Source organism: Maridesulfovibrio pacificus (SeqCode) (assembly GCF_048612815.1).
Lineage (GTDB): Bacteria > Desulfobacterota > Desulfovibrionia > Desulfovibrionales > Desulfovibrionaceae > Maridesulfovibrio > Maridesulfovibrio pacificus.
Window position 1 is genome coordinate 1144115 of sequence record NZ_JBLZNE010000001.1, and the last position, 57671, is coordinate 1201785.

At 46.9% G+C, this 57671-nt stretch carries 53 protein-coding genes (2 of these 53 running past the window's edge); 31 read left to right on the forward strand and 22 right to left on the reverse strand.

Features of this window, described 5'->3' with window-relative positions:
* On the reverse strand, positions 1-46 hold the 5' portion of the coding sequence (locus ACNI23_RS05495; protein WP_420247205.1) for a CgeB family protein. 1229 nt of this gene lie to the left of the window's left edge; only the first 46 of its 1275 coding nucleotides appear in the window; it begins with the start codon at positions 44-46; its stop codon lies beyond the left edge, outside the window.
* A 16-nt stretch (positions 47-62) separates the two neighbouring features.
* A complete protein-coding gene (locus ACNI23_RS05500; RefSeq protein WP_420247206.1) occupies positions 63-1283 on the reverse strand; it encodes a glycosyltransferase family 9 protein in 1221 nt (406 codons plus the stop codon).
* A gap of 104 nt (positions 1284-1387) precedes the next feature.
* Between ACNI23_RS05500 and ACNI23_RS05505 the strand changes: the two genes are divergently transcribed.
* The 6 genes from ACNI23_RS05505 to ACNI23_RS05530 all read left to right on the forward strand — a co-directional run bounded on the left by ACNI23_RS05505 (position 1388) and on the right by ACNI23_RS05530 (position 6370).
* The gene (locus ACNI23_RS05505; RefSeq protein WP_420247207.1) at positions 1388-2065 is read left to right on the forward strand and encodes a precorrin-2 dehydrogenase/sirohydrochlorin ferrochelatase family protein; all 678 of its coding nucleotides are present in this window, start codon (positions 1388-1390) and stop codon (positions 2063-2065) included.
* Positions 2052-2879, forward strand: coding sequence for a cytochrome C assembly family protein (locus ACNI23_RS05510; protein ID WP_420247208.1), 828 nt, complete (start codon positions 2052-2054; stop codon positions 2877-2879). Before ACNI23_RS05505 ends, ACNI23_RS05510 begins: the two co-directional genes overlap by 14 nt.
* A 1-nt stretch (position 2880) precedes the next feature.
* The gene (gene hemA, locus ACNI23_RS05515) at positions 2881-4200 is read left to right on the forward strand and encodes a glutamyl-tRNA reductase (protein ID WP_420247209.1); all 1320 of its coding nucleotides are present in this window, start codon (positions 2881-2883) and stop codon (positions 4198-4200) included.
* Positions 4201-4211: 11 nt separating this feature from the next.
* Positions 4212-4547: a hypothetical protein gene (locus ACNI23_RS05520; RefSeq protein ID WP_420247210.1), complete on the forward strand. Its 336-nt coding sequence runs from the start codon at positions 4212-4214 to the stop codon at positions 4545-4547.
* Between the two features lie 53 nt (positions 4548-4600).
* Positions 4601-5626, forward strand: coding sequence for a tRNA lysidine(34) synthetase TilS (gene tilS / locus ACNI23_RS05525; protein WP_420247211.1), 1026 nt, complete (start codon positions 4601-4603; stop codon positions 5624-5626).
* 72 nt (positions 5627-5698) lie between these two features.
* Positions 5699-6370: an adenylate kinase gene (locus tag ACNI23_RS05530; RefSeq protein WP_420247212.1), complete on the forward strand. Its 672-nt coding sequence runs from the start codon at positions 5699-5701 to the stop codon at positions 6368-6370.
* 173 nt (positions 6371-6543) lie between these two features.
* On the opposite strand, the gene ACNI23_RS05535 is transcribed toward ACNI23_RS05530, so the two are convergent.
* Positions 6544-7968: a transferase gene (locus ACNI23_RS05535; protein ID WP_420247213.1), complete on the reverse strand. Its 1425-nt coding sequence runs from the start codon at positions 7966-7968 to the stop codon at positions 6544-6546.
* A 234-nt stretch (positions 7969-8202) separates the two neighbouring features.
* On the reverse strand, positions 8203-9555 hold the full coding sequence (mgtE, locus tag ACNI23_RS05540; protein WP_420247214.1) for a magnesium transporter: 1353 nt from the start codon (positions 9553-9555) through the stop codon (positions 8203-8205).
* 171 nt (positions 9556-9726) lie between these two features.
* On the opposite strand from mgtE, the gene nadC reads away from it, so the two are divergent.
* From nadC to nadB, 3 genes are read left to right on the forward strand one after another with little or no spacing between them, the layout of a single operon-like run.
* Positions 9727-10602: a carboxylating nicotinate-nucleotide diphosphorylase gene (nadC, locus tag ACNI23_RS05545; protein ID WP_420247215.1), complete on the forward strand. Its 876-nt coding sequence runs from the start codon at positions 9727-9729 to the stop codon at positions 10600-10602.
* A gap of 11 nt (positions 10603-10613) precedes the next feature.
* A complete protein-coding gene (gene nadA / locus ACNI23_RS05550; protein ID WP_420250556.1) occupies positions 10614-11636 on the forward strand; it encodes a quinolinate synthase NadA in 1023 nt (340 codons plus the stop codon).
* A gap of 59 nt (positions 11637-11695) precedes the next feature.
* On the forward strand, positions 11696-13291 hold the full coding sequence (gene nadB, locus ACNI23_RS05555; RefSeq protein ID WP_420247216.1) for an L-aspartate oxidase: 1596 nt from the start codon (positions 11696-11698) through the stop codon (positions 13289-13291).
* 64 nt (positions 13292-13355) lie between these two features.
* On the opposite strand, the gene ACNI23_RS05560 is transcribed toward nadB, so the two are convergent.
* The 11 genes from ACNI23_RS05560 to ACNI23_RS05610 all read right to left on the reverse strand — a co-directional run bounded on the left by ACNI23_RS05560 (position 13356) and on the right by ACNI23_RS05610 (position 27850).
* A complete protein-coding gene (locus tag ACNI23_RS05560; RefSeq protein WP_420247217.1) occupies positions 13356-14810 on the reverse strand; it encodes a TrkH family potassium uptake protein in 1455 nt (484 codons plus the stop codon).
* Entirely contained in the window at positions 14810-16177 is a 1368-nt protein-coding gene (gene trkA, locus ACNI23_RS05565) for a Trk system potassium transporter TrkA (RefSeq protein ID WP_420247218.1), read from the reverse strand. Before trkA ends, ACNI23_RS05560 begins: the two co-directional genes overlap by 1 nt.
* 184 nt (positions 16178-16361) lie before the next feature.
* A complete protein-coding gene (rpsT, locus tag ACNI23_RS05570; protein WP_420247219.1) occupies positions 16362-16625 on the reverse strand; it encodes a 30S ribosomal protein S20 in 264 nt (87 codons plus the stop codon).
* 180 nt (positions 16626-16805) lie between these two features.
* On the reverse strand, positions 16806-18899 hold the full coding sequence (glyS, locus tag ACNI23_RS05575) for a glycine--tRNA ligase subunit beta (RefSeq protein ID WP_420247220.1): 2094 nt from the start codon (positions 18897-18899) through the stop codon (positions 16806-16808).
* A gap of 16 nt (positions 18900-18915) precedes the next feature.
* Complete coding sequence (gene glyQ / locus ACNI23_RS05580; protein ID WP_420247221.1) at positions 18916-19788, reverse strand: glycine--tRNA ligase subunit alpha; 873 nt, start codon at positions 19786-19788, stop codon at positions 18916-18918.
* A gap of 151 nt (positions 19789-19939) precedes the next feature.
* Positions 19940-20680 carry a DNA repair protein RecO gene (gene recO / locus ACNI23_RS05585; RefSeq protein WP_420247222.1) on the reverse strand — a complete coding sequence of 247 codons (741 nt, stop codon included), beginning with the start codon at positions 20678-20680 and terminating at the stop codon, positions 19940-19942.
* Between the two features lie 16 nt (positions 20681-20696).
* Positions 20697-21584: a helix-turn-helix domain-containing protein gene (locus tag ACNI23_RS05590; protein WP_420247223.1), complete on the reverse strand. Its 888-nt coding sequence runs from the start codon at positions 21582-21584 to the stop codon at positions 20697-20699.
* 105 nt (positions 21585-21689) lie between these two features.
* Positions 21690-22628: a SurA N-terminal domain-containing protein gene (locus tag ACNI23_RS05595; protein ID WP_420247224.1), complete on the reverse strand. Its 939-nt coding sequence runs from the start codon at positions 22626-22628 to the stop codon at positions 21690-21692.
* Positions 22629-22758: 130 nt separating this feature from the next.
* Entirely contained in the window at positions 22759-23718 is a 960-nt protein-coding gene (locus tag ACNI23_RS05600) for a SurA N-terminal domain-containing protein (protein ID WP_420247225.1), read from the reverse strand.
* 33 nt (positions 23719-23751) lie between these two features.
* Positions 23752-27201 (reverse strand): transcription-repair coupling factor, encoded by a 3450-nt coding sequence (mfd, locus tag ACNI23_RS05605; RefSeq protein WP_420247226.1) that lies wholly within the window; start codon positions 27199-27201, stop codon positions 23752-23754.
* A gap of 169 nt (positions 27202-27370) precedes the next feature.
* Entirely contained in the window at positions 27371-27850 is a 480-nt protein-coding gene (locus tag ACNI23_RS05610) for a chemotaxis protein CheW (RefSeq protein ID WP_015851865.1), read from the reverse strand.
* 244 nt (positions 27851-28094) lie between these two features.
* On the opposite strand from ACNI23_RS05610, the gene ACNI23_RS05615 reads away from it, so the two are divergent.
* Positions 28095-28310: a hypothetical protein gene (locus ACNI23_RS05615; RefSeq protein ID WP_015851866.1), complete on the forward strand. Its 216-nt coding sequence runs from the start codon at positions 28095-28097 to the stop codon at positions 28308-28310.
* Positions 28311-28362: 52 nt separating this feature from the next.
* Here the strand turns inward: ACNI23_RS05615 and ACNI23_RS05620 are convergent, their stop codons facing one another.
* Entirely contained in the window at positions 28363-29709 is a 1347-nt protein-coding gene (locus ACNI23_RS05620) for a UDP-glucose dehydrogenase family protein (protein ID WP_420247227.1), read from the reverse strand.
* Positions 29710-29984: 275 nt separating this feature from the next.
* Between ACNI23_RS05620 and ACNI23_RS05625 the strand changes: the two genes are divergently transcribed.
* The 8 genes from ACNI23_RS05625 (at position 29985) to ACNI23_RS05660 (ending at position 37362) form a co-directional block, all read left to right on the forward strand.
* Entirely contained in the window at positions 29985-30710 is a 726-nt protein-coding gene (locus tag ACNI23_RS05625) for a pyridoxine 5'-phosphate synthase (RefSeq protein WP_420247228.1), read from the forward strand.
* A gap of 3 nt (positions 30711-30713) precedes the next feature.
* Positions 30714-31088: a holo-[acyl-carrier-protein] synthase gene (locus tag ACNI23_RS05630; RefSeq protein WP_420247229.1), complete on the forward strand. Its 375-nt coding sequence runs from the start codon at positions 30714-30716 to the stop codon at positions 31086-31088.
* Between the two features lie 92 nt (positions 31089-31180).
* A complete protein-coding gene (locus ACNI23_RS05635) occupies positions 31181-32716 on the forward strand; it encodes an NAD(P)H-hydrate dehydratase (protein ID WP_420247230.1) in 1536 nt (511 codons plus the stop codon).
* Positions 32710-33159, forward strand: coding sequence for a CBS domain-containing protein (locus tag ACNI23_RS05640; protein ID WP_420247231.1), 450 nt, complete (start codon positions 32710-32712; stop codon positions 33157-33159). The genes ACNI23_RS05635 and ACNI23_RS05640 overlap by 7 nt, the downstream gene beginning before the upstream one ends.
* A 2-nt stretch (positions 33160-33161) precedes the next feature.
* Positions 33162-33656, forward strand: coding sequence for a tRNA (adenosine(37)-N6)-threonylcarbamoyltransferase complex ATPase subunit type 1 TsaE (gene tsaE, locus ACNI23_RS05645; RefSeq protein ID WP_420247232.1), 495 nt, complete (start codon positions 33162-33164; stop codon positions 33654-33656).
* Between the two features lie 38 nt (positions 33657-33694).
* Complete coding sequence (locus ACNI23_RS05650) at positions 33695-34933, forward strand: aspartate kinase (protein ID WP_420247233.1); 1239 nt, start codon at positions 33695-33697, stop codon at positions 34931-34933.
* A gap of 3 nt (positions 34934-34936) precedes the next feature.
* Positions 34937-36538 (forward strand): citramalate synthase, encoded by a 1602-nt coding sequence (cimA, locus tag ACNI23_RS05655; RefSeq protein ID WP_420247234.1) that lies wholly within the window; start codon positions 34937-34939, stop codon positions 36536-36538.
* Positions 36523-37362 carry an MBL fold metallo-hydrolase gene (locus ACNI23_RS05660; protein ID WP_420247235.1) on the forward strand — a complete coding sequence of 280 codons (840 nt, stop codon included), beginning with the start codon at positions 36523-36525 and terminating at the stop codon, positions 37360-37362. The genes cimA and ACNI23_RS05660 overlap by 16 nt, the downstream gene beginning before the upstream one ends.
* An 83-nt stretch (positions 37363-37445) precedes the next feature.
* Here ACNI23_RS05660 and ACNI23_RS05665 read toward each other — a convergent pair whose 3' ends face one another.
* The 3 genes from ACNI23_RS05665 to ACNI23_RS05675 all read right to left on the reverse strand — a co-directional run bounded on the left by ACNI23_RS05665 (position 37446) and on the right by ACNI23_RS05675 (position 41023).
* Positions 37446-39677, reverse strand: a complete 2232-nt coding sequence (locus ACNI23_RS05665; RefSeq protein WP_420247236.1) for a DUF3536 domain-containing protein — start codon at positions 39675-39677, stop codon at positions 37446-37448.
* Positions 39678-39832: 155 nt separating this feature from the next.
* Complete coding sequence (locus ACNI23_RS05670) at positions 39833-40378, reverse strand: hypothetical protein (RefSeq protein ID WP_420247237.1); 546 nt, start codon at positions 40376-40378, stop codon at positions 39833-39835.
* A gap of 225 nt (positions 40379-40603) precedes the next feature.
* The gene (locus tag ACNI23_RS05675; protein WP_420247238.1) at positions 40604-41023 is read right to left on the reverse strand and encodes a hypothetical protein; all 420 of its coding nucleotides are present in this window, start codon (positions 41021-41023) and stop codon (positions 40604-40606) included.
* 223 nt (positions 41024-41246) lie between these two features.
* On the opposite strand from ACNI23_RS05675, the gene ACNI23_RS05680 reads away from it, so the two are divergent.
* From ACNI23_RS05680 to ACNI23_RS05720, 9 genes are all read left to right on the forward strand, one after another.
* Positions 41247-41507, forward strand: coding sequence for a DUF493 family protein (locus tag ACNI23_RS05680; protein WP_420247239.1), 261 nt, complete (start codon positions 41247-41249; stop codon positions 41505-41507).
* A 269-nt stretch (positions 41508-41776) separates the two neighbouring features.
* Positions 41777-44590, forward strand: a complete 2814-nt coding sequence (gene ileS / locus ACNI23_RS05685; RefSeq protein WP_420247240.1) for an isoleucine--tRNA ligase — start codon at positions 41777-41779, stop codon at positions 44588-44590.
* A 166-nt stretch (positions 44591-44756) separates the two neighbouring features.
* Positions 44757-45227 carry a signal peptidase II gene (gene lspA, locus ACNI23_RS05690; RefSeq protein WP_420247241.1) on the forward strand — a complete coding sequence of 157 codons (471 nt, stop codon included), beginning with the start codon at positions 44757-44759 and terminating at the stop codon, positions 45225-45227.
* 1 nt (position 45228) lies between these two features.
* A complete protein-coding gene (gene lgt / locus ACNI23_RS05695; protein WP_420247242.1) occupies positions 45229-45984 on the forward strand; it encodes a prolipoprotein diacylglyceryl transferase in 756 nt (251 codons plus the stop codon).
* Positions 45984-46220: a PLD nuclease N-terminal domain-containing protein gene (locus tag ACNI23_RS05700; protein WP_420247243.1), complete on the forward strand. Its 237-nt coding sequence runs from the start codon at positions 45984-45986 to the stop codon at positions 46218-46220. The genes lgt and ACNI23_RS05700 overlap by 1 nt, the downstream gene beginning before the upstream one ends.
* Positions 46210-47133, forward strand: a complete 924-nt coding sequence (gene ybgF / locus ACNI23_RS05705; RefSeq protein ID WP_420247244.1) for a tol-pal system protein YbgF — start codon at positions 46210-46212, stop codon at positions 47131-47133. Before ACNI23_RS05700 ends, ybgF begins: the two co-directional genes overlap by 11 nt.
* Before the next feature lie 19 nt (positions 47134-47152).
* Complete coding sequence (locus ACNI23_RS05710; protein ID WP_015851885.1) at positions 47153-47581, forward strand: 4Fe-4S binding protein; 429 nt, start codon at positions 47153-47155, stop codon at positions 47579-47581.
* A 27-nt stretch (positions 47582-47608) separates the two neighbouring features.
* Positions 47609-48121 carry a hypothetical protein gene (locus tag ACNI23_RS05715; RefSeq protein WP_420247245.1) on the forward strand — a complete coding sequence of 171 codons (513 nt, stop codon included), beginning with the start codon at positions 47609-47611 and terminating at the stop codon, positions 48119-48121.
* 41 nt (positions 48122-48162) lie between these two features.
* Positions 48163-48906 carry a protein phosphatase CheZ gene (locus tag ACNI23_RS05720; RefSeq protein WP_420247246.1) on the forward strand — a complete coding sequence of 248 codons (744 nt, stop codon included), beginning with the start codon at positions 48163-48165 and terminating at the stop codon, positions 48904-48906.
* A 181-nt stretch (positions 48907-49087) separates the two neighbouring features.
* On the opposite strand, the gene ACNI23_RS05725 is transcribed toward ACNI23_RS05720, so the two are convergent.
* Complete coding sequence (locus ACNI23_RS05725) at positions 49088-50392, reverse strand: Na+/H+ antiporter NhaC family protein (RefSeq protein ID WP_420247247.1); 1305 nt, start codon at positions 50390-50392, stop codon at positions 49088-49090.
* Positions 50393-50694: 302 nt separating this feature from the next.
* Positions 50695-51876 (reverse strand): formate-dependent phosphoribosylglycinamide formyltransferase, encoded by a 1182-nt coding sequence (gene purT / locus ACNI23_RS05730; RefSeq protein WP_420247248.1) that lies wholly within the window; start codon positions 51874-51876, stop codon positions 50695-50697.
* Positions 51877-52060: 184 nt separating this feature from the next.
* On the opposite strand from purT, the gene ACNI23_RS05735 reads away from it, so the two are divergent.
* Positions 52061-52639 carry a UbiX family flavin prenyltransferase gene (locus ACNI23_RS05735; protein WP_420247249.1) on the forward strand — a complete coding sequence of 193 codons (579 nt, stop codon included), beginning with the start codon at positions 52061-52063 and terminating at the stop codon, positions 52637-52639.
* A gap of 3 nt (positions 52640-52642) precedes the next feature.
* Entirely contained in the window at positions 52643-53326 is a 684-nt protein-coding gene (locus ACNI23_RS05740; protein ID WP_420247251.1) for a metal-dependent hydrolase, read from the forward strand.
* On the opposite strand, the gene uvrC is transcribed toward ACNI23_RS05740, so the two are convergent.
* Positions 53323-55131 carry an excinuclease ABC subunit UvrC gene (gene uvrC, locus ACNI23_RS05745; protein ID WP_420247252.1) on the reverse strand — a complete coding sequence of 603 codons (1809 nt, stop codon included), beginning with the start codon at positions 55129-55131 and terminating at the stop codon, positions 53323-53325. The genes ACNI23_RS05740 and uvrC overlap by 4 nt on opposite strands.
* 242 nt (positions 55132-55373) lie before the next feature.
* On the opposite strand from uvrC, the gene ACNI23_RS05750 reads away from it, so the two are divergent.
* Both ACNI23_RS05750 and ACNI23_RS05755 read left to right on the forward strand, forming a co-directional pair.
* Complete coding sequence (locus tag ACNI23_RS05750) at positions 55374-56756, forward strand: outer membrane homotrimeric porin (protein WP_420247253.1); 1383 nt, start codon at positions 55374-55376, stop codon at positions 56754-56756.
* 392 nt (positions 56757-57148) lie between these two features.
* Positions 57149-57671: the start of an outer membrane homotrimeric porin gene (locus ACNI23_RS05755; protein ID WP_420247255.1), read on the forward strand. 860 nt of this gene lie beyond the right edge of the window; the window shows 523 of its 1383 coding nt (coding positions 1-523); its start codon is at positions 57149-57151; its stop codon lies beyond the right edge, outside the window.

A 57671-nucleotide genomic window follows, 5' to 3' on the forward strand; every position in this document is an offset into this window, starting at 1 on the left:
AGAGAGGAAGAACAACCAGAATTCTCAGCACCTTATTATTATCCATGACTTTACCTTTATATTTAAGCTGTTATCCAGTCTTTATCTTTATAAAATTTTTCTGCCAGATCAGGAAACGGGCCATGTTCGCCGATATCAAGCACTCCCAGATGGCAACCTATGAATTTACGCAGTCTTTGCCTGCGTTCTCCACTAGGGTCATTACCGGCTTTCAAAGTAAATTCAGTGCCCAGAAAATCGCAACCGGATTCAAATACGGAAATGCCCGCAGGTAAATGTTCCGGTTTGCGTGTTGCAAGGTAGCGCGCGGTTAAGGGATCCTCGAACGGAACGAGACATTTTAAATCATTATAACAGGGCTGGGATTCCATGCAGGGAGAACAATCCGTGTTTGCTTGAAGTATTGTATGTCCCTCCCCGTAAGGGCCGGTCTCAGTACACCAAGCCGAGGAAAGGAAAAATCCCAGCACCGGAACACCTAAATGGGCCGCGAGATGCATGGTTCCGGTATCCGGTGTAATGACCATATCCAGATCGGTAACAGCATCAACCAGTCCCTTCCAATCAGTCTCACCGGCAAGATTAACCGTACTCTGTGCAACCGCAGCAGGAAATTTTGAAATTAATTTCCTTCCCGCATCGCGCTCAGCTTTACTACCGAGTAAAAAAATATCTTTATTCTTAATCTTTGACCGTACAGACATAACCAACGGAGCCAGAACATCATAAGGAAGGGAACGTCTGCTTTCCCGTCCGGCCAGCACTACTCCGATTCCTTTACCGCCGGGTGCGGCGATAGGGTTTATCTCATTAGCCGGAAGCATATCCGGACTGAGTGCGGCCCAATAATCAACCAGATTTATATTGTTACGCCGCTCCGTGGCCAAACGAAACCCTAACTCAAACCACGGATCTTTCATGGCCTGACCCTTCACCCTTTTATGACCTCTGACTTTTTTGGGATCAAACATAGATGAAAGGGCATAATTCATGGCTGAGAAATTCAGGTTGTATATTTCGGTAAAATCTATCTCAGATAATTGTTTGAAGACTTCGTAGTTGACCGGAAGTACTGTATCTATACCCTGCCCGTCTATCCCGCTGCCATGAGCTATCAGCGGATGGATTTCGCAGTCCGGATAGATAATCCGCGCCAACTTTTCGAGAGATCGGTCCAAACAAAGATGAACTTTAAATTCACGCCGTTGCAACGTAAGCACAAGACGCTTGGTCTGGACCAGATCGCCAAACCTTGTCAATTGTATAATCAGAGCCCGTTTCATTAAATATCCGTATCCTTGCAAGGGTTTGATTTTTTGAATTATATCTTTTTAACAGCACTTTGTCATTTTACAATGCACCTACTCATTTGATATGCAGGACTTCTATGACTTACTACCCTATTTTTCTTAAAGTGAAAAACCGCAAGTGTTTGCTGGTCGGAGCCGGCTCTGTGGGAGTACGCAAGCTCAAGTCCATACTTGAATGCGACCCTGAACAGGTGACGGTTCTCGATACAGCGGAAGCTGGACCGGAGATGCTTGAAATCATCCGTGATCAACGGGTGATTTTTGAACAGCGCCCTTTCTGTGACCATGATCTGGACGATGTATTCATCGCCTTTGCCTGCACCAACAACAGCAAGCTTAATCTTCGCATGGCTGAACTTTGTGCTGAAAAAAATATTCTCTGCAATATCGCCGACTTTCCAGAAGGAAGCAACTTTATTGTGCCCTCGGTGATCAGGCAGGGAGATTTAACATTGGCGGTATCTTCCGGGGGATGCACCCCGGCGTTCACCAAGAGAATTCGCCGTGAATTACAGAATATTTTCGGACCGCACTATGCAGCCTTTATTACTTTAATGGGAAGAATAAGGCCGCTGGTCCTTGACCTCGGCAAGGAAACAAGCCACAACACCGCTTTGTTCAGGCAGCTTGTAGCTTCTCCGATTTTAGATGAGCTGGAGGCTGGAGACATGGAACGGGTGAAGGAAATTCTAACCCGTACCCTGCCCCAAGAACTTGTTCCCCGTATACCGGAGTTAATTGATGACCTTATTTGAATTATTCCAGTACGTGACTATAGCCCTTTACCTTACGGGCACTGTTTGCTTTTTCATCGGAAGTCTCAAGAATAATAAGGTATTGGGAAAACTGGGCAACCTTTCCGCTGTCGGCGGTTTCGCCCTGCACACCCTCGACCTGCTTCTGGCGGTTACTCTTTACAGAGAAACGGTTTTAAGCGGCGGGTACTTTTATTTCAGTCTGCTGGGCTGGAGTTGTATCCTCGTCTATTTCGGACTGTGGTGGAAACTGCGCTCTACCTTTTTCGCGCTTACAGCCTCTCCGCTGGCACTGCTACTTTTTATTGTTTCCCTTGCTTCCCAAAGCCTGAAAGTCACCCTTCCTGCACATCTGGCCGGACTTTTCATCGGTCTACACATCGGGACTATCTTCGTCAGCATCGCGCTCATGGCCATGGCTGCCGGGGCCGGGGTCGCTTTTATCTACCTGAACAACAAAATCAAAACCAAGGCAAACCTGACCGGAATGGAAAAGGAAATGCCTTCGCTTAATACTTTCGACAATGTAAACCATTGGTCGATTATCATCGGGTTTCCCCTTTACACTTTGAGTCTTGCTTCCGGTTTCCTCTGGGCACGGGCAGCGTTCACCAAAATGTTTTCCTGGGATCCCAAAGAGATCGTTACTTTAGTAGTCTGGTTTCTTTTTGCCTTCGTCTTTCATCAGCGCATTATGGTGGGCTGGAGAGGCAAAAAACCGGCCATTCTGGTGATTATCGTTTTTGTTATCACCATGATTTCCTTGTGGGGCATCAACTTTTTTGTGCCCACTCACCATAGCTTTAAAGTCTGATATGGACCATAATATTTACCTTATCGGCCTCAACCACCGCTCCGCCGGAGTGGATGTGCGTGAGCGTTACGCCCTGACCAACGTAGAGGAGTTCGAAACCGGACTGCTTGAACTTGGTGTGCGCGAAGTAATGGCCTTATCCACCTGCAACAGGGTTGAAATCCTTGTTGCCTGTGCTCCGGAAATCACCCAGACCAATATCCTTGAATATTGGGCAAAAAGATGCTGCGGTTCTGTTAGTGAACTTGAACCCAACACTTACTGTCATGACGGGTTGAATGCCGTGAAACACCTGTTCCGGGTGGCATGCAGCCTTGATTCAATGATTGTAGGTGAGCCTCAAATTCTGGGCCAGCTCAAAGATTCTTATCGCAAAGCCGTTGAAGCCGGAGCTGCAAGGGTCATCATCAACCGCATGCTGCACAAATCTTTTTTTGTAGCGAAAAGAGTCCGTACGGAGACTTCCATTGCCTCCAGCGCGGTTTCCATCAGCTATGCAGCGGTTGAACTTGCCAAGAAGATTTTCGGTGAACTGGAAGGTCAACGGGCCATGCTTATCGGAGCCGGAGAAATGGCAGAACTTGCCGCTACTCATCTCCTGAACAGCGGTGTAGAGCAAATTTCCATCGCCAACCGAACCTATTCACGCGCCGAAGATCTGGCCAAATGTATGGGGGGAAGCGCGGTTTCCTTTGATAATCTTTATGACCATCTCGTGGAGACCGATATCATTATCAGTTCCACAGGAGCACCGCATGCGGTCATCTCTGCCAAAGAGATGAAGAAGGTTATCAAGAAACGCAAGTATCGCCCGATGTTCTTTATCGATATTGCTGTTCCCCGCGACATTGACCCTGATGTCAACGGTCTGGACAACGTCTATCTTTACGATATTGATGATCTTAAAGACGTTGTTGAGGAGAACAAATCACAGCGTGAAGATGAAGCGATCAAAGCCAACTCCATCGTAGAGTTCGAGACTCTTTCTTTTGGTAACTGGATTAATTCACTCGACCTGCAGCCAACCATTGTGGACCTTTTCAACCGCAGCGAAAGCGTTGCTCAGCAGGAGCTTGCGAAGACTCTCAAGCGACTCGGCGATGTGGATGCCAAGACTCACAAGGCTCTTGAGACTATGGCCATGTCCATCGGTAAAAAACTTCTCCATGAGCCTGTAGCTTTCCTTAAGCGCCGCACGGAAGAAGAAGGCAAGGCTGATGAGTTTGTTGATCTTGCGCGACGCATGTTCAATCTGGATAATGAAACAATTCCTGCGGACGCTCATTGCGGACGAAAGAAAAAAAATAATTTTGATAACTAAAGGATAGGTTCATGAGAAATTACCTTCTTGAAGATATTTATGAAGAAGATCTGGCTAAAACTGTCGATGCCCTCAAGGAAGTAGGATTTTCAGGGCCTATCGATGATATTTTCTACCTGCCCATTCCCGAAGAACTTCTGCAGGATGTCCAGAAAGAACATATCGGTGAATGTGGACCTTACTTCATGGCTCTTGAGGTAATGGAGAACAGCATGAAAATCGAATTGCTTGTCCGGGCTTCGAATAAGATCCGTTGCGAATGTGTAGCTTACGCTACCCCTGAACAGCGGAATCATATGCTTGATTACATGGATAAATTCATTATGGATCTGGGTGTGCATTTGTAGAAGATGCTGCCGGCGGCTTAAAATCTTTTAGTAAGGCTTCGCCGATTTAAATTATGAACTCGTTGCCAAAAAAAATTCAGGAACTAAGTCCCAAGCTCGCAAAGCTCTGCTTAGATATTGAAAAATTTGGCAAACTTAAATCCGGCGAGGACTTCGCCTCAAAATCCATGCTTGTCGGCGTGTCCGGCGGCATCGATTCTACAGCCTTATTGATTATCGCTACCCTGCTCGCCCGTAAATCGGGGGGCAGGGTTTTTTGCGCCCATATTGACCATGGATTGCGGAAGGAATCTCCCGGCGACCACGCTTTTGTCGAAGAGTTGTGCGCCGAGCTAGACGTACCGGTTAAATCGATTGAGGCTGATGTCGCGGGCTATGCTGAACAAAAATCCATAGGGCTGGAAGAAGCCGGACGGATTATCCGATATAATTTCTTCAAGCAGTGCTTGAAGAAATTTGAAGCAGATTTTCTATTGTTAGCACACCATATTGGCGACTTATCTGAAGATGTAGTCATGCGACTCATCCGGGGCACGGGATGGCCTGCTCTCGCTGGAATGGATGCTTATGATCCAAAAAGAAAACTGCTGCGTCCCCTGCTCTCTACTAATAAAGAAGCGCTAGAAGATTTCCTGCGCTCCATCGGTTGTCCGTGGCGGGAAGACGGAAGCAATACTTGCGATGATTATACCCGAAACCGGGTTCGTAACCACATTATACCTTTATTATATGATGAGAACCCAAACCTTGGGGCAGGATTAATCAGACTGAAGAATCAGGCTGAGTTGGATGAAGCATTTTGGGATGAACAGTTAGTTGAAGCCGTGAAGCATGTTCAGGAAGTTGAAGACGGCGGCATAATGCTACCTTGTTCAATTTTGAACAAATACCATTCTGCCTTAAGGTTGCGTATTTATAAAAAAATTTTAGATGACCTCGGACCGGGCCATACCCTCTTTGATTCGATTATACTGTTGGATCAGGGCTTTTTAGGCCAAAAATCCGGTTCAACCTTCCAATTTCCCGGAAAAAAGGTTGTTAAGGTCAATAAAGCAGGACTCTTATTCAAAGTTAATTAGAGGATTGACAGCGACGACAGCAAGGTTTAGAACTTTGTGAAATTTGTTACTAATTCTTTAGGAGGACAACAGATGAATATTCTTATTTTTGGACCCAACGGTAGTGGTAAAGGAACTCAGGGCGCTCTCGCTAAGAAAAAATACGACCTCGATCACATCGAATCCGGCGCAATTTTCCGTAAGCACATCGGTGGCGGTACCGAACTCGGCATGAAAGCTAAAGAGTACATCGACAAAGGTGAACTCGTTCCCGATGATATCACCATTCCTATGGTTCTCGACGTTCTCCAGTCTTCCGATGAAAACGGCTGGCTGCTCGACGGTTTCCCCCGCTCCATCGTTCAGGCTGAAAAGCTCTGGGAAGCTCTCGAAAAAGATGGCGTAAAGCTCGACTTCGTAATCGAAATCCTGCTGCCCCGCGAAGTTGCTAAAAACCGCATCATGGGCCGTCGCCTCTGCGAAAACGATCCTAACCACCCCAACAACAAGTTCATCGACGCTATCAAGCCCGACGGAGACAAATGTCGCGTATGCGGCGGTGCTCTCTCCGAGCGCGCTGATGACCAGGACGAAGATGCAATCAACAAACGCCACGACATCTACTACGATGACAAAACCGGTACTGTTGCAGCTGCATACTTCTATAAAGATCTGGCTCCTAAAGCTGGCTTCAAATACATCGAACTCAATGGTGAAGGCACCATCGACGAAATTAAAGAGACCCTCATGGGTCAGCTCGTTTAGTTCGAAGTTTGCCGAATATAAAAGGCCCGCAGTCATTTTGACTGCGGGCCTTTTTTTTATTCAAAGACTTTCACAATTCAGAAAAGTGAAATCTTATTAAGGATTCCAAAGGGGATTCCTTCCTTTGGCCGCTAGAAGCGAAATCCTTTATATAAATACGTTAACGCATCATATTAATCATCATCAACAATAATGGTCGGGAACATCCCCTGCTTCTCACCGCTCAGGTAAGGCTGAAACAAATTATAGGAGACATACTGAGTTCTCTGGGCATGTCCCCTGCTCTCGGAATTACCATCATAACGGGCACCGTTTTCTACCAAAATATGTTCAATACGGTTTTGGAAATCTCGGATAAAAGCAGCTCCATCTCCATAAAATGACATATCGCCAATATTGAATGCTTTACCTTTGGAGAAAGCATCCAATGACATGGACTGTGTTTCAAGGTCACTTTGCTTGGTCACATATCCCCAGACAATGGTTTCATCCGGGATATCAATTGGTTCGGAGGCGTGGATAATTGTATGCGGCATAACGATTGAACCAGCACCTATGGAAACCTGATTCTCTTTAGTTCCGTGCAGGAAGGAGTTGAAGCCGATAAAGACCTTCTCTCCGATATTTGAATGAACAAGTTTACCGCCGTGGGCAACAACAACCAGTCCGGCAAAGCGGGAATCCACAATAAAACTGTTTTCCTGTGCATTGGAGCCGGTGCCGAGTACAGAATTTTCAATATACGCCCTCTGAGCCACGAGACAGTTTCCACCTATCACACAGTCTCCTTTGACAACAGCATAGCGGCTCACAAAGGCGTTTTCAGGAACCCAAACCGGGAAGGTCTTTGCAAGTGAATCATATACAGGCAGGAAATCACTTCTACGACCTTTAAGAAAATCAGCAAATAAGCCAACAAGCTCTCCGTCCTGATCCCATGAAATATATCTTTCAAGAGTAGCCTGCGGATAACGGTAGTCAAACTCGTATTTGTTGTCGGCTTTAATCCAGATACGGCCCGGATCAATGCAGACTTTGGAAAGGTCTCCAGCCTGAACATAACAATAGTTGCCAAGTATGCAGTTATGCAATTCAGAAAGGTCGGCTGTTGCAAATGCTCCAAGATAGGCACCTTCAGTGGTGGTGCCGTGAATATTTGCATAGTGCATGGAAACAGTGTTTTGGATACGGAAGAGTTCAGGAATCTCAGGGTTACGGGAATGGTTATGAACAAGGGTTTTAAAAAGAAAGCTGTTTACAACCATAATGACTTCATCGCGATACAACTCTGTGGTGACCCCGCCAAAACTAACTTTAGTCCCCGCTGTCTTCAATTCATCCCCACGTATATCACTTCTGAGGACAATCGAACGGTCCACATCGCATTTGCCGAGGAAATATGATCCGCCAAGGTTGCTTTCCCGGAACCGGAAGTAAATTGGATGGTCAATGGACAGAGCGTAATAAGCGTAAGCCTCTGTCAACTTTCCATAATCAATAGTGGATTTGACCACCTGTTCAACATCAAGTCCCATTGGACGAAGGTTAACATTCACCCTCGATATAATATGATTGATAAGTTTTTTGATTCTTTTCATATCTACCTCTTATATGCCGGACATACAGTCCGAACAGGCCGGAAAATTCCCGGATTATCTGCCTTGCGTTTAAACACAGATTGCAGTGATTGATTTTTACGACGGTACCTTTTCCCCCGGCAGCATTCAATAGAAAAAATGTCGTAATTTTATTCAGTTGAAACAAAAAAATAGCCCCATCTGAGTATGTGTTTACTCAAATGGGGCAACTAATTACAATATCTAAAATAACATCTAAAGCAGGAACAATCCGGCAAGTCCAAGTAGTGATAAAAATCCGAAACTATCCGTAATGGTAGTAAGAAATATCGAAGAAGCCTGCGCTGGGTCACGTCCGAACTCTTTAAGAATAATCGGGATTGCACCGCCAACCACTGCGCCTAAAACCATATCGATAAATAGTGCTCCGGCCATAACCATTGCCAGAGTGTAATTGCTTGTCAGCATAAACACGGCACCCAGCACCAACAATGCGATACAAATTCCATTGGCAAGACCGATCTTGAATTCGCGTAAAACCGCTTCCCATGATTTTTTGCGGTCAAATTTTTCAGTAGCAAATTGGCGGATCATAACTGCCAGAGCCTGCTGTCCGGTATTACCTGCCTGGTTGGCAACAATGGGCATAAGTACGGCCAGCATTGCCATCTTGGCAATATTTCCTTCAAATAAATGAACCACCCATGCGGAAACTGCGGAGTTGGCAACGTTGATAACAAGCCAAGGCAGACGCTTCTTAACTGAATATCCCCAAGGGGAATCAACAGTTTCGTCAGTACCCGCACCAACCATTGACTGCATATCTTCACTGGCTTCTTCATTAATAATGTCAATGACATCATCAACAGTGACAACCCCGAGAAAGCGGTGATCAAAATCGGTAACAGGCATAGCCCCGAAGTTATAGTGTGCGATAAGTCGGGCTACTTCCTCTTTATCCACATTATAGTTAACGGAAATAAGGTGCTGGTTGCTGGTTAATTCGGTAAGCATCTTACCTGCACGTGAAATGAGCAGGTCGCGCATGGAAACAACACCAACCAGCTGGTTGCGGCGACCGACAACGTATGCGTAATAAGGAATACTCTTATCTTCCGCTTCCTTGCGTATTTCCGCGATAGCCTGATCAACGGTCATATTGTCGCGGACGATGGCTACTTCGGTAGTCATAACACCACCGGCAGTATCAGGATCAAAGGTCAGCAGGGTTGAAATTTCTTCCCTGTCTTCAGCTTTGATCTGACGCAAAAGGGTTTCCCGCAGATTGTCATCAAGTTCTTCTAGAATGTCCGTGGCGTCATCCGGGGACATTATTTCAAGGATACGAGCGGCCATCCCGACATTAAGTCGTTCAATAAGTTCCCGCTGGTCATATTTTTCCATCTCAGCAATGGAGTCAGCTGCATCACGGATAGGCAACTGCTTAATGAACTTGACCTGTTCTTCCAGACCGAGTTCTTCAATATGATCAGCAGCATCCGCAGGGTGCATAGCATCGATAACGCGCTGGTCTACTTCTCCTGCGCGTCCTTTGCCGTGTTCCTGCCACCGCCGTAATGGTTCGGGTATACCTTTTGGATTAGCCATGGCGCATCAACTATACCAAATAGAATCAAAGGTCAAAATTTATCACCTTGAAACTGCTGAAAAATAACTTTGTGAAATCCTTCTCAGCCCTTGTGCTGCCTCATAAAACGGGATACCAAATTTCGTTACATGACCTCAAACATAATGTTACAAAATATTAACAGGGATAATATGACAGAAAACGCATTTAACGACTTCTTTCAGGCCGAAGCAAAAATGTTCCTTCTGGCCACCATACGAATAGCTTTAAGCGAAGACGGCCCGGACTTGACCTCACTGGGTCTTTTTGAGCAGGATGATATTGCAACTGCTCAAATCATCGCCAAAGAAGATACTGTAATCTCCGGGTTGCCCCTTATCAACTTGATTCTTGAATTTGCAGATCAGGAAAACAAGTGTCAGGTGCATCTCAATGTGGACGAGGGAGATAAAATCTCTAAGGGAACACTTATCGCGGCCATCCAGGGTCCCGCCGGTCTGCTCCTCAAGGCTGAACGTGTTATCCTGAACTTCATTTCCCACATGTCCGGTATCGCAACTGAAACCCGTAAATACGTAGACGCGCTGGATCATAGCGAGACTATCCTCCTCGATACCCGCAAGACCCTGCCCGGCCTGCGTTACCCTGAAAAATACGCTGTCCTTTGCGGCGGAGCCAAAAACCACCGCCTGAATCTGGTGGAAATGCTTATGCTTAAGGACAACCATATTGACCGCGCCGGATCTATCACATCCGCTGTGGAAAAACTCCGCGCTAAATATGGCGAAGACTGCCCGCCGATTGAGGTGGAATGCCGCAATCAGGAAGAAGTGGATGAAGCTGTGGCTACCAAAGTCGAACGGATTATGCTCGACAATATGACCTTTGATGAAGCCAAAGCAGCCATTGCCACAATTCCCGATGAAATTGAAACTGAGATCAGCGGAAATGTGACCCTTGAAACCATTGCTAAACTTGCAGAAGCAGGCCCGGACTACATATCCGTGGGCAGGATCACTCACTCTGCCAAATGCTCAGACATGAGCATGCAGATCATACCGATGTAGGTTCAACTTTGATGTATTCGGATATTATTGCTGAACAAAAGGAAAAATATGGCAAAAGACTGGCGATTCTGGGACACCATTACCAGTCTGATGAAATCATAAAACATACCGATCTCAAGGGCGATTCTTTGGAATTGGCCCGCCAGATCGAGAAGCTGGAAGCGGAATACATTGTATTCTGCGGTGTCCACTTCATGGCAGAATCTGCTGCAATCGTACGTAAGGAGAATCAAAAGATCTTCATTCCCGATGCAAGCGCAGGCTGTGTCATGGCTAATATGGCCCCCGCATGGCTGGTGGATAAGGTGCTGACCAGAATCATTAATGAGACTGGAAGAAAAATCATTCCGCTCGCGTACGTGAACACACCAGCTGCGGTGAAAACCGTATGCGGTAAACACGGGGGGACTGTCTGCACTTCAGCCAATGCTGAGAAAATGCTCAGTTGGGCTCAGGAACAAGGAGACGCAGTTCTTTTCCTGCCGGACAAAAACCTTGCAATGAACACTGCGAATGCTCTGGGCATAGCCCCTGAGAAACGCATGCTCCTCAACATCCGTTCCCTTGGAACACAGATTGATGTTAAGGAAACCATGGACAAAGAACTGCTGATCTGGCCCGGCCTCTGTGCTATTCATCAGCGATTCAAAATGTCCCAGATTGAGGATTTCCGCGCGAAATACCCCGATTGCAAAGTGATTGTTCACCCTGAATGCCCTCCCGAATTGGTACAGGCTTCCGACGGTGCCGGCTCCACTTCATATCTCATTAAATATGTGAATGAAGCACCTGAAGGTTCCACCATAGTAATCGGGACGGAAACCAACCTCGTCAACAGGTTGAAAGATATGTTCCCCGAAAAGAACATCCTCCCGCTGGGCATCAGTTTATGCAGCAATATGGCTAAAATAACAGAAAAAAAACTTGCTGGACTTCTCCAGAATCTGGAAACAACTGCTTACGAAGATGTTTCCGATGATATCCGGGAACCGGCAAGACTTGCTCTCGAAAGAATGCTCGAAGTTTGCAAATAGAATACTGACCTAACCTTTAGCCGGAACCTGAAAAGGCTGCCGTAATATGAGATATAGGCATGCAGGAAAACCGAATGAAAACCGAGGTTTTGATTATCGGATCAGGTATCGCCGGATGTATATCAGCTCTGACGATAGCAGAAAAAGGTATTGAAGTTACTTTATTAACCCCGGGGGATGATCTTTTCACCGGTAATACGAGGCTGGCCCAAGGCGGTATCGTATACACCGGCCCGGACGATTCTCCCAAAAAACTGGAAAAGGATATCAACACAGCCGGTTGGAACTACAACAACAAAAAAGCTGTGCGGGCTATTTCAAAACAGGGCCCGGAGGCTTTAAAAAAGCTTCTGCTGGAAAAATATCCGGTTCCGTTTCAGAAAAATGATGATGGAGAGTTCAGCCTGACCCGTGAAGGAGGTCACGCTGTTAACCGCATTCTATATTGTGCGGACCATACCGGACAGTCGATCATGGATGTGCTCATTAAACATGTGGCCGATCATCCTTATATCCGGGTATGCTCTGATAGAACTGCCATCGACCTTTTGACCAACCATCACCATGCCCGCCAGAATGAGTTTAAGTACTCTTTGAGCAACAAATGTCTCGGCGCGTACGTGTATAATGAGTCGCGGAATATGGTGGAAACCTTTTTGGCTGATTTCACAGTTCTTGCCACAGGCGGATTGGGACAGATTTATCTGCATACCACCAATACTCCCGGTTCCATCGGTTCCGGTATCGCCATGGCCAATCGCGCCAAAGCAAGAGTTATCAATGCTGAAATGGTCCAGTTCCACCCCACTTCTTTCTTCCAGCAGGTACGCACAAGAGCCAGTCGCCGCTTCCTGATTTCAGAAGCAGTACGTGGTGAAGGAGCAAAGCTGATCAACTGCTACGGTGAACCGTTCATGCACCGCTATGATCCCCGTGGCGATCTTGCTCCCCGTGATATTGTCACCCGCTCCATACTTGAGGAAATGCTCAGAACGGAGGAAGAGTGCGTTTATCTTGATGCGGCAAATCATGTTAAGCAGGATTTGCCCACAAGATTCCCGACCATTTACGGAAAATGCCTTGATAACGGGATTGATATCAACAACCAGCCAATTCCGGTTGTACCTGCTGCGCACTACTTCTGCGGAGGTGTGCTGGTGGATGAAAAAGGCAAATCCACTTTGGACCGCCTTTATGCCATCGGCGAATGCTCCTGCACCGGAGTACATGGCGGCAACCGCCTTGCCAGCACCTCCCTGCTGGAAGGCATGCTCTGGGGCTACACTTCGGGTGAGGATATTGCCTCACGTCTGGAAAGAAAATCCAGAATTCCCAAGAAACTGCTCAATGCTGTACCTGATTGGGAAGCACCAGGCTCCAATGAAAACGAAGACCCGGCACTCATTGCTCAGGACTGGGCCTTTATCCGTAACGTCATGTGGAACTACGTGGGTATCACCCGCTCCACTGCCCGTTTAAACCGAGCTATCGACGATTTACAAAATCTGAATCGCAACCTGCGGTCATTTTATAAGCGCACGCCAATCAGCAGGCCGATCATCGACCTGTTCCACGGTTGTCAATCTGCCTTGACCGTCACAGTTGCGGCTCTACGCAACAAACAAAGCGTAGGCTGTCATTACCGAGTAGATTAAAAAAAGAAGGGGAAGCAAAAGCTTCCCCTTCTTTTTTATTTTTAATGGATGACGGATGAACGATTTACTTTCTCCAGAACTCAGGAACACAAAGTACGATCACGGTATAAATTTCAAGACGTCCCAGCAGCATACAGAAGATAAGTGCCCATTTACCCATTTCCGGGATATGAGCATAGTTCTCTGTAGGGCCAACGCTTCCGATACCGGGACCGATGTTGCCGATACAAGCCAGAGATGCAGCGAAAGAAGAAACAACATCCACACCAGTGGCAGCAACAATCAAACCACAGATCACGAAAAGCAGCAACCAGAGCACGAAGAATCCGAGAATATCGTTCATGGTTTCAGGCTTAACCACTGTCTTGCCGAGCTTGACCCGGTTTACAGAGCGGGGATGGATGATGCGGAAAACTTCCTGATATGCCTGTTTTAAAAGCAGCATAATACGCAAATGTTTCATACCGCCACTTGTTGAACCGGCACACCCGCCAAGGAACATACAGAAAAGCAACAAGCCCTGTGCAACGGCAGGCCATATTTCATAGTCCGCAGTGGCATATCCGGTGGTACTTATGATGGATGCAACCTGAAATGACGTGTAGCGAAAAGAATCTGCTATGGAATCATAGTTAGTCGCGGAGTAAACAGAAATGGTTATGATCGCCATAATAATGAGGGTGACGACTCCGAAAAATCTAAATTCCGGATCTTTCCAAAGCAGCAGCGGGCGGCCTTTAATCATCTGGTAATGAAGGCTGAAGTTTACAGCCGCAACAAGCATGAAAAATGTAATTACATAATCAATATAAGCACTCTGAAAATATGCTACGGATGAGTTTTTAGTGGAAAAACCGCCGGTAGCGAGGGTTCCGAAAGTATGACAAAGGGAGTCAAACAAATCCATGCCGCCAAGCATGAGCAGAACCGCTTCAATGGCGGAGAAGAGAACGTAAACCTTCCAAAGTACCAGAGCAGTGTCTTTGATGCGCGGCTTGAGCTTATCCGGCACCGGCCCGGGAACTTCCGCCTTGTAGAGCTGCATCCCCCCTACTCCAAGGAAAGGTAGGATCGCCAGCGAAAGTACAATGATCCCCATGCCCCCCAACCAGTGAGTCAGGCTGCGCCAGAAAAGGATGCCTTTGGCGTTTTTCTCAATATCCATCATCACCGAGGCACCAGTGGTGGTGAACCCGGAAAGGGATTCAAAAAAACAATCGACATAACTGGTGAACACATCACAGAAATAAAATGGCAGGCTGCCGAAAAAACCTGCAAACACCCATCCCAGAGCAACAATCGCCATGCCTTCACGATGACTGAGTCCCTTAGCTTCTTCACGCTCCCTGAAAATAAAAAACAGAGCAAGCCCACTGAAACAGGTCAGCCCAAAAGATTTAAGCAGAGGCAGAATTCCTGCATCCTGATAATAAAGGGAAAATCCCAAGGGAAAAAGCATGGTCAGCCCTACGCAAAGCGTCAAGGCACCAATGATATGCAGAACTATTTTCCAGCGCATTAATAAAGCTCCAGCTTCGTGGTGAGAGCCTTTTCAATCTTAGGTATATTTTTGTGAGTGGAAATAATGAGCAACCGATCATTCGGCTCAATAACAGTCAAACCTGTAGGGATAATAACATCATCTCCGCGTTGAAAACAGAGAATCAGAGTCCCTTTAGGAAGATTCAGTTCCATAATCGGCTTACCCACAATATCAGACTGTTCCTGCGCAATGGCTTCAAGGGCTTCTGCTTCTTCGCCCTTGATGGAGACAGCAGAAATAACTTTACCCTGACGAACAAAATGTAGAATTGAGTTAATCGCAGAAAGGCGCGGACAAACCAGATGGTCGATACCTATGGGTTGAATCAGAGGAATGTAAGCAAACTTATTGATCCGGGTGATAGTCTTACGGGCGCCGAGGTTCTTAGCCAGCAAGCAGGAAAGAATATTCATTTCTTCATCACCGGTTACTGAAATAACCATATCCAGTTCGCCGACATTTTCCTCGTTAAGAAGATCCTGATCTGTTCCGTCACCGTTGAGAACAATTACACGGTCAAGAGCCTCTGATAACTCCGCGCAACGGTCGGCATCGTTATCAATCAGACGGGTGTGGAATTTTTTATTATCAAGAGCACGGGCAAGTAAAGAACCGACATTCCCACCGCCGACAATCAGTACCTTCCTGATAGGATCGGAAAGAATCCCAGCACGTTGAAGCAATACATCCTGCTGGTCACGCATGCAGGTAAAATAGACAATATCGCCCTTCTCAATGGTATCAAGACCACCGGGAATAATCAGCTCATCATCCCTGACAAGAGCTGCAATCACAACATCAATATCGTCACCCAGCTGCTCACGAACTTTCATAAGCTGGATGCCTTCAAGGGGGCTGTCGTCAGGCAGCTTGACCCCGATCAGACGCACCTTGCCACCTACAAAATCGTTGATTTCAACCGAACCGGGAACACTCATAATCCTCAGAATAGATTCAACAACCTCTTCATCCGGGTTAATGATAGTATCAATACGCAAATCTCCTTCAGAAAACATATCGGAATACTTGGTGTAGTCCTCGTTTCTGATACGAGCCAGCTTGATAATACCGGGCTTAAGCTTGTTGGCGAGAAAAGTTGCGATTAGATTGATTTCATCCTTGTCAGTTACAGCCAGAAAAATATCCGCTTCACGCACCCCGGCTTCTTCCAGAATTTCAGGACTTGAACCGGACCCTAGAATCGTCTGGACATCCAGAGAATCGGAAACCTTGCTAAGAGCTTTTGGATTCATGTCAATTACGACAACATCCTTGTTCTCACCGGAAAGACGCCTAGCAACGTTAAAGCCAACTTCGCCGGCGCCTACTATGATAACTCTCAAAAGTTACTCCTTGCGCATTACATCTGGTATAAACAGAAAAGTACTGTTGAAATCAATAGTTGCTTATAACTTGATCGTTTAAATTCAGCAACAACAACTTTTTTCAAAGTGCAAAGAACGTAAAAAGCCCGTCGCACAGGGCGACGGGCTCAAATGGTCTTGTAAAGAATAAATCTTTAAGACACTAAGCCATTTTGTTAACGGCTGCGCTGAGGCGGGAAATCCTGCGTGCTGCTGCACGAGCGTGGATAACCTTTTTGGTTGCTGCCTTATCGAGGACAGAAGTAGCCTTGCGCAGTGCGCTTGCTGCAAGTTCGGTGTCTTTAGCTTCAACAGCTTCACGAACTTCTTTTACAACGTTTTTGATACGGGTACGTACCATGTTGTTACGCAGGTTACGCTTAACGCTCTGACGGTGCCTTTTGAGTGCGGATTTATGGTTCGCCAAGGTATTTCTCCTTAAAATTAAATTTCTATTTTTTAACCCGGCAAGCCGGGGATTACGTTCAAACGAAGAGTGTCTTTAACCAATAACAGCAATAACTGTCAAGGCAGAAGAACATTTTTTTTAAAGAAAAAGTCTAGAAAAAGATGCTCTCACAAACTCTCTCACAAAACGGGCTACAGATTAAACCTGCAATGCGCCGAAATCAGCCAGCCTGCTCAGTCTGTCTACCAGAGCCTTAAGCAGGTTGAGACGGTTCATTCTAAGGCCCTTGTCTTCACAGATAACCATTACATTATCAAAGAAGTCATCAACGTAGGGACGCAGTTCGCCGAGGATTGCGAACAGCTTAGAGAACTCGTCATTTTCCCAGAGTTCCTCGAAACGGGCAGCAGTTTCATCAAGCTTGGTGGCAAGTTCTTTCTCCTGCGCTTCTTCCAACTTATCAACTTCGAAACCGCCGGTGAGCGACACACCTTGCTCACTGCCCTGCTTCTTGATGATGTTGGCTGCGCGTTTGAAAGTAAGCACCGCCTGTTCAAAACCATCAGCCTTAGCGAATTCAGCCAACGCTTCGACTCTTGCCTTAAGAGCAGTAACATCACGGTAGCCGGCTCCAAGAGCTGCATCAACAACCCTTGTTTCATAACCTTTACCTGTGAAGTAGGCACGGAGTCTGTTGGAAATGAACTCTCCAAGTTTTTCGAGGAGTTCAGACTTTTCAAGTTTCCACTTGATATCCTTGGAGTAACCTTCAAAGGCCATATCCATGATTTCAAGAATGTCTACTCTCAAGCCATACTGTATAATCATGCGCACGATACCCAGAGCGGCGCGCCGCAGCGCGTAGGTATCGTTTGCGCCAGTGGGGATCTTATTAAGACCGAAGCAACCGACCAGAGTGTCAGCCTTATCGGACATGGAAACAATAACACCGCCGAGAGTAGAAGGCACAGGGCTTTCCGGTCCGGCAGGCAGGTATTGTTCGTAAAGAGCTTTACATACTACGTCATCTTCGCCGCGTTTGGAAGCGTAGATGCCACCCATTTTACCCTGAAGTTTATCAAACTCGTTAACCATCTCGGAAACGAGGTCTGCTTTGGCAAGACGACCGGCACGGGCCATCTCGGTCTGCAGGGAGGCATCGGTTTTTCCGGCGATCAGTGCGGCAAGACGTTCCATCCTGCGGGACTTGTCACCCATGGAGCCCAAAGGACCGAGAAAGACAACGTTGTCCAGCTTATCAAGCCATGTGTCAAAATCGGTTTTAAGGTCATTTTTCCAGAAAAAACGTCCATCTTCCAGTCTTGCACGCAAAACCTTTTCCCAGCCCTTACGGACCAGTTCCACATCGGTGGGAATGAGGTTCAGGGTACACAGGAAATGAGGGAGAAGCTCGCCGTCTTCTTTCTGAATACCGAAACATTTCTGATGGCTTTCCATACTGGTCAGCAGAACTTCTTTGGGAAGTTCGAGGAAAGATTCATCAAAGTTACCGATGATGGGTACAGGAAGCTCAACAAGGTTGCTGACTTCTTCCAGCAAGGAATCTTTCCAGACAACAGAACCGTTCAGTCCTGAAGCAAGCTTGTCACCTTCCTTGCGGACGTGCTCTCCCCTTGCTTCAGGAGAAATAATAACAGAAGACTTATCTTTGATTACATCAAAGTAGTCATCAGCAGAAGCAACTTCCCAAGGTCCGGCACCCATTACGCGGTGACCGTATGTCCGGCGACCGGAAGGCATACCAGCCATTTCAAATTCAACAACGTCAGTGCCGAGCAGACAAAGCAGCCAGCGCAACGGACGCCCGAAAGCGAAATCAAGGTTGCCCCATTTCATTTTTTTAGGAAAGGAAAGCTTTTTAATCGCAGTAACGCAAATCTCGGGCAGGATAGCGATGGTTTCGCCACCGCCAACAGTCTTTTTGGCAGCGAGGTAATCACCTTTTTCAGTCTCAAGGGTGTAAACATCTTCAAGGTCGATACCCTGAGATTTTACAAAACCGGTGAGAGCTTTGGTGGGATTGCCATCTGCATCATATGCAATGCGTGCCGGAGGACCGGAAACTTCTTCTTCTACCTTTCTCTGTACTGCAGCCATATCTTTAACAAATACGGTCAGGCGGCGCGGAGTGGCATAAGTTTCTACGCTTGCATTATCAATCATCTTCTCTTCAAGAAGAGTGCTGAAAATATCTTTAATATCGAGACCCAGCCGGGGAACAAAGCGGGCGGGCATCTCTTCAATTCCAATTTCGAGTATAAAATCGGCCATTTTAGCTTCCGTTTTTTTAATCGTTTTCAAGCATGGGGTAATTCAGATTCTCGCGCTCTTCTGCGTACAGCTTTGCTGCTGCCGAAGCGAGATTACGAACTCTGCCGATGTATGTTGCCCTTTCAGTAATGGAGATTGCTCCACGGGCATCCAGCATGTTGAAGGTATGAGAACACTTCAGGCAGTATTCGTATGCCGGACGGGGCAAACCTTCTTCGCAGAGCTTCTTACTTTCAGCTTCATATTTATCGAAGAGGTCCAGCAGCATGTTGGCGTCGCTGAGTTCAAAGTTGTACTTTGACTGTTCCACTTCGTTCTGGTGAAAAATCTGACCGTAAGTAACCTTATCATTCCATTTGAGATCGTAAACGGACTCAACGCCCTGCAAGTACATGCAAAGACGCTCAAGACCGTATGTAAGTTCAACGGATACAGGTTTGAGATCAATACCACCAACCTGCTGGAAATAAGTAAACTGGGTCACTTCCATACCGTTGAGCCAGACTTCCCAGCCAAGGCCCCATGCGCCGAGTGTGGGAGATTCCCAGTCATCCTCGACAAAACGGATGTCATGCTCTTTAGCGTCAATACCGATCACTTCAAGACTCTTGAGGTAAAGGTCCTGAACATCGTCAGGAGAAGGTTTCAGGATTACCTGAAACTGGAAGTAATGCTGCAGCCTGTTGGGGTTTTCACCATAGCGGCCGTCAGTAGGACGACGGGAAGGCTCTACATATGCAGTATTCCACGGCTCAGGTCCGATTACGCGGAAAAAAGTTGAAGGGTTGAATGTACCTGCACCTACCTCAATATCAAGAGGCTGGACAATGCAACATCCGTAATCAGACCAAAAGTCCTGAAGTTTGAGTATAACATCTTGAAAATTCATCAAATTCCTCTCATCTAACAAACAACATTTGTATTGATTCATTTCCTTGAGCCGATTTGTATACAGCCGAAGAAATGTCGGGTTTACAAACAAATAAACGCAGGACAGATCTTATCCATCCTGAACAGACTGCCCATACGGACAGAGAAATTTATATCTTCCGGTAACCGTTACCTTCCCAGACCACACCCATATGGTAGGCCATGAAGCGGTCCATCACCGAAAAGCATTCCTGACGGATATCCGCAGGTAGCTGAAGAGTAATCCAACTGGCCGGTCCTGTATCCTGAATCCATGCAAGAGTTCTAGCTGTCCCGGCACTAATTGTTTCGCCCTGCCTGCCGTCATTACAATCCAAACAGTTAAGCTGGCCCTTTTCTATATTGAAGACCACAGGACGGGAACTAAACAAAGGTTTGCCGCATTGAGCGCAAATTGTAAAGTCAGGATTGTACCCTTGTTCAAATGCGACCTTGGCCCGAAAGAAAAGCGGGAAAAAATCGTCCGGTTCCGCCTCTTCAATTACATCCAGTGTTTCGGTCAGCAAATCAAATACAGCCCGGCTGCCATCCCGCTCCAAGACTGCAGATTCAATAAACTTAAAACAATTGGCTGCCAGTCCCATCTTGCGGAAATCAGAACGTATTCCGGGGTAACCCTTTACAAGACTTCCCTCCTGCAAGACCTGATAAGTTCCGGTTTTATTCGTTCCGGTTTTAAAAAGTACCAGCGAGAAAGGCTCAAGACATCCACCGAATCGTCTGCGGCTTCTACTGCCACCGAAGGCAAATGCGTTTTGCACCCCCCTGGTAGCCGACAAAAAACGAACCCAAAGATCGTTTTCCTTAAATTTACCTGTCTTAAGTATTACTACTTTTTCGGTGAGTTCCATCTACTAATTGCTGTTTCTACTGAACAGCTGAAAATTCAAGTTTTTTAACCTGACCTTTAGGCGCATCAAATGAATACGGCTTACCGTTGGAAGCAATCTCAACCCCGCCACCGTTGCCGAGCTTGAGTTTCAGATTGTCCTCATACGGAAGTGAAAGTGTTTCACCTTCCTGAAGTACATATTCTTTTGCGCTACCGTCAACTACAGCTTCAAGCCAGCATGCTTCACCGGTTTTAGCTGTAATTACCACAGTATTGCCGACATGCTCAGCAACAACATTTTCTGCTGCTGCTACAGGCTGCTCAACAGCTTCAGCTGCTTCTTCAATCTTAGTTTCAGCAGGAGCCTCAGTTGCTGCGGACTGCTCACCCTCAGCGGGAGCAGGTTCCGCAACTTCAGCTTCTTTGTTTTCACCAGCCGGAGCTTTAACTTGCGGCTCAGTTACAGCAGGCTTTTCCTGAACAACTTCTTCCGCAACTACTTCCGTCTGCGCTTCATTCTTGGAACTGAAAAAAGAGTTGTCGTGGAGGTAATAAACCAAACCACCAACAATACAAGCCAGAAGCAAGACTAAAAGGATGGTCCCGACAGGACTTTTTTTAGTGTCCGCAGAATAGTCCGGCTGGACAGTTTCTACTACATCACCAGCAGATTCCGTTGTACCGGAGCCCATAATTCGCGAAAACTCATCACCGATTTCCTCTGCATCCAGCCCAAGTGCTTTCGCATAGGTTTTTATAAAACCTTTGGCATAGACTTCATGTGGAAATTCTTTTTGGTCGCCACTTTCGATGGCAGTAATATTAACACGGCTGACTTTGGTGATCTCCATAATCTGTTCCATTGTCAGCCCTTGCCGTTCTCTTTCGTCTTTCAACCGGGAACCAAGCTCTTTCAAATCCATACGACCCTCTCAATACAGTCTGGGAATAATGTTTCAAAAACCAATTTGAAACTGTCGTTAAATGCTGCCTTAAAGACAACTAAGATCCGCTACAGTTCTCCCCGTTTATTTAAGCTCAATAACAGCCTTCTCCCTGAGCTTTTTAATAAAATCCGCAAATAAATCGTCCTGCTTTTGACGATAAAGCTTTTGATAGATTTCCTGCTTGCTGTCTTCAAATGATGCTGCTTCAGTGTTGGCGTATGAATCAAGCTTAAGTAACGCCTTGAAACTCTGAACTTCAAACGGCTCACTGATACCACCGGGTTTCAAGCCTGTAAGGGCTTCATGCCATGCCTGGGCAAGGTCGTTCCATTCAAGAACACCAAGGTCTCCACCACTCCCGGCTCCGGGTCCGGTAGTATATTTATCAGCAGCTTCTTCAAAAGTGGTTTCCCCTGCAACGATCTGTTCACGCACCTGATCTGCAGATACATTTTCGGGAAAAAGGATCAATTTAAGATGTACGCTTTTGGCAACTTCGCCCTGCTCGGTGCGGGTACTGTTCCATGCTGTCTTTATTTCTTCATCGGTAACAACAACCTTGCTTTTTACCTTGTAGGAAAGGAGGCGATGTTTACGAATATCTTTGCCGATTTTATCTTTGAATTTATCAAGGTTGGTCTTCTGAAGTTCAAGCTGACGTTCAAATTCTTCGTCAGAGAGGTTACTTTTTTCTTTAATTGCTTTGACTTCGTTCTCAACATCCTGATCAGAAACATCGACCTTAAGTCTTTTACTTTCCTGATCAATAATGATTTCATTAATGAAACGGTCAAGAATCTGTTGACGGACTCTTTTTAACTGTTCCGCTTCTACAGCAGAAAGCTCTTTTCCATCAAACTGCTTCATAATAGGAGCCATTTTTCTATTCAGCTCATACATGGTCACAACTTCACCGTTCACAACGGCCACAATCCCATCAACAACTTTTTCTTCTGCAGTGGCAAATGATGCGGACCCTATAATCATGCTGGCCAGAAAACCGGCAATAATACGTTTCAATTCGATTCTCCTGAATATGGATACCGGACCCCGGTCCGGTTTTATCTTCAAATTTATCGCGACCATCAGAAAATGATCGCAACTTCGTTAATTCCTATGACTAACTAAACTCTTTCACTAAACTATGCAACTATTCAGCCACTGGTGATTTCTCAGATGATGCACTCTGCTCGATTTCTTCCACTTCAGGCAACAATTCCTTGCTTATTTTAATTTTTGAAGTCGCCATTTTTTCTTTCAGCCAGCCTTCGAATTTTTCCTTAAGCTTCCTTTCCAAAAGTACTTTTTCAACCATGGGATAGGCTTGGAGGGGCGTGAGTAAAGTCGCTTCCTTCTTCTCTTTAAGGATTAAGCAAAAGACTTCTTTTTTCTGGGTAATTACCGGTGTTGCCTTACCAGGTTCAAGGTCTTCAACAAAAGTCTTCCAGTTTGCGGGAATCTGTCCGTTCCTGATCCAGATTTCTCGGACAGAGACTTTGCGGAGTTTCGCAGAAATAGCGGCAGGAGTAAGTCCTTCGCGAAAAAGTTCCACACCTTTAAGAACCAGATCCTTGCCCATTCCTTTAACCATTACAAATTTGTACCCGGCGGGCATATAAAAATCGGAAAGGTGGGTGCGGTAATATTTCTCAGCTTCCTTATAATCAATCTTAATCTCAGGGCGCAGTATATCTTGAAAGAATTTATCCATAGCCAGCTGGTATTTAAGCTGTGAACGCCATGCATTAATATCGATATACTCTTCAATAAGGATCTGTTCAAAAGAATCATCAGGATAATCGGAACGGACTTCGTCTTCAGCTTCCTTCAACTCTTTATCAGAGACCGGAATCTCGCGTTGCTCCAGCTCTTGGGCAACGAGCTCCTGAACAATCAAGTCTCCAAGAATCTGTCCGTATTCAGCTCTGACCTGCTCAACAGAAGGGACAAATCCACCAACTCCTTCATGAGTAAGGTCATATTTATACTCCAACTGGCTCAGGTAAATTGGATTTCCGTTTACCCTAGCGATGATGCCCGGCTCTTCACTTTTATTCTGACAACCAAACAAGGAACAGGCCAACAGAACACCGATCAATATTTTTTTCATATCAGCTTCCAAATAAACCGTGCAACGGCATAGTTAAAGTAACGGTTCAAGTTTTTTGCAAATAGAATCAAGACCTTTCGAAATAGAAACACTTTGGTCAAGGCGGACTTCAAGAGCTGCCGGGGGCTTGAGTTTTGCCTTATCCCCCTGCTCTCCGATCCAGGCAATCAGTTTAGCCGGGTCAACAGGGTTATTGTTCTCAGTCCATGTCAGGATAACCCGGGTCGGAAAAAGATCGGCCCGCACAACACCCAAACGCGCAAGGGTACGTTTGAGGTAAAGCACTGAAATAAAATTTTCAACCTCTTCCGGAAAATGCCCGAAACGGTCTTTGATCTCAGCGGCGAGCTCTTCAATTCCTGCTTCACTGTCAGCAGAAGAAAGAGCACGATAATAGCGCAAACGTTCACGTGCATCCGGAACAAAGTCTTCCGGCAGGTGAGCCTTGAACACAAAATTCATCTCAGGATCGCTGACCTGTGCGGAATCATCACCCTTGATTCTACGCACTTCTTCGTCCAGCATTTCAAGGAACAGATCAAGTCCGACCTTGGCCATCTGCCCGGACTGAACCTCACCCAGAATATTACCGGCACCACGCAAACGCAGGTCTTCCATAGCAACCTTGAATCCGGCACCAAGGTAATCAAGTTGCAGAATAATCTGCATACGACGCTTGGCTTTCTCTGAAAGAGAATCCAGCGAAGATACCGCAAAATATGCGTAAGCCTGACGAGTACTGCGTCCTACCCTACCTCGAAGCTGGTAAAGCTGCCCAAGTCCGAACATCTGCGCCTGATCAACAATCAAGGTGTTCGCATTGGGAAAATCAAGCCCGGACTCAATAATTGCAGTAGCAACAAGGATATCCAGTTCCTTATGCCAAAATTTGTGGATAGTCTCTTCCAGATTCTTTTCGGTCATCTGTCCGTGAGCCATGCCGATTTTAGCATCCGGTGCCAGCTTCTTAACAAACTCAACAACACGTTCAAGCCCCTGAACCCGGTTATGGACCCAGAAGACCTGCCCGCCGCGTTCAAGTTCACGTGCCACAACAGATGCAAGCATCGCTTCATCACGCTCAATAAGCGCGGTTTCAACCGGCTTGCGGTCCACAGGAGGTGTTTCAATGGTGCTCAGGCTGCGCACCCCGGAAAGGGAAAGCTGCAAAGTACGGGGGATGGGGGTTGCGGTCAGGGTCAATGCGTCGATATTCTTGCGCATTTCCTTGACTCTTTCCTTATGGCGAACTCCGAAACGCTGCTCTTCATCGAGTATAAGCAAACCGAGGTTCGGTGCTTCCACATCCTTGGAGAGCACGCGATGAGTTCCGATAAGAATATCAAGTTCGCCTGCCGCCATCTGCTCCAAAACACGCTTCTGACGGGATTTAGGAACAAAACGACTTAGCATGCCAACCGTAACCGGAAAACCTTCCATACGCTGCACAAAGGTCTGATAGTGCTGTTCAGCAAGAACTGTTGTAGGACAGAGCAAGACAACTTGCTTACCATCCAAAACAGCCCTGAAAGCCGCACGCAGAGCAACCTCGGTCTTACCGAAGCCAACGTCACCGCAAACAAGGCGATCCATGGGTTCAGGGCTTTCCATGTCGCGAAAGACATCCTGAATGGCTTTTTCCTGATCCGGGGTTTCCTCAAACCCGAAAGTGGATTCAAATTCCCAATACATTTCATCCAGAGGACCGTAGGCATACCCTTTGGCAATCTTACGGTAAGCGTACATCTCGACCAGCTCTCCGGCGATCTTTTCAATAGCCTTACGGGCCTTTTCGCGAGTCTTGGCCCAGCGAGCACCGCCAAGCTTATCGAGAATCGGACACGATCCTTCCGGTCCCTTGTATTTCTGAACAAGATTCAAGCGGTCAACCGGGACATAAAGTTTGTCCTCGGAATCAAAGAACAACAGCAGATAATCGTTAGCCACGTCACCTACATTCATATGGTGCAGCCCGCCGAAGCGGGAAAGACCGTAATCACGGTGAACCAGCAGATCATCAAGCAGCAGGTCCTCATAGCTGGTCATGCCTTCAAAGGCTTTATCGCGGCTGCGGGTTCCTTTAGCGGCCTGCGGCTGAATTACATCTTCACCGAGGATTACCGTCTGGTTCCATTCCAGCTCCATCCCTTGTCTCAAGGGGGAAACGAGCGCGTAAATACCTTTATTAAGCGGAGAATATTCCGTTGCAATGGTAAGTTGCTCCGGTTCAATAAGGGAGAGAAATTTCTTGCGGGAACGTTCGGTACGAAAGCTGAGAACTGTTTGGAAACGCTCGGTTTTCCATTCTTTCAATGCGGCGACCAATGCAGCCCAAGGACGTTTGACCTGCTCCGGTTTCCAAAAAATATCCGTGAATGCGGATATGGATCGCTCCGAAAGATCAATACCATCTTTCTCCCGACCGATAACCAGATCTTCAAAAACTATCTGACGTTCATCGCGCCATGTTCCACGGGCTTTTTCCTCATTCCAGCAGATCACATGCATGGGCCATTTGCAGCCGTTATGAGCAGCTTTATCAAGCAGGAAAGTTTTCCAGCCATGCTCTTGATCCTGCAATTTGGAACGCAGGTTGGATGCAGAAGAAAGCACATAAACTGATTTTTTAGGAAAGAAAGCTTTAAGGTCGACTGCTTCAGGATAAAAAAGTCCCGGCCAGATCATGCCGTCGGCATTTTCCGCTTTTTCAAGCAAGCGAGTATAACCTTCCGATGATATCTCTCCGGTCTTTTTGAGCTGAGTCCAGAGTTTATCAGCTTCATTTGTATGATTATCGGTCAGCATTGCCGGAGCGACAGGAAGCAGAGTAACTTCATCGAGATCAGCTTTTGATCTCTGCGATGATGGATCAAAAACACGAATTTCTTCAAGAATATCGCCGAAGAATTCAAGACGCACCGGCAAATCATATCCCGGCGCATAAATGTCAAGAATATCACCGCGCATGGACATCTCGCCATACCCGGAAACAAGTTTAGTCCTTGTGTAGCCCCATGTCACTGCTTGTTCCATAAGCAGCTCAGGGTCCATTTCTTCGCCCTTTGTAAGAACAATATAATTGCTCTCCAGAACATCCGGGGAAGGCCATTTCGGCAACAAATTGTCCGCAGTCATCAAAACGGACTGTTTTCCACCGCGGGTCAGTGCATGCAGAGCAGCCCAACGCTCAGCCCAATCAGAAGCTGCCGGATTCTTACTCAGATACGGCGGCAGAAAAACCCAATCCCTTTCCCATGAAGGAATAACTTTACCTTTCTGTTCAAGTTCGTTGCGGCTGAATAAAGTCAGCAGGGCCTTGAGTTCTGAATATTCGCGCGCGCCGGGAGCAACAAGAACAACAGACTCTCCCCTTGAATGCAGGTTGTGAGCTGTGAAGGCTTGGGTTCCGTGGCCGCTTTTAAAAATACGTAAGTTATCACCACTTCCGGAAGCGAAAGCGGAGAGCTGAGCTGGTAAGGACAAACTGACTCCAGAAATTTATCAAAATTAAAGTCGTCCTCTGCTCAAGCAGAGAACGACTTTTTTTTGCAGACAAATGCGGCTGCTGTCCAGTTCTAAAACAATTATTAATGAACAATTGAATCAAAGAACTGCTGTAATGCAAAATTCTGCACTAATATTTCAGCAGCGGCTATACCTGTGCAAGCTGTTCCTGTTCTTCGTTGGACAGGAGCCTGTTCAGGTCAAGCAGGATAAGCAGCCTGTCTTCAAGCTTACCTACCCCGCTGATGTATTCAGATTCAAGACCGGAAACAACAGGCGGCGGCGGTTCAACGGTGGAAGCAGGGATTCTCAGGACTTCAGAGACAGAGTCCACAACAAAACCTACAATCATATCGTTGATTTCAATAACAATAATTCTGGTATGCTGATCGTGTTCGCGGAACTGCAGACCAAACTTGCTTCTGAGATCGATAATGGGGATAACTTTACCGCGAAGGTTAATTACACCCTCAACGAATTGCGGAGCTCTGGGAACCTTGGTAATTTCCATGGTTCTGATAATCTCTTGAACCTTGAGAATATCAACACCGAATTCTTCTTCACCGATACTGAAGGTAACCAGCTGAATCAACTCCGCGTCAAGCGTAATTTTCTTACCTTCTTCCATATTTGTCCCCCTGTTATTTTTTACAGTGGATGACCAAGGGATTTGATCAATTTTAATTTATAAGAAAACTCAAAAGTTCTAATTTAATACTATATTATTATTCATCTGAAACATTTGCAAGCTAATCCTGAAATTATAAAAGAATTACGCTTTTTTTCTTGCACAGAAATTGACTCGCTCCACTTTAATGACTATCAGTTAAATCTGATAGCAAAAAGCGAAGCTCAGGAGGGTATGAACTCGCATGGCTCAGTTTTCCCCGACAGAAAATATTACTCTGGAAGACCAAATTAAATCATTAGCAAATGAAGAACTGCTCGACTTTTGGGAAGAAACACAGTTTCTAGCCAAAATGCTTGATCAGGACAATCAAGAAGATATTCAATATAGCCCGGAGTACGAAAGGCTGATTCTGCAGGAACTGCAGCTCAGGTCATCAATGAAAACTCTGGATCCTTAAAAAGTAAGGCCCGCCAATGGCGGGCCTTTTTATTTCTCTTTTCCAGTATGAACTAATCTTCAGCTCCAACCGGGCGGCGGCCTACGCTGAAGTAAGCAAAACCGCAGCTTCCAAGGTAAGCAGGATCATAAAGGTTCCTGCCGTCAAAAACCAGCGGAGCATTGAGAGAATCTTTCACCTTGTCAAAATCGGGGTTCCTGAACTGGTTCCAGTCGGTAACAACAGCAAGGGCATCAGCACCTTCGAGCACTTCATACTGGTTGTGGACAATCTCCACCAGATCATTATCACTCAGAATCTCTGCAGCTTTTTTGTGAGCAACAGGATCAAATGCTTTGATTTTCATGCCTGCGGAAGTCAGCTCTTCAATAATTGAAAGAGCGGAAGATTCACGCATATCATCAGTATTGGCTTTGAATGCAAGCCCCCACAATGCAAGGGTTTTACCTTTAACGCCGCCCTGAGGCTCAAAATAGTCCAGAATTTTACTGGAGAGCATTTTTTTCTGGCGGTTGTTGACGGAATCAACAGCTTCGATAAGCTCGGGCTGAGCCCCAACTTCCTTGGCGGTGTTGATCAACGCTTTCACGTCCTTGGGGAAGCAGGACCCACCGTACCCTACGCCGGGGTAGATGAAGTAGTAACCGATGCGGTGGTCAGAACCGATACCTAAACGAACTTCACGTACGTTTGCATCGACTTTCTCGCAGATTCCGGCAATTTCGTTGATAAAGGAAATTTTGGTCGCCAGCATGCAGTTTGCTGCATACTTGGTCATCTCAGCACTTCTGGTACCCATGAAAATAAGTTTTTCACGGCTGCGGGCATAAGGGGCATAAAGAGTTTCAAACTGCCTGCGGGTTTCTTCATTCTCAGTACCCACTACAACCCGGTCGGGTTTCATAAAGTCGCTGACCGCATCCCCTTCTTTAAGGAATTCAGGGTTGGAAGCCACATCAAATTCAAGATCAAGACCGCGCTTATCCAGCTCTTCCTGAATGGTAGCCCGAACTTTATCGGCAGTTCCCACGGGGACGGTGGATTTATCTACAATAATTTTGGGTTCAGTCATATTCTGACCGACCTGACGGGCAACAGTCTCAACATAACTAAGATCACAACTGCCATCGGCACCGCAAGGAGTACCTACGCAAATGAAAACCATCTTGGCTTTTGCCAGTCCTTCTTTAAGATCGGTGGTAAAGAAAAGTCTTTCGTCTTCGTAGTTACGCTTAACAAGGACATCAAGGCCTGGTTCAAAAATATGGATCTTGCCCTGCTTGAGGGTTTCAACTACATCAGGATTAACATCCACGCACCATACGTGGTTACCCATTTCAGCAAAACACGCCGCGCTGACCAGACCCACATATCCGGTCCCTACAATACAAATGTTCATTAGCTGTTCTCTCGTTTATTTATAGCGTTTGATTTTCTATAATTAGCTGGCATTATCTCAGGTGCCGGGCTGACGCTTAATTGATCCTAGTGCGGATAACGCCATTATGTTTTTAATGTCAACTCCAACCCGGTTACAAAGATATGACGGTTGCCATCAAAGTCCATTAACTATATTGTGCTGTTAGCAAGCCGGAAACCGCTTCAGGCTTCATTTTTAATATAATAAAAATTCGACTTTTAAGTTAAGAAATAATTTTACCGGAGGATATAATCATGCCCTTCTTATGCGTCAATGTTGATCATGTAGCTACTATCAGACAAGCACGCCTCGGAATTGAACCGGACCCAGTTACTGCTGCCGCCATGTGCGAACTTGCCGGAGCAGTAGGAATCATCATGCACCTGCGTGAAGACCGCAGACATGTGCAGGACCGTGATATCGAACTGATCAGCAAGACTATCCAGACCGACTTCCATTTTGAAATGGCAGCAACCGAAGAAATGCAGCAGATTGCCCTGCGCATCGACCCTGCCACAGTCTGCCTTGTACCGGAAAAACGCGAAGAACTCACCACTGAAGGCGGCCTGAACTGCATTGGTCAGGAAAAACGTCTCACCGAATATCTTGCCCCACTTCACGAAAAAGGAATCGGCTCCAGCCTTTTCATCGATGCTGATGCCGACCAGATTAAAGCAGCCAAAGCCATCGGCGCAGAATACGTTGAAATTCACACCGGACATTTTGCCGATGCTCCGACCCGTTCCGAGCAGAAAGCGGAGCTGGCCCGTATCATCGACGGCATCAAGATGTCTCAGGATCTCGGACTTAAAGTAAACCTCGGTCACGGTCTGAACTACGTAAACATCCTTGATTTCGCTGATGTTCCCGGAATCTGCGAATACTCCATCGGACACTCCATCATGTCCCGTGCAATCTACGTGGGTATTGATCGCGCTGTTCGTGATATGGTAGAAATTATTAGAAACTTTGCTGATTAATCCATGATCATCGGACTTGGAATAGATATAACTGAACTTGACCGCATTAAGCGTTCGCTGAATAAATACGGCGAACGCTTTGCGGAAAAAATCCTTACTCCTGCTGAGATGGAACTGATCCCGGCTAAGAATCCAGTACCCTACGTTGCTGCCCGTTTTGCAGCAAAGGAAGCAGCCGTAAAAGCACTGGGAACCGGATTTGCCGAGGGAATAACGTTCCACACAATTGAAATAACACGCGTGGAATCCGGCGCGCCGCAGCTTAACTTTCTAGGCAAAGCTCTTGAAAGAAGCAAAATGATGGGAGTTGAAGGAATTCATATCTCAATCACCCATGGACGTGATACCGCCGCAGCCGTGGTGGTACTTGAAAAATAAAAATGGCGAAGCCCTATTAAAAGTTTTTGGGATTCTTAAACCCTTTTGCAAAAGGGTTTAAGGCCCCCGGCAGGGCCGCCGGAGGCAAATACATGTTCTCACCGCTTCCTACCCCTTCAGAAATGTCAAACTGGGACAAAGTCACCATCAATGAAATCGGCATCAAGGGTGAAATCCTGATGGAAAATGCCGGACGCGAGGCTGTTTTCGCCCTGCTTAAGGGCTACGGCAATGTATCCGGTAAAAAGATTCTGATCATCGCCGGATCAGGCAATAACGGCGGTGACGGCTTTGTTATGGGCCGCATGCTTGCTGATCTGGGTGCGGAAATCATGATCCTGCACACGGCTCCCAAGAATAAGTATAAAGGCGATGCAGCCTACATGCTTAAGGTTGCCGCACGATTGGGCGTGAACATGAAATTTTTCCGGCCTACGGAAAAAGTAATTTTGCCTGAAGCCGATATCATCATTGATGCCTTGCTCGGCACCGGATTTTCAGGTGAACTGCGCCCATTTGCCCATGCAATTGTCGATGCAATCAACAAAGCGAAGAACAGCTTTATTTTTTCGGTTGATATTCCTTCCGGCTTAAACGGACTAACCGGACTGCCACAGCCTGTTGCTGTTCAGGCCCAAATGACCGTAACTTTTGAGGAAGCCAAGATTGGTCTTGCTTTGCCGCAAGCGGATGCATACACTGGCACTCTAGTGGTCACTCACATAGGTATACCCAACGAGGTAAAATACAGACATCCGGCCACGCACCTGCTGATCAGGGAAAATGCGCTTGAATTTATTCCTGCGCCCTCCCCGGCCATGCATAAAGGAAGTTCCGGGCACATATTGTTAGTAGGAGCTTCGAAAGGGTTAACCGGTGCATTGCATCTGGCGGGCATCTCCGCCCTGCGTGCCGGGGCCGGACTGGTAACTATGGCTTGCCCGGACGGACTCGCCGCTGAAGTTAAAGCCGGGAAACCGGAATTGATGACTAAGGGGCTTGGTTCCGGCGATCAATGGAATGATCAAATGATCGCAGAACTGCTCCCGGAGCTGGAAAAATACGATGCATTGGTTATCGGACCGGGACTGGGACGCGACAAAGGATCGCTTGATCTTGTAGAAGCCGTTGTTAAGAAGGGACATCCGCCGGCAGTGTACGATGCAGATGCTCTTTACGCTTTTGCCAAGCGCCCTGAACTGCTTAAACAGATAGCCGAGAATTCAATTCTCACCCCGCATCCCGGCGAAATGGCCCGCATGGTCAACAGCACCATCCCCGAAGTTGAAGCTAAACGCATCGACACCGCACGTGAGTTTGCAACAGAAAGCAAAACCATACTCGTGCTAAAGGGAGCCGGTACAATCATCGGCTGCCCGGATGGACAGGTTGTTGTATCTCCGCTTTCCGCTCCCAACCTTGCGGCAGCAGGGTCAGGAGATATTCTGGCAGGAATGGGCGGAGCTTTGTTGGCCAAAGGAATTCCTGCTATGCAAAGTGCATGTATCGCGGTATACTGGCATGGACTGGCCGGACAGTATCTGGCTGAAAATTTTCCGTATCGAGGAAACATCGCAACTGAAATAGCTGACGTGCTCCCTCAAGTTCTTAAGGAGGAATTATGCTGAAAGCCAAAGACATCATGACTTCCGGTGCTCTCACCCTCGAACCTGATACCGATGTTGCAACCGCAGCAAAGCTCATGCTTGATAAACACCTGAACGGCCTCCCTGTGGTAGACCGCAGTGGAAAGCTGATCGGGGTTCTCTGTCAGAGCGACCTTGTGGCGCAACAGAAAACCATTTCCATGCCTTCCCTGTTCACCATACTGGACGGCTTCATTTCCTTCTCCTCCAACGAGGATCTTGAGAAAGAAGTGAACAAGATTGCGGCTACCAAGGTGGAACATGCCATGACCCCGGACCCTATAACCATTGAACCCGACACCAGCATCGAAAAGATTGCCGATCTCATGGTCGAAAGAAAGTTTTATACCCTGCCGGTTGTTGAAAACGGCAAGCTTGTCGGCGTTGTCGGTAAAGAAGACGTTTTAAAGGTTTTAGCTAAATAAAAATGAATAGTGATAAATTGATCATCAATCTGCCGGATGTGGAGGCGACCTTAAAACTCGGCTCCACTCTGGCTTCTTTTTTTCTGGAAACTAAAAAACTGGTCCCTATCTTCCTTAACGGTGACCTTGGAGCGGGAAAAACAACTTTTGTTCGCGCGCTTGTAGAATCTTTTCCCGGTGCGCAAAACGCAGAAGTAAGCAGTCCCAGTTTCAATATTCTTAATATTTACCCCACAAAACCTCAGGTTGCGCATTTTGACCTTTATAGATTGGAAGGTCAGACACCTGACGATGATTTCTTTGATTTATTAAGTGATAAAAAAACTTTGACAGTTGTAGAGTGGATTCAGTATCTGAATATTGAATTCTGGCCTGAAAGCGCACTGCTCTTCACTTGGACCCCTGCCGCATCCGGCAGAAAAATAGAATTGACCCTGCATGGTTCAGCGACCTCCCTCTATGAAGAGCTTGCCTCATTTCTCAAGTCATTCCAATAATATCCGTTGAACTCATGTGGTAAGGAGATAATGTTCAGATGAACATCGTAGTACAGAAATTCGGTGGAACCTCGGTCAGGAACCTCGAATGCATGAAGCAAGTACTGGAAAAAGTCATGGTGCCTTACGAAAAAGGCAGCAAAGTTATCGTAGTCCTCTCCGCAATGGCCGGTGAAACAAACCGGTTGATTGATCTGGCCTATGAATGGTCCGAAAAACCGGATCTGGCAGAAATGGACTCACTGGTATCTACCGGCGAACAAGTTTCCGTAGCCCTGTTTTCCATGCTTCTCAAAGATCGCGGAATAAAAGCCCGCTCCCTGCTGGGTTTTCAGGTTCCCATTAAAACAGACTCTTCCTATTCCCGCGCACGTATCCTTGATATTGATCGCGATAAAATCGAAGAAATGCTGCAGGAAAATGATATACTGGTCATGGCCGGTTTTCAGGGCTGTGACGAAGGTAGACGAATTACCACCCTTGGCCGCGGCGGCTCCGACACATCCGCAGTAGCCATGGCAGCAGCTATTGAAGCTGACGTCTGTGAAATTTTTACTGATGTTCCGGGCGTATTCACTACCGACCCCAACATCTGTTCCATGGCCCGCAAGCTGGATCACGTTTCCTATGACGAGATGCTCGAAATGGCCAGTATGGGCGCAAAAGTACTACAGATTCGTTCAGTTGAATTTGCTAAAAAATATAATGTTAAAGTTCATGTCCGCTCTACTTTCAGCGATGAGATCGGAACATACGTCACTCAGGAGGATAAAAATATGGAATCAGTACTTGTTTCCGGAATTGCATATGACAAGGATCAGGCCCGCGTAACTCTATCCAAAGTTAAGGATGAACCGGGTGTATCCGCAGCGCTATTCACTCCTCTTGCAGAAGCAGGTATTCTTGTTGATATGATCGTCCAGAACCCCAGCCGTGACGGCCGCACTGACATGACCTTTACCATTCCCAGAGGCGATCTGAAAAAGACCCTCGAAATTATTGACGAGATTAAAGAACCCATGGGAGCTCAGGACGTTCTGTTCGATCAGCATGTTTGCAAGGTTTCCGTTATCGGTGTTGGAATGCGTAACCATTCCGGTGTTGCATCCAAAGCATTTCAAGCACTGCGTGACGAAAACATCAACATCCTGATGATCAGCACATCTGAAATTAAAATTACCTGCCTAATTGAAGAAAAATACACTGAACTGGCCATAAGAACGCTCCACAACACGTTCGGGCTCGATAAATCGGGGTCCGATGAAAACTCACTTTAGCAAATGAAACAAATAAAAATATACGACACCACCCTGCGTGACGGCACACAATCCGAAGAAATAAACTTAAGCGTACAAGATAAAGTGCGCATCACCCGCAAGCTGGACGACCTCGGCGTACATTACGTCGAGGGCGGCTGGCCCGGGTCGAATGCCACGGACAAGGAATTCTTTCAGGAAATCCAGAACTACGCTCTCAAAAACTGCAAAGTCTCAGCCTTTGGTTCAACTCACATGAACCGCCTAACTCCCGAAAATGATCCCAACCTGAATGCCCTGATTGAATCAGGTGCCAAGGCTATGTCCATTTTCGGAAAAACATGGGACTTCCACGCCACCAGTGCTCTTAATGTCACCCTTGAAAGAAATATCGAACTGATCAGTAACAGTATAGGCTACCTGCGTCCGCATGTGGAAGAGCTGTTCTTTGATGCCGAACACTTCTTTGACGGCTTTAAGGCCAATCCGGAATTCACCATCAGCTGCCTGAAGGCCGCACATGAAGCCGGAGCTGACGTTCTCATCCTTTGCGACACAAACGGCGGCTCTATGCCTGAAGAGGTGGTAAAAGCATGCAGAGTTGTGCAGGAAAAGATTCCCGGTTGCAGTATCGGAATCCACGCTCATAACGATTGTGAACTGGCAGTGGCCAACTCTCTTGCGGCTGTACAAAACGGTGCGATCCAGATTCAAGGAACCATGAACGGATATGGCGAGCGTTGCGGTAATGCAAACCTCTGCTCCATCATACCCAACCTGGAACTCAAGCTCGGCTATGAGACCATTGGGCAGGATAAACTGACCAAACTCAAAGAAACTTCCACCTATATCACTGAAATCGCCAACCTGCGCCCGTTCCTGCGCCAGCCCTTTGTAGGGCAGGCCGCATTCGCGCACAAAGGCGGTATTCATGTCAGTGCCGTACTTAAGGATTCCACCAGCTACGAACATATTGATCCGCTGCTGGTAGGTAATGACCGCCGTGTGCTGCTTTCCGACCTTTCCGGTAAAAGCAACGTTCTCTACAAGGCCAAACAGTACGGCTACGATCTGGATAAAAACGATCCTGCGGTGCAGACTATTCTGGCTGACATCAAGGAACGTGAATCCATCGGATTTGAATATTCAGCAGCCGAAGCTTCCTTTGAACTGCTCTTTTTCAAAGCCATGGGCTGGTCTAAACGCTACTTTGAGTTCATCAACTTCTTTGTTGTGGATGCCAAGCGCAAAAACGATTCAGAACCCTTTTCCGAGGCAACCGTAATCGTTAAAGTTCATGGGCAGGAAAACCATACCGCTGCTTCAGGCGACGGTCCGGTTAACGCTCTCGACAAAGCATTGCGCAAAGCACTTGAGCCTTTCTACCCGTCATTAAAAGATGTTCGTTTACAGGATTTTAAGGTAAGAGTATTGTCCGGAGCGGTACGTCAGGCAGCGGGAACGAGTTCCAACGTCCGTCTGCTTATTGAATCCACTGACGGAAAAAGCCAGTGGACCACCATGGGTGTCAGCCACAACATCATTGAAGCGAGCTGGCAGGCCCTTGTGGACTCCATCAACTACAAGCTCTTCAAGGATGATCCTCAAAAATGGCCATCAAGATAACAGGACAATACACCGAACCGTGCAGAATCTCCGTTCTTTGTGACAATGAATCCCTGAATGCTAATCTTGGCAAGGAATGGGGACTTTCCATGGCCCTTGAACTGCCGGGAAATGACCTCTGGATCTGGGATTGCAGCGCAAGCGACCTTTTCCTGAAAAATGCCGACGCCATGAATATTGATGTCAGCAAGGCAAAAGGTCTGGCACTCAGTCACGGGCACTGGGATCATACCGGAGGCATGGATGCCCTCATGAATGCTGATTTCATGGGCCCTGTTTATGCTCATCCCGATTTTGCCAACAAACGCTATTCAAAAGAAGATGACGGCTCTGCCAAGGACGCATCTTTTCATTGTGAATATCCGGGAACCATCATTGTCCGCGATGATGTTGAACTGGAAGACGGGCTGTTCATGATCACTGAAATCCCGCGTCGTGAAGGCTTGTTTGAAGCGACCAAGGATTTATTCATTGATCAGGAAATGACTGAAGTCGATCACGTTCGTGATGACGCTTTTATGCTGCTCATGAGCAATTCCGGCCCGGTTGTAGTTCTCGGTTGCTGTCACAGCGGTCTGGCAAATTCGCTCTACCATATGCGAGACCTGACCGGGATTGATTCCGTACACGCAATCATCGGCGGCCTGCACCTGTTTTCCGCCGGCAGGACGGAATACGAAAACACCGCCAAGGCAATTGAGGAGTTCAACCCCAAAATGATCTCCCCCGGACATTGTACTGGAAAAGACGGTTTCGAATTCCTTAAAGAACGGCTCTCCTGCGAAGTTGTGCCTATGGGCTCCGGTTCGGTTTATGAGTTCTAGTTTTCGACTAAATTAATACAAAATAAAAGGTCCGTTAAGTTAATCTCAACGGACCTTTTATTTTGTTCTTTTATCAATAAAAACTACAAATCAAAACCAATCATCTTCGCCAGATCAGGATCATTTTCCCCGATCAAAACCTTATCCCAGTAACAATTCTGAAGTTTCCAGAGATCAAGTGGCAATTCGATCTTGCGAGCCCGTTCTACAACTCCGCGAATACTATTCCAGAATGTCAGATCATTGTGCAGCATTATGCAAAGCTGTTTAGCCAGTCGCTCAATAAAATAATCTAAATCAGGATGATCCCGCCCTACTTCTCTCATAAAATTAAGAGAATCTTCACCGACATTATCACCGGAAAATATGTAATTCCAAGCCAGACCGGCCCATAATTTACGCCAGTGCGGTGCCCATGTCTGAGAGGTCTGATAATCTTCAAAGTCATTAAAAAGAACAGGTCCACAACCCGTGTTTAATATCTGGGTCTCCCATGATTTATGGGCAAATCTGTTAACCCAGGTTAGAGACAGGGACTGTTTTTTCTTCCATGAAATCTCAGTGAGCGGATAATGCTCAATCTGTCCGGCAGGCAGGGAAATTTCAACCGATCCGGTAAGAACCCGCTCCCCTTTCTCCCATTTCCAGCTGTATTCTTTAACTTCCGACTCAAACTGCCAGCGTATTTCAGCTTCACCACGGGCCATGACAAGAGAAGAATCATTTACCTTGATGAAGACAGAAACACCGGGCCATTCAATACGCCCTTCTTCACCGGGTAAAGGAAAGACTCCCTCTACATACAAACGTGCTAACGCCTGCCCTATCAAGCTTCCCGGAGTTTCACTCTGAGGCTTAATCTTGCTGCTCCAAAGATCAATGGCTGAGCCATAACGCTCTTCATTGGACCTTGCTTCCCCGGCTATGGAAAGAAACTTCTCTTCCAATCCGATCAAACCAGTTTCCTGCGCAATCTCGATCGCCCGTAAGGCAAAACTCATATTATTCACAGGCTCCAAACGGGCCAGATCATCAAAGAACCAGCCGCAGCTTGCAAAAGACGAAAGAGCCCATTTCTGCATGGAAAGAAGCTTCCAGCCCATATCAGCTTCGGCACTGCCTTCGGAAACCTTAAAGTTCTTCTTGAAGAATTCTTCTTCAGTAACAATGCCGCTCAGAACTGTTCCGTATTCAACTAAAGCCTTGCGGGAGTCCTTGAATATCTTATCACCATGATTGAAATAGTGGGCGTTCATCAAAGTTTTGATTGCATCCAGACCTTCCCGGAGTGGCTTTCTCCACTGCTGGTTCCAGTCATTATGTCCACCGGTACAACAACCGCAATCATTACGCCAACGCTCGACACCGTGATAGCAACTCCATGAAGAATCCTCCCGAATCTTTACCTTGCGGGTCGGAGGATGCTTTTCAAGATAAGCCCCGTAGTTGAGCAAAGAAATTTCGTCCCGATTTTCAATAGCCTGCGCCAACACATAAGCCAGCGCCATTTCCCCGAATTCCACATGATGTCCATATGTCTCACCATCCGTTCCGATGGAAAGAAGCCCTTCTGCGGATGCACCGGATAACTTGTTCCAGAATTCATCACCATTTTTAAGCAGCCCTTCAAAAGCAATGGCCTGAGAAAGTCCGCCATCGTAGAAGAAAATGGAAATGGTCTTACCTGAAGGCAGTTCCACAAGGTAGGGCTCTTTTATGTTGATAGAGTACTCATCTACTTCCTGCCAATCATCAGAATTCAGTTCTGCAATTGCCTCCGCTTGCCGTGGAGCCAGTAAAGTAAACGCAATACCGTGCTCAGCAAGAGTTTCGAGTGTATCGGTGTTACAGGCGGTTTCAGAAAGCCACATGCCTTCCGGCCTGCGTTTAAACCGGGATTCAAAGTCTGCAATTGCCCACGCTACTTCGGCATCACGGTCCATTTCTGAAGCAAGAGGCATAATTACGTGATGATATATCTGAGCAATGGCGTTCCCATGTCCCCAACGCTTGAGACTTAAGGCATCACCTTCAAGAATCTTCGCATAAAGCTCCGGCTCGGAGCGTTCAATCCAGCGGAACAGAGTAGGCCCCACGTTAAAGCTCATCCATTCATAGCAATTCAGGATATCAAAGATACCGTTGCTTCCCATACGTCTGGCCCAAGCCAATGGACCGTAACTTTCACGGCAGATACGCTCATTCCAATGCCGGAACGGTGCCGCACTTCCTTCAGGAAAAATCATATCCAGCCACGGATCTTCACGCGGCGGTTGATAAAAATGTCCATGTATGCACAAAAATTTACCCGACATATATATACCTCACGGTTTAAGTTCAGTTTGTGGATAGTAACTCAATGACGCTATTAAATCCAACATAAAGACAATTGTAGCCTCATTTTGACAGCCGAAACAAAAAAAGGACAATGAGTAAACTCACTGCCCTTAAAAACTAAACTCACAATAAATTACTTTACATAACCGGCCTGTTTAAGCATGCGTGAAGCCCGATCCGTGAGCACAAAACCGCTTTCATATAATATCGCCGGGCCCTTAAGAGAAATTTTATTTATATACCCAACATCAAGCAGGACATTGAGAATATCTGCGGTAAAGGATTCCTGCATAATGCTCTTGGGAGCTATGCCCCGAAAAAGAGAAATTCTCGATAAATGAAAGATATCAATCAAAGCACGGACATGAACTTTATCAAGGATTTCATTAATCTCGATATCTATGCCGCAGAATGTTTCCCAATCCTTATCTTTTACTTCCTCACCGAATCTATCAAATTCCTTCTCAACCTTTCGTGAAACCCTGTATCCTTCAAGGTTGTTCCCACAGGATGTACAGATACTACCCTCGTCTATCAATCCGGATTTTAAAAGTTCACTGAGAAGCTCCGGGTCGTACAAATAAGTTTCCCGCTTTGGCAACAGACCATGATATCTATCAATTTTTGAATAGCTTCTGATGTGCTTCAAGAGCAGCATATGCCGTTCAGTAAGAACCATAGGGCAGTGATCTCCATTTTTCGCATGTATCAAACTTATACATAAGGCAAACATCCCATAGATTCTGACTCAGATTTAATCTACCCCTTTTATGTTACAATTACACAGAACAATCAGCCCAAATCAAAACTCAAAACGCGGGGATAAAATAGAAGCGGAATTGCTCAATACTGAACAATTCCGCTCCAAGGTGTATATTAAGGACTGGAAAATAAAGTGTTTTTCTTAACTAAAAAGTCTAAGCAGCGGCTTGGACTCTTTTTTGGGTCTGCTTTTATGGATGAAACTGCCGGTAGGCATTTTGACGAAGAGGTTCTGGCAGGAATAACACTCCCAGTGCTTAGACCGCTCCTGGAGCCTGATCAGGACTCCATCGCGGTCATAGCAAACCTGGCAATAAGGACCAGTTTTTTCATTATCCTCATCAATCCAATATTTCTGTCCGTCAAACTCCATGCATTCCGCAAGGTCAAGAATCTCTGCAACCTCTTTAACTTGAGATCGCAACTCTTTATTTTCCTCATACATGTTAAGATAGTCTTCCTGAATGATCCTCAAAAGACTTTCCGCTTCGCGGTCACGCCCTTCATTAAATAATTCAAGAACTTTCCTGAAGTTGGTTGCGTGGAGATTTTTTTTACTCATTTTCCGCCCTATCCTTACAGTATAATTTTAGGAACACCTGCAAACTGTATCGACAATGCGGGAATTTCCTTTAGGGACAAGGGAAAAACTTTTTTTCATACCATTGACAGCACCATATCCGATCCATATATCAACAATGCCCGACAAGCGGTATAAACTTCATCCCGTGATCGGAGCCACAGCATTAAAAACAAATATTTTATTTAAATATAAGGAGATAAACATGGCGCATTCCATAGAACAGTTTAAAGCCACCCTTGATGAACACCATGAATGGCCCTGCGACTACACTTTTAAATTTATTGTTCCCAGCAAGTCTCTGGATGAACTCAAATCCATGATTGACGGTTTTCCCTACACTGAAAAAGACTCCAAAACCGGCAAATACACCAGCGTAACCGTTGTCATCCATGCCAACAGCTCTGATGTAATCCTGAATGTCTACGAGAAAGCAGCAACCATTGAAGGACTCATTTCCCTTTAATTAATAATGAAGCAACTCCGGGTTGACTTCCATCACGCCTTGTTTAAAGATAACGCCGCTCATTTTTGAGCATTTTTTTATTTTTCAAGTTTACGCAAGAATGGCTGTTTTGCTTTTCCATAGCGTGCCGAATTTTGTTCATATCCCTTTTAATAAGCCGATATATCAGCTTTTGTTTTGAACATAATTACTATCGTTAATGTGAGTACTTAAACGGCTTTTAATCAAATATCATATCCTTAAGAGAGTTCCGGAGGACTTTTCCAGTCATGAGCGATTATAAAAAGACCCTGTGTCTGCCCAAGACAAAATTTCCCATGAAGGCCAACCTCAAACAGCGCGAGCCCGAAATGCTCAAACGCTGGGAGGAAACCGGGGTGTACGAAAAAATGGTTGAAGCCAACGCTGACGCCGAACAGTACGTCCTTCACGACGGCCCCCCGTATGCTAACGGCCACATTCACATGGGCACAGCCATGAACAAGGTCCTCAAGGACATTATCGTAAAATCCCGCAACCTGCAGGGCATGAAAGCCGAATACGTTCCCGGCTGGGACTGCCACGGCCTGCCCATCGAGCACAAGGTTGAGCAGGAACTCAAGAAAAAGAAAAAAGAACTGCCCACCACCGTTATCCGTAAACTCTGCCGTGAATACGCAGCAAAGTTCGTTGATATCCAGCGCAAGGAATTCAAACGCCTTGGCGTACTCGGTAACTGGGAAGATCCTTACCTGACCATGAAACCAGAATACGAAGCAGCAACCGCTCGTGAACTTGGTCGTTTCATGGAGAAAGGCTCTGTTATCCGCGGTAAGAAGCCCATCCACTGGTGCTGTGACTGCCGTACCGCTCTTGCTGAAGCAGAAGTTGAATACGAAGATCACACTTCTCCTTCCATCTACGTGCGCTTTCCCCTGAACGATGAAAAAGTTCTGAAAGCACTGCCCGAAGATGTTGCGTCCAAAGTGGACCTCTCCCGCACCTATGTATGTATCTGGACCACCACTCCCTGGACCATCCCCGATAACATGGCTGTGGCTGTTCATCCTGAATTTGAATACGCTGTTACCGAAGTTAACGGCGATATCTACATCCTCGCTGAAAGACTGCTGCCCGTTTGTGCGGAATCCTTCGGCTGGGAAAGCTGGAACGTTCTGGCAACTGTAGCAGGTGCCAAACTCGAAGGCGCTGTAGCCAAGCACCCCATCTATGACCGCGAATCCCCCGTCGTACTGGCGGACTACGTAACTCTCGATTCCGGTACCGGTTGTGTTCACACTGCTCCCGGTCATGGTCGCGAAGACTTTGAGACCGGCCTCAAGAATGGTCTGGAAGTTTACTCTCCCATGAACAACAGCGGTGTATTCCTCAAGGAAGTAGAATTTTTCGCCGGTATGAATGTTTGGGAAGCCAACCCCAAAGTAATCGAAAAGCTGGAAGAGCTGGGCAACCTGCTGGCGCAGGAAAAAATCTCCCACTCCTACCCCCACTGCTGGCGCTGTAAAGAGCCGGTCATCTTCCGCGCAACCACCCAGTGGTTCATCGGCATGGAAGAAAACGACCTGCGCAAAAAAGCCCTCAAAGCCATTAAAGACGATGTTGAATGGCTGCCTGCCTGGGGTGAAAACCGCATCTACAGCATGGTTGAAAACCGCCCTGACTGGTGTATTTCCCGTCAGCGTAACTGGGGTGTACCCATCATCGCCCTGATCTGTGAAGATTGCGATGAGGTATACAACGAGCCAGAATGGGTTTTCTCCGTAGTAGACGAATTTGAAAAACACGAACGCGGCTGTGACTACTGGTTTGAAAAATCAGTTGAAGAAATCGCTCCTGAAGGTCTCAAATGCCCCAAATGCGGCGGCAACCACTGGACCAAGGAAGACGACATCCTCGACGTATGGTTTGATTCCGGTACCAGTTTCGCGGCTGTTGTTGAAAAACGTAAGGAGCACCGCTTCCCTGCTGATCTGTACCTCGAAGGTTCCGACCAGCATCGCGGCTGGTTCCACAGCTCCCTGCTCGCTTCCATTGGTACCCGCGACGTGGCTCCCTACAAAACCGTACTCACTCACGGTTACGTAGTTGACAAGGACGGTCGCAAGATGTCCAAATCCATCGGTAACGTAATCGCACCGCAGGAAATCATCGACCAGCACGGTGCAGAAATTCTGCGTATGTGGGTTTCCGCAGTTAACTATCAGGAAGACGTCCGTATCTCCGACGAAATCCTGAGCCGCATGGTTGATACTTACCGCCGTGTACGTAACACATGCCGTTACATTCTCGGTAACCTTGATGGTTTCAACCCCGAAACTGACGCAGTAGCACCCGCAGAAATGCTGCCCATCGACCATTTCGCACTTGATCTGGTCAACCGCCAGCATGAGGTAATCCAGAAGGCTTACACAAACTTTGAATTTCACAAAGTTTACCATACCCTGCATAATCTCTGCACAACCGAGCTGTCTTCCTTCTACCTTGATATCATCAAGGATAGACTCTACGTGTCCGGCGAGAAGAGCCTCGAACGTCGCTCCGCACAGACCGTACTTTGGCAGACCATGCTCATGCTGCTTAAAGATATGGCACCTATCCTTTCCTTCACTGCAGAGGAAGCATATTCCCATATGCCCGAAGAGATGAAAGGATCTGCAGAAACTGTCTTCGCTATCCGTCCCGAGCTTCTCAAGCCCTCCATCGATGATGCCGAGCGCAAAAGCTGGGAACTGCTCATGGACGTTCGTACCGAGGTCACCAAGGCAATTGAGCCTCTGCGCCGCGAAAAGGTAATCGGTCACTCTCTCGACACCAAGATCACCCTCTTCGCCAACGAAGACATTGCCAAGGCTCTCGAAGATATCGAGCGTCGTGAATTCTTCATCGTATCCGGTGTTGAAATCAAGCCTCTGGCCGAAGCTTCCGACGATGCAGTTAAGCCTGAAGAACTTGAAGGTCTGTCCATCAAGGTTGAAAAGGCACAGGGCGAAAAATGCAGCCGCTGCTGGAGATATGATACTCTCGGCACAACTGCTGAACACCCCGAACTCTGCCCGCGTTGCGCAGCAGTTCTGGCCGGTTAATTTCTCGCTCTTTGTAAATTGAATAAGTAATGCCCCCGCCCTTCTCGCAAGGACGGGGGCATTTTTGAAGAATGCCTCCGGCGGCTTAAACCCTTTTAAAAAAGGGTCTAAGAATCCCAAAACTTTTTAGTATGCTTCGCAAGTAGCATGTTAAGGCGACCTTCGAATGAATAAATATTTTTTAGCGGGGATCATCTCTGCTGTAACTTTAGTATTGGACCAGATCACCAAGATTGCTGTCCGTGAGAAGATGGTTCTTTGGGCTTCAGAGACTATCATTCCCGGATTCTTTAATCTGGTACATGTGGTCAATAAAGGTGCGGCATTCGGTTTCTTGAATCGTGCGGACATTACATGGCAGCGCAACTTCTTTGTTGTGGTTACCATTATTGCGCTGGGTGCAATCGCAATGCTGCTTAAGTCTGCTGATAAAAAGGATAAATTCCAGATTGTGGGACTTGGTTTGGTGCTGGGTGGTGCCATTGGTAACTTGATCGACCGTATTCTTTATCATCAGGTTACTGACTTTCTGGATTTTTACTATGGCTCACACCACTACCCGGCTTTTAATGTTGCGGATATTGCTATCTGCCTCGGCGCTTTTGCCATGATCGTATCTTTTTATAAGAATAAATAGAATGAACCCGATCCTGTTCAGCATAGGCTCCATAAATATTTATGCCTACAGCGTTTACCTGACAGCAGGATGCCTGCTGGGTATTGGCTGGGCCATGCGTGCGGCAAGGCTCTGGGAACTGGAATACAAACTGGCTCCGATCACCGGAATAATCGCAATTGTCAGTGGAGTTATCGGCGCACGGGCACTTTACGTCGGCCTGTATCCTCAAGAATTCTCCGGAGACCTGCTCAGAATATTTTATATCTGGCAGGGCGGACTTGTTTTTTCCGGAGCGATAATTTTCGGATCATTGGCTGGACTGCTCTACCTGCGTTCCAAACAACAACCGATCCTGGATTGGCTGGACTGCTTTGCACCGGGCATTGCTCTCGGACAGGCAGTGGGAAGACTTGGGTGCTTCTTTGCCGGATGTTGTTACGGCAAGCCGGCCGATCTTCCTTGGGCGGTTACATTTAAGAATACTTCTTCACTGGCCCCTCTGTTTCAACCTCTGCACCCGACCCAGCTTTACCATTCACTTGCCGGACTGGTCACATTCCTGATTCTGGTTGTAGCCGGGAACCATATTAAGACTGAAGGCCGCATTACCGGACTTTTCCTGATATTGTTTTCTGCGTTCAGATTTATTATTGAATTTTTCAGGGCGGATTACCGGGGCGAACTCGGCCCCCTGTCTATGACTCAGTTCATAACACTTGTCTTTTTCGCAATTGGTATATACCTGTTATCAATATATAAAAAAAGGAGCTCCTAATGTTCTTCGGAGAAATTCCCAATCTTCCCATGGAAACCTGGATCATCATCCTCGGCAGCGTCGGTCTTTTTGCGGTCTTGACACTTCTCGCCATATGGGATGCATTCAACAGGGAATTCCCGTCCAACATGGAAAAAGTCGGCTGGATACAGCTCTCGATTTTTATTCCATTTTTAGGCTGTGTGGCTTACTTTCTTCTAGGTAGAAAAAGGGGGAAAAAAATTAATGAAAAATAACATGAAAAATTCTCTTATTGCTGCCCTGATCGCCTTTCCTCTGGCTACCGGCCTAAGCGGCTGTGTAACCACATCTGATATGGACAAACTGCGCATGGAATTGCGCCAGACCAGATCCCAGCTGAACAAAAAAATCGAAAACGTTGAGCAACAGTCAGCTGCTGACAGCGTTGCCCTGCGCGATGAAATCAAAAAATCCAGCTCACCGGTGCAAACCCAGCAGGCAAATATGTATGCTGAAGTGAACGCCCTTAGGATGCAGGTTGCCAAACTTCAGGGAACCGTCAACACCATGTCCGAGTCCGTAAGCAGACTCGATGCAGGAGACTCCAACAGCACTGAATCTCTGGAAGAGCTTTCCAAGAAAGTCGAAAACATGCGTCTGGCCCTTGAAAGCCAACTGGCTATAGACCTTGGGCTGATCAAGGCACAGGCTCCCAAAGATAAGGAAACACAGGTTGCAATCTCCAACGCAACTGAAGCTATTGGCGGAATTGCCGCAGTGGTAGCCCCTGAAATTAAAAAGACTGAGCCGGCTGATCCAGCTCAAGCCTTGTATGATAAGGGCCTTACTTTATTTAAAGAGCGTAAATACAAAGACTCAATCCGAGATATGGCTGAGTTTATCAAGACTTTCCCTAAACATAAGCTTGTTCCCAACGCCATTTTCTGGGAAGGTGAATGTTACTACCAGCTCAAGGATTACGCCAATGCGGCACTCAAATATCAGGGTGTCATTGCCAAACATTCCAAGAGCAATAAATACAGACCCGCACTGCTTAAGCAGGGCCTTTGCCTGATCAAACTGGGCAAAACCAAATCCGGGCGTTATATTCTTGAAGACCTTATCAAGAAAGCCCCCGATTCCGCTGAAGCAAAACGTGCGCAGAGCATTATCAAGAACTTAAAATAATTTAACCGGATACAGAACTATGAGCGAGAGCAAAAACTTTAACAAAATTATCCATCTGGCCTTCCCACCCAACACTTCCGGCCGTCCGGTTGTGTGCAATCTGGGTAAACTTTACAATCTCAGCTTCAACATCCTTAAAGCTGACATCAACCCCAGACTCGAAGGCAGCATGACCCTTGAAATCACCGGTCTTGAAGAAGACTACCACAAGGGCATCAACTACCTGAAGGAAAACGGCGTACGCCTCATTCCCGTTGCGCAGAAAATTGCAAGGGACGATGAATCCTGCATGCACTGTGGCATGTGCCTCGCCATGTGTCCCACCGGAGCTCTTTCACTTGAAAAAGACACCCGTCTGGTACTCTTTGATCTGGAAAAATGCACTGCCTGCGGCCTGTGCACCAAGGTCTGTCCTGTCCGGGCCATGGAAGTCGATCCTCAGGATTAGTTCATTACAATAAACAAGGGAATCCAAATGGACCGGGACACACCGCATTACGCAAGTGTAAAAACACGGATCAAAGGACACGGACGCATCGCTTCTTCTCTGGAGAGTCAGCCCGTGTACCGGGGATTCATCGGGATGAAAAAACACCCCGCTGAAGATCTTGATGATTCGAAGGTTCCGGAATGGCTTAGAGTCTATGTAACTGAACTTGACCGCAAGCTGGACCAGCTGCTGGGCATGCAGAGTAAAAAAGACCTCAAGCAGGATTTCCCCCTTGATCTTGAAATAATAAAGATTTCCGGCAACGGAATGACCTTTCGCTCAACTTCCGTCACAGCGCCATGCATAATGGAGATCGTGGCGGAAATTGAGCAGATTCCCTTACGACTGGCCGGAGCAAAAGGTCGTGTAAAAGCTGGCAAAAAAGACAATTACTGGGTAATGAAATTTGAAAAAATCAGGGAACACGACCTTGAGTCCATCATCCAGTTTGTTTTCAGCGAGCAGCGTGAAATAATCAGGACCAAAAAGCTGGGTTAGCCCTGCAACGTTTATATAAAACCAATGCCAAGGAGAGCGCAGTGATTAATGATGATCAAATAGTGCGGGAGATGATGGAAAAGGTCTCCGAAGACCTGAGTAAAAGTCTCAAGGAAAGTATTGCCGATGCAGTACAGAAAGAAATTTCCAAGAGCATGTCTCAGACCCTTCTTGAGGGAGAATTCTACCGCCGCATCAACATTGACCTGCAGAATGGTCTCCGGGATATTTATCAGGAAGTAGCCAAAGCCAAAAAAGGCCCGGCTGGTTCAGCAGGCTCAGTAGAAGTATGTGTTGATTCCGATCCTGATCAGCTTTTCAACGAAGCCTCCGACCAACTCGACGCGATCATGCGCACCACCGAAAAAGCCACGCAGGACATCATGGATATTCTTGAGAAGACTCAGGAAACCCAGTTCGCCCTTGCAAACATCATCAAGGCTTTTGAATCCGGCGGTGTAAAAAAAGAACAGCGTCAGGAACTGGCCAACATCAACGACACCTTGGGTCAGGATATCATGACCATCATGACCACCCTCTCCTTTCAGGACCTGACAGGGCAGCGCATCAAGATCATCATCGATACCATCAAGAGTGTTGAGAAAATCGTCCTTGATCTGTACATGTCCACCGGACTTAAAATCAAAGCCCGGGAACAGGCCCCGGAAAAATCCCTTGATCAGCTCGATCAGGAAACTCAAAGCAAAATGAGCGAGCTCAAAGGCCCCACCGAAAAGGCCGATCAGGGTGATGTTGATGATTTGTTGGCATCGCTTGGGTTGTAGGGATTGTATGGTTACGCCTTTGGCGTAGTTTTTTTTGTTATTATGCCTACTTCTAAATTTATTATCCAATGATGGTTGTATCAACATGACAATTCATCACCACCCCTTATTCCAACTCCATAAAAGAATCCCCCGCAACCATCAGGCTGCGGGGGATTTCACAATTTATATATCCGAATAACTATTTTCTAATCCGGGGAAATCCGGTCAGAATACTCAGCACTGCTACGACTGCGAGGATGAAGCAGTAATGCATGTTGCCGATGATCTCGAGCGGGGAAAGACCGGAGATGGAACCTGCCAGCAGGATCTGTGCGCCGTAAGGGATGATGCCCTGTACTACACAGGAGAAGATATCCAGCAGACTTGCGCTGCGGCGCGGATCAACATTGTGACTCTCTGCGATTTCTTTAGCCATACCCCCGGTAAGGATGATGGCTACAGTGTTGTTCGCGGTACAGAGGTCAGACATTACGGACAGAGCACTGATGCTGAACTCACCGGCCTTGGTGGACTTGGTGCCCTTGGTCAGTCTGCCGATGAAGTTAATAATGTATGTGATACCGCCGTGGAATTTAATCAGTTCGCCAAGACCACCAACGAGCAGGGAAAGCACGAGGATTTCCTGCATTCCGGTGAAACCTTTGTAGATGTCCTGAGAGAAGGTCAACAGGTTGAAGCTGTCCATAGAGGCAAAACCAACCAGCCCAGTAAAAACGATACCTGCGCCGAGTACGACAAAGACGTTCACGCCGAGTACGGCCATGACCAGAATGGTAATGTAGGGCAGCACCTTAAGCAGGCTGTATCCGCCATCAGCTACGACCTGACCGCCCTCGCCCGCCACATAAAGAATCACGATGGTGATCAATGCGGCTGGCAATGCTATGAGCAGGTTCATCTTGAACTTGTCGCTCATCTGACAGCCCTGTGTACGGGTTGCGGCAATGGTAGTGTCCGAAATCATGGACAGGTTATCACCGAACATAGCCCCACCGACAACTGACCCCATGAGCAGCGCGGAAGAAATGTCAGTTTTACCGGCAACACCTACAGCAATAGGTGCGATAGCGGCGATAGTACCCATGGAAGTACCCATGGCAGTAGCGATGAAAGCAGCGATAACAAACAGTCCGGGCAGAACCATGGAGGCAGGTACAATGGACAGACCGAGGTTTACAGTTGACTCAACACCGCCGATAGATTTTGCAACAGAGGCAAAACCGCCAGCCAGCAGGTAGATCATGCACATGGTAACGATACCCGGCTCGCCTGCGCCGCGCAGGAAAATGTTGATCTTGTCGTTGAGTTTATCCTTACCCATCCAAATTGCCCAAGCAATTGCAGGCAAAATAGCCACGGTTGCGGAGAGCTGGTAGAAAGCCATGCTGGTTCCGTTCATGGTCAGGAAAAATCCGGTTCCAATAAAAATCACCAAAAATAGAGCCAATGGCGCTAGGGCCAATCCGTTTGCTTCCTGTTTCATACTACTATATTCCTATATAAAGAGTTAGACATATAGTTCGAGTAAAAAAGATCTCCGCTAGGCGGAGCTATCGTTCGAACCAATTTAAGAAAATCAACGTAAGCAATTACTTATCTTTTGAAAAAAGCAATTTTTACTCTTGATTTTCATTATTTGCGTTACTGACAAGAAATAAATGCTCACCTTTTTGCAGTTATGTCAACAAAAACCGAACAGGATTTATTAAGCAAAAACCAAAGAAAAAGCTCCTTCCGTGCCTAACTGACACAAAAGGAGCTTCCTAATCAGGTTATATAAAAAGATTAGTACTCAATTTCTACGGCAGAAGAGGCGCGGATAGCGCGGGCTTTTGCGTCTTCCACATTTTCACCGAGAGCAAGGGCAACGCCGAGACGGCGCACACCGTCACATTCGCCCTTTCCAAAAATAAGAACTTTGGTATCGGCTTCTTCAAGAGCCTTATCCACATTGGCAAAAGCCGGAGCTTCGGACTTGCCATTGGAAAGGATCACGCTCGATGCAGCTGGTCCATACTGGCGGATAGCCGGGATCGGCAGACCGAGGATGGCGCGGACATGAAGAGCGAACTCACTCAGGTCCTGAGAGATTACGGTCACCAAACCGGTATCGTGAGGACGGGGAGAAACTTCACTGAAGATTACTTCCTCGCCTTTGATGAAAAGTTCCACACCGAAGAGACCTCTGCCGCCAAGGGCATCAGTAATTCTGAGAGCATAATCCTGCGCATTGGCAAGAGCTGCTTCAGACATGGGCTGGGGCTGCCATGATTCGCGGTAATCGCCGTCATCCTGTCTGTGTCCGATGGGCGCGCAATAGGAAGTTCCTCCGGCATGGCGCACGGTAAGAAGAGTGATTTCGTAGTCAAAATCAACAAAGCTTTCCACGATGATACGCCCTTCCCCGGTACGTCCGCCGGACTGGGAGTAATCCCAAGCGCGATCGACATCTGCTTCGGATTTTACGGTGCTCTGACCTTTACCGGAAGAACTCATAACCGGCTTGATTACGCAAGGAATGCCGATTTCTTTAATCGCTTCAAGGTACTCTTCTTTGGTATCGGCAAATTTGTAAGGGGAAGTTTTAAGACCAACTTCCTCAGCCGCCAAGCGGCGGATACCTTCGCGGTCCATGGTCAAACGGGTAGCACGGGCTGTGGGAACAACATTGAAACCTTCCTTTTCCAGTTCGAGAAGAGTCTCGGTGGCAATGGCTTCAATTTCCGGCACGATGTAATCAGGCTTTTCTGTTTCCACTACGCGGCGCAATTCTGCGGCATCAAGCATGGAAATCACGTAGCTGCGGTGCGCAACCTGCATGGCCGGGGTATTTTCATACCTGTCCACGACAATGACCTCAACGCCGAGGCGCTGGGCTTCAATGACAACCTCTTTACCAAGTTCACCGCCGCCAAGCAGCATCATTTTGCGTGCAGAAGCGGTTCCGGCAGTTCCGAGAGTGACCATAGATTTTTTCTCCGTAAGGTGTTTTGTCTTGTGGGAAATTAATTTCGTGTGGGTGAGCTTCTACTCTCATAAGACAAGCAAAACTTCAAGGAATTAGATACACCCTTATCCTTGTCATCGATATCTCCCTGTTGTATTTTCTAGATCTGAACTAAGCAGTTTTTAAAGGAGTATCCTTATTAATATGGATAAGAAAAAAGTAATCCTCTCCGTGAGCGGTGCCAGCGGAACCATATATGCGGTCAAACTGGCTCAACATCTCGGTTCTGCTGAGAATGTTGAGCTGCACCTGATCATGTCCGATGCTGCGTTGAAGGTGATGGAACTTGAAACAGACTTTCAACCTGAAGACCTGACCGGACATGCTGATTTTGTATACCAGCAGGATAACATCGCAGCCCCTCCGGCCAGTGGATCATGGCAGCATGACGGAATGATCATATGTCCCTGCTCCATGGCAACCCTTGCGGCAATTGCCCAAGGACTGGGCAACAACCTGCTCCACCGAGCTGCTGATGTGTGCCTTAAGGAGCGGCGCAAACTGATTCTTGTTACCCGCGAAACTCCGCTGAACCTTATCCATATCCGAAATATGGAAACAGCGACCCTTGCCGGTGCAACGATAATGCCCGCATCGCCGGGATTCTATCATGCGCCCAGAAGTCTGGATGACATGGCCTCACATATGGCAGGACGCATTCTTGAACAAATGAATATCCCACATAATCTTTATCTCCGCTGGGGAGAGGAATCATCGAGGTAAGCTATGCAACATACATTTACTTGGAACGGACACTCAAACTTCACAATCAAGGCTGACGACAAAACCGTAATCATCGATCCTTTCTTTGAAGGTAACCCCAAAGCACCTGCCACATGGGAATCCATCAGCAAAGCAGACGCTGTGCTGGTGACCCATGACCACGGAGATCACATCGGGCAGGCAGTGGAAATCTGTAAGGCAACCGGAGCCACACTGGTCTGTATTTTCGATCTGGTGGAAAAAATGGTTGGTCTGGGAATAGATCAGAGCAACATAATCGGTATGAATATCGGCGGTACCGTTTCCGTAGCCGGAATCAAAATAAAAATGGTTCAGGCCATGCACTCTTCTGCCACCGGAGCACCAGCCGGTTATATCCTTACCTACGAAGACAATTACTGTGTCTACTTTGCCGGAGATACCGGACTGTTCGCATCAATGGAACTCTTCGGAAAACTGCACGACATAGACGTAGCCCTGCTGCCCACCGGAGGCTGGTTCACCATGGATTCAAAAGATGCGGCCTATGCCTGCAAACTTCTTAACTGCAAAACCGCAATCCCCATGCATTTCGGAACCTTCCCTATTCTTGAGCAGGATGCTGTAAGCTTTAAAGAAATATGCGCAGAACTGGCACCGAAGTGTAATATTGTTGAACTTGAAGTAGGTAAAGAGCAGGAGATTTAAACTTCCCGAAAAGCATCAAATATCTGCTGAGCGCGCTTTTTGCCGATCCCCTGAACATTAGAGAGGTCTTCCACAGAGGCCTCTTTCATTTTCAGTACAGAGCCAAATTCATCCCAAAGCAAACGGGCTGTCTTGGGACCGATTCCGGGCAATGACAAGACCTCGCTTTGCAAAACCTTCTTCTTGCGTGATTTACGCTGTCTGCCGATGACAAAACGGTGCGCTTCATCACGAACGCGCTGCAGGTACAAAAGTTCGGGACTACCGCCTTTGAGCGGAAGATGATTCTTGCGTCCGGGCCGGAAGATACGATCCTCAAGCTCCCCTGCCTTACGCGTCGGACCTTTGGCAATAGAAGCCAGATGCGGGATCGGCTCGTCATACTTCCAATTCTCGGCAAAAGCCTTTTCAACAGAAGCAAGCTGTCCCTTACCCCCATCTATTAAGATAAGGTCTGCCCATGGCGGTCCGGAATCTATGCGCTTGATCACCCAGTGAAAAAGTGCGGCGTAATCATCAGAAGAATGTTCAAGTTCCGGGAATGCATAGGTACGATATTGCGATTTCTCGGGTTTGCCTTCTTCAAATACCACCATTCCCACCCGCATACCTTCACCGCCGAGATGAGAAGCATCAATGCATTCTATGCGCTGTGGTGGACCGGAAAGCTTAAGTTTTCTTGCCAACAGATCGAGAATATTATTGTTATTCTTTTCCTTTTCCTTGATTCCGAGAGCGGCATTTTTTCGGGCAATCTCCAGCAGCCTTTTTTCCTCGCCGCTATGAGGAGTAACAATGCGTACAGTGGATTTGCTGCGCTCGCTGAGAAGTTCAGCCGCGCCCTGCATGTCGAACTCGAAAGGGACGAAAAGCTTAGGAGGAATAAATTTGGTTGAAGAGTAAAACTGGGAAACAAAACTGTTCAGCACTTCCTCGCCATCTTCAAGACTGAGCCCCGGCCAGAAAAAGTGTTTTTTATCAAGCAAACGACCTTTCCTGATAAAGAGCAACCCCAGCCCTACTCCCTGAGAGGATTCTGCAAGCGCAATTACATCAATATCAGACCGCTCACCGAGCACCACAGATTGTTTTTCCACGGTTTTCTGAATGGCTTTGATCTGATCACGGAATTTGGCAGCGCTTTCGAAATCCAATGCATCTGAAGCTTCTTCCATCTGACGGCGCAAAGAACCTATCAGATCCCCAGCCTTGCCGGAAAGAAGCATTTCCACCTGATGGACCAGTTCCATGTAATCCTGCCGGGGAACAACATTTACGCAAGGACCGAGACACTGCCCGATATCGTGGTACAGACAAGGCCTGACCCGATTACGGAAAGCCGAATCTGAACACTTGCGAAGCGGAAAGACCTTACCAAGCACCTTCCATGTTTCACGCGCAAAGTAGCTTGAAGTGTATGGACCGAAATAAACGGAACCATCGCGCACAACTTTGCGGGTCATACGCAACCTGGGATATTCGGATTTCTTGTCCAGCTGAAACAGCACGTACTGCTTATCATCACGCAGGACCACATTATACCGGGGACGGTGCTTCTTGATCAGGCTTGCCTCAAGAAGCAAAGCTTCTTTCTCCGTTCCCGTAACAAGGGTATCAATGGAATGAATTTTAGAAACCAGCACACGGGTTTTGGGCGTATGCTTATGCATAGCCCTAAAATATGAAGCCAGCCTTTTGCGTAATTCCCGGGCCTTTCCTACATATATAATACGCCCTGATGAATCCTTCATCAGATATACACCGGGCAAAGCCGAAAAATCCGCACTGTGAAACTCAAAAGCCATCAATCATGCCGCCTTTTTGATCTGACATATGTATAAAGTTCAGACCTATCTCCCTCCATACTCACTGTCAATAAAGGTAGTCTATCGATTTAACCGCATTTGTATTTTTTTGCCCCATCACTAAATGGATCAAAATTTCATGCTCTGCAGGTAGTTTTGAAATCCGGCAATAACTAAAACGAGCCATATAAATATGGTGGCAGATGACTTTTATACAAACAATTCAGCAAAAGAAGGCTAGAATGAAAAAATTAACAATCCTTGCAATCCTAACCACTATGGTTCTGGGATTCGCAGCAAGTTCATACGCAGTTGATCTTGATGCCAAAGGCAAGATTCAATTTCAGATGAACATCATCGACAATCAGGATTTTTTGTCAAATGAAGACGGTGGAAACAACGAAGACGACTTGAACTTCTGGTTCCGAGCCCGTACTGAGTTTCGCTTTGTCGCCAGCGAAAATCTCTGGGCAGTTCTGTATACCGAATACAAGAATCGCATCGGTAACGGCCACGTCAACGTCTCCACTAATGATGACGATGATGGTTTATATGTAAAACGTGCTTATATGCAGTTCCGCTACCCCGGCACTGAAGTTTTAACTTCCGCTGGTATCCTTTCCGTCAACCTGCCCGGTGCAGCTTCTAACAACATGGTTCTTGGTGATGCCGACCTGGGAGCGTTCATGGTTGAAAGTCCTATTACCGACCAGATTGCCATTGCCGGTGCTTTCATCCGTAACTCTGACCGCTATGGTGTAACCGGAGACGGTGCGACCAACAAAAGGGACGAACTGGACATCTTCTACGCAGCACTGCCCATCACCATAGATGGTATCTCTGCTACTCCGTACTTTGCATACTCCATCATCGGTGACAAATCGGTTAATGACGCGGGTGGCACTTTCCCCGGTTTTGCCGGTCCCGTCGGTTCTGCTCAAACCAAGAATGCCAATGCATGGTGGCTCGGTACTTCCTTTTCCATGGATATGTTCGATCCCATCATCTTCAAGGCTGACGTTGTTTACGGTGCTGTAGATGCCGATGCTAAAGAGAATGATCGTTCCGGTCTGCTTTGTGATGCATCTCTCGCTTACACAGGTCTCGACTTCGTTCAGCCTAAACTGCTTTTCGCATACTCCACAGGTGAAGATGACGACACCGACAATGGTTCCGAGCGTTTACCCATAATTAGTAATGACTGGGCTTTCGGTACCACTTACTTCGGTGGTTCTGCTCTGACAGAAACAGACTTTGACAACGTCGAACAAATCGGTTTCTGGACCGTGGGCCTCTCTCTCGAAAAGATTTCCTTCTTCGAAAACCTGAGCCACGACGTTCACTTCCTGTACATTCAAGGAACCAACGATGCTGGCCTTGTTAAAAATCATAGCGCAAACTTGGCCAACATCACAGATGACGGCAACTTCTTAACTGACGAAGACTATGCAATCGAAATTGACTTTAACACCAATTATCAGATTTATGATGAACTGGCTGCTATTGTGGAATTCGGTTACGTGGATGTAGACCTTGATGAAGACACATGGCAGAACGTTTCCGCCCGTGGCGGTAAAACAGATCCTATGCTCAAAGTAGCTTTTGGTCTCGTTTACTCTTTCTAAAAATCATTAAAAATCAATGCCATCATAGGCCGGAAGCATGTGCTTCCGGCCTTTTTTTTTATTTTTCCTCTGTTATTCGCAACCTGCATCTCAGAACCTAGGTATAGGTGTAAAATTTTTTGAACCGTCATTAAAAATGCCGAAACTTAGACCATGGCAATAAAATTGGCTTAACCAAAGGCTTAAATCCAAAATCTAGAAAGTCTAGAAATTATCTATGTTTTCGCGCGATCAAGCTGGGTAAAATTTTTTATACGGTAAAAAAAATTATACCCTTGTCAAAAAAATGTAAATTTTCGCTTGCAATGGGGGTCGTGAAGAGCTAGAACGGTTCCTGAAGGTAGGCGTCAGGCAATCGTGCTTAACATTTATTTCAGCAAAAGGAATAAAAAATGAAAAAACTTGCTATTCTTGCAGTACTGGCATGCATGGTCTTCGGCTTTGCTGCTTCTGCATCTGCAGTAGATCTGGACGCTAAAGGTCAGTTCCAGTTCCAGATGAACTTCATCGACAACCCTGACTTTCTGTCCAACAAAGACGGCGGCACCAACGAAGATGATCTGAACTTCTGGTTCCGTGCTCGTACTGAATTCCGTTTCATCGCAAACGAAAACCTCTGGGCAGTTCTGTACACTGAGTACAAGAACCGCGTAGGTAACGCTCACGTTAACGAATCTTCCAGCGACAACGACGATGGTCTGTACGTTAAACGTGCTTACCTGCAGTACCGCTACCCCGGCACCGAAGTTCTGACTTCTGCTGGTATCATGTCCATCAACCTGCCTGGCGCTGTTACCGGTTCCATGGTTCTTGGTGACGTTGACGCTGGTGCTTTCATGGTTGAAACCCCCATCACTGACGAAATCGCTATTGCTGGTGCTTTCATCCGTTACACTGACGAAGCTCAGAATGATG

Excerpts from the sequence above, each read along its gene's own strand:
- hemA (WP_420247209.1), top strand. The coding sequence starts at position 2,881 with ATGGACCATAATATTTACCTTATCGGCCTCAACCACCGCTCCGCCGGA.
- ACNI23_RS05625 (WP_420247228.1), top strand. The coding sequence starts at position 29,985 with ATGCCCTTCTTATGCGTCAATGTTGATCATGTAGCTACTATCAGACAA.
- ACNI23_RS05620 (WP_420247227.1), bottom strand. The coding sequence starts at position 29,709 with ATGAACATTTGTATTGTAGGGACCGGATATGTGGGTCTGGTCAGCGCG.
- purT (WP_420247248.1), bottom strand. The coding sequence starts at position 51,876 with ATGGTCACTCTCGGAACTGCCGGAACCGCTTCTGCACGCAAAATGATG.
- tilS (WP_420247211.1), top strand. The coding sequence starts at position 4,601 with ATGAACTCGTTGCCAAAAAAAATTCAGGAACTAAGTCCCAAGCTCGCA.
- lgt (WP_420247242.1), top strand. The coding sequence starts at position 45,229 with ATGAACCCGATCCTGTTCAGCATAGGCTCCATAAATATTTATGCCTAC.
- ACNI23_RS05615 (WP_015851866.1), top strand. The coding sequence starts at position 28,095 with ATGGCTCAGTTTTCCCCGACAGAAAATATTACTCTGGAAGACCAAATT.
- ACNI23_RS05710 (WP_015851885.1), top strand. The coding sequence starts at position 47,153 with ATGAGCGAGAGCAAAAACTTTAACAAAATTATCCATCTGGCCTTCCCA.
- glyS (WP_420247220.1), bottom strand. The coding sequence starts at position 18,899 with ATGGCCGATTTTATACTCGAAATTGGAATTGAAGAGATGCCCGCCCGC.
- ACNI23_RS05535 (WP_420247213.1), bottom strand. The coding sequence starts at position 7,968 with ATGAAAAGAATCAAAAAACTTATCAATCATATTATATCGAGGGTGAAT.
- recO (WP_420247222.1), bottom strand. The coding sequence starts at position 20,680 with ATGGAACTCACCGAAAAAGTAGTAATACTTAAGACAGGTAAATTTAAG.
- ACNI23_RS05500 (WP_420247206.1), bottom strand. The coding sequence starts at position 1,283 with ATGAAACGGGCTCTGATTATACAATTGACAAGGTTTGGCGATCTGGTC.
- ACNI23_RS05680 (WP_420247239.1), top strand. The coding sequence starts at position 41,247 with ATGGCGCATTCCATAGAACAGTTTAAAGCCACCCTTGATGAACACCAT.
- ACNI23_RS05505 (WP_420247207.1), top strand. The coding sequence starts at position 1,388 with ATGACTTACTACCCTATTTTTCTTAAAGTGAAAAACCGCAAGTGTTTG.
- ACNI23_RS05510 (WP_420247208.1), top strand. The coding sequence starts at position 2,052 with ATGACCTTATTTGAATTATTCCAGTACGTGACTATAGCCCTTTACCTT.
- ACNI23_RS05640 (WP_420247231.1), top strand. The coding sequence starts at position 32,710 with ATGCTGAAAGCCAAAGACATCATGACTTCCGGTGCTCTCACCCTCGAA.
- ACNI23_RS05560 (WP_420247217.1), bottom strand. The coding sequence starts at position 14,810 with ATGCGCTGGAAAATAGTTCTGCATATCATTGGTGCCTTGACGCTTTGC.
- ACNI23_RS05635 (WP_420247230.1), top strand. The coding sequence starts at position 31,181 with ATGTTCTCACCGCTTCCTACCCCTTCAGAAATGTCAAACTGGGACAAA.
- ACNI23_RS05660 (WP_420247235.1), top strand. The coding sequence starts at position 36,523 with ATGGCCATCAAGATAACAGGACAATACACCGAACCGTGCAGAATCTCC.
- ybgF (WP_420247244.1), top strand. The coding sequence starts at position 46,210 with ATGAAAAATAACATGAAAAATTCTCTTATTGCTGCCCTGATCGCCTTT.
- ileS (WP_420247240.1), top strand. The coding sequence starts at position 41,777 with ATGAGCGATTATAAAAAGACCCTGTGTCTGCCCAAGACAAAATTTCCC.
- ACNI23_RS05600 (WP_420247225.1), bottom strand. The coding sequence starts at position 23,718 with ATGAAAAAAATATTGATCGGTGTTCTGTTGGCCTGTTCCTTGTTTGGT.
- ACNI23_RS05650 (WP_420247233.1), top strand. The coding sequence starts at position 33,695 with ATGAACATCGTAGTACAGAAATTCGGTGGAACCTCGGTCAGGAACCTC.
- ACNI23_RS05670 (WP_420247237.1), bottom strand. The coding sequence starts at position 40,378 with ATGGTTCTTACTGAACGGCATATGCTGCTCTTGAAGCACATCAGAAGC.
- ACNI23_RS05715 (WP_420247245.1), top strand. The coding sequence starts at position 47,609 with ATGGACCGGGACACACCGCATTACGCAAGTGTAAAAACACGGATCAAA.
- ACNI23_RS05520 (WP_420247210.1), top strand. The coding sequence starts at position 4,212 with ATGAGAAATTACCTTCTTGAAGATATTTATGAAGAAGATCTGGCTAAA.
- ACNI23_RS05665 (WP_420247236.1), bottom strand. The coding sequence starts at position 39,677 with ATGTCGGGTAAATTTTTGTGCATACATGGACATTTTTATCAACCGCCG.
- ACNI23_RS05530 (WP_420247212.1), top strand. The coding sequence starts at position 5,699 with ATGAATATTCTTATTTTTGGACCCAACGGTAGTGGTAAAGGAACTCAG.
- ACNI23_RS05610 (WP_015851865.1), bottom strand. The coding sequence starts at position 27,850 with ATGGAAGAAGGTAAGAAAATTACGCTTGACGCGGAGTTGATTCAGCTG.
- cimA (WP_420247234.1), top strand. The coding sequence starts at position 34,937 with ATGAAACAAATAAAAATATACGACACCACCCTGCGTGACGGCACACAA.
- tsaE (WP_420247232.1), top strand. The coding sequence starts at position 33,162 with ATGAATAGTGATAAATTGATCATCAATCTGCCGGATGTGGAGGCGACC.
- ACNI23_RS05725 (WP_420247247.1), bottom strand. The coding sequence starts at position 50,392 with ATGAAACAGGAAGCAAACGGATTGGCCCTAGCGCCATTGGCTCTATTT.
- mgtE (WP_420247214.1), bottom strand. The coding sequence starts at position 9,555 with ATGGCTAATCCAAAAGGTATACCCGAACCATTACGGCGGTGGCAGGAA.
- nadB (WP_420247216.1), top strand. The coding sequence starts at position 11,696 with ATGCAGGAAAACCGAATGAAAACCGAGGTTTTGATTATCGGATCAGGT.
- glyQ (WP_420247221.1), bottom strand. The coding sequence starts at position 19,788 with ATGAATTTTCAAGATGTTATACTCAAACTTCAGGACTTTTGGTCTGAT.
- ACNI23_RS05630 (WP_420247229.1), top strand. The coding sequence starts at position 30,714 with ATGATCATCGGACTTGGAATAGATATAACTGAACTTGACCGCATTAAG.
- ACNI23_RS05740 (WP_420247251.1), top strand. The coding sequence starts at position 52,643 with ATGCAACATACATTTACTTGGAACGGACACTCAAACTTCACAATCAAG.
- lspA (WP_420247241.1), top strand. The coding sequence starts at position 44,757 with ATGAATAAATATTTTTTAGCGGGGATCATCTCTGCTGTAACTTTAGTA.
- ACNI23_RS05590 (WP_420247223.1), bottom strand. The coding sequence starts at position 21,584 with ATGGATTTGAAAGAGCTTGGTTCCCGGTTGAAAGACGAAAGAGAACGG.
- nadA (WP_420250556.1), top strand. The coding sequence starts at position 10,614 with ATGTATTCGGATATTATTGCTGAACAAAAGGAAAAATATGGCAAAAGA.
- ACNI23_RS05750 (WP_420247253.1), top strand. The coding sequence starts at position 55,374 with ATGAAAAAATTAACAATCCTTGCAATCCTAACCACTATGGTTCTGGGA.
- ACNI23_RS05675 (WP_420247238.1), bottom strand. The coding sequence starts at position 41,023 with ATGAGTAAAAAAAATCTCCACGCAACCAACTTCAGGAAAGTTCTTGAA.
- ACNI23_RS05700 (WP_420247243.1), top strand. The coding sequence starts at position 45,984 with ATGTTCTTCGGAGAAATTCCCAATCTTCCCATGGAAACCTGGATCATC.
- nadC (WP_420247215.1), top strand. The coding sequence starts at position 9,727 with ATGACAGAAAACGCATTTAACGACTTCTTTCAGGCCGAAGCAAAAATG.
- ACNI23_RS05735 (WP_420247249.1), top strand. The coding sequence starts at position 52,061 with ATGGATAAGAAAAAAGTAATCCTCTCCGTGAGCGGTGCCAGCGGAACC.
- uvrC (WP_420247252.1), bottom strand. The coding sequence starts at position 55,131 with ATGGCTTTTGAGTTTCACAGTGCGGATTTTTCGGCTTTGCCCGGTGTA.